45 protein-coding genes and 4 tRNA genes (1 of these 49 running past the window's edge) are annotated in these 57,671 nt (G+C 40.4%); 36 read left to right on the top strand and 13 right to left on the bottom strand.

Annotated elements, in window-relative coordinates; translation table 11 throughout:
- The 14 genes from ccsA to B4N43_RS17000 all read left to right on the top strand — a co-directional run.
- Window positions 1-532 carry the 3' portion of a cytochrome c biogenesis protein gene (ccsA, locus tag B4N43_RS17065; protein WP_046672333.1) on the top strand. The gene continues 131 nt to the left of window position 1, outside the view, so the window shows 532 of its 663 coding nt (coding positions 132-663); the start codon falls outside the window, past its left edge; its stop codon occupies window positions 530-532.
- Window positions 533-679: 147 nt separating this feature from the next.
- A complete protein-coding gene (locus tag B4N43_RS17060; protein WP_046672332.1) occupies window positions 680-889 on the top strand; it encodes a CcmD family protein in 210 nt (69 codons plus the stop codon).
- A gap of 20 nt (window positions 890-909) precedes the next feature.
- Window positions 910-1,893 (top strand): DUF6427 family protein, encoded by a 984-nt coding sequence (locus B4N43_RS17055; protein ID WP_286735732.1) that lies wholly within the window; start codon window positions 910-912, stop codon window positions 1,891-1,893.
- 175 nt (window positions 1,894-2,068) lie between these two features.
- Window positions 2,069-3,394: a hypothetical protein gene (locus B4N43_RS17050; protein ID WP_088160166.1), complete on the top strand. Its 1,326-nt coding sequence runs from the start codon at window positions 2,069-2,071 to the stop codon at window positions 3,392-3,394.
- An 8-nt stretch (window positions 3,395-3,402) separates the two neighbouring features.
- Window positions 3,403-4,032, top strand: a complete 630-nt coding sequence (gene lptC / locus B4N43_RS17045; RefSeq protein ID WP_075990975.1) for an LPS export ABC transporter periplasmic protein LptC — start codon at window positions 3,403-3,405, stop codon at window positions 4,030-4,032.
- A gap of 293 nt (window positions 4,033-4,325) precedes the next feature.
- Window positions 4,326-6,431 (top strand): peptidylprolyl isomerase, encoded by a 2,106-nt coding sequence (locus tag B4N43_RS17040; protein WP_145328925.1) that lies wholly within the window; start codon window positions 4,326-4,328, stop codon window positions 6,429-6,431.
- 61 nt (window positions 6,432-6,492) lie between these two features.
- The gene (locus tag B4N43_RS17035) at window positions 6,493-7,014 is read left to right on the top strand and encodes a DUF2480 family protein (RefSeq protein WP_286735731.1); all 522 of its coding nucleotides are present in this window, start codon (window positions 6,493-6,495) and stop codon (window positions 7,012-7,014) included.
- Between the two features lie 118 nt (window positions 7,015-7,132).
- Complete coding sequence (locus tag B4N43_RS17030) at window positions 7,133-7,918, top strand: DUF3108 domain-containing protein (protein WP_070563318.1); 786 nt, start codon at window positions 7,133-7,135, stop codon at window positions 7,916-7,918.
- Between the two features lie 5 nt (window positions 7,919-7,923).
- On the top strand, window positions 7,924-8,487 hold the full coding sequence (locus B4N43_RS17025) for a DUF3109 family protein (protein WP_286735730.1): 564 nt from the start codon (window positions 7,924-7,926) through the stop codon (window positions 8,485-8,487).
- Between the two features lie 50 nt (window positions 8,488-8,537).
- Window positions 8,538-9,509, top strand: a complete 972-nt coding sequence (locus B4N43_RS17020) for a polyprenyl synthetase family protein (RefSeq protein ID WP_088160164.1) — start codon at window positions 8,538-8,540, stop codon at window positions 9,507-9,509.
- 1 nt (window position 9,510) lies between these two features.
- Complete coding sequence (locus tag B4N43_RS17015) at window positions 9,511-10,563, top strand: TerC family protein (protein WP_075990971.1); 1,053 nt, start codon at window positions 9,511-9,513, stop codon at window positions 10,561-10,563.
- A 269-nt stretch (window positions 10,564-10,832) separates the two neighbouring features.
- Window positions 10,833-12,020: an aminopeptidase C gene (locus tag B4N43_RS17010; RefSeq protein WP_286735729.1), complete on the top strand. Its 1,188-nt coding sequence runs from the start codon at window positions 10,833-10,835 to the stop codon at window positions 12,018-12,020.
- Window positions 12,021-12,131: 111 nt separating this feature from the next.
- Window positions 12,132-13,370, top strand: coding sequence for a thioredoxin family protein (locus B4N43_RS17005; RefSeq protein WP_088160162.1), 1,239 nt, complete (start codon window positions 12,132-12,134; stop codon window positions 13,368-13,370).
- A 53-nt stretch (window positions 13,371-13,423) separates the two neighbouring features.
- Window positions 13,424-14,662: a thioredoxin family protein gene (locus B4N43_RS17000; protein ID WP_120333596.1), complete on the top strand. Its 1,239-nt coding sequence runs from the start codon at window positions 13,424-13,426 to the stop codon at window positions 14,660-14,662.
- A 130-nt stretch (window positions 14,663-14,792) separates the two neighbouring features.
- Here the strand turns inward: B4N43_RS17000 and B4N43_RS16995 are convergent, their stop codons facing one another.
- The gene (locus B4N43_RS16995) at window positions 14,793-16,916 is read right to left on the bottom strand and encodes a prolyl oligopeptidase family serine peptidase (RefSeq protein ID WP_286735728.1); all 2,124 of its coding nucleotides are present in this window, start codon (window positions 16,914-16,916) and stop codon (window positions 14,793-14,795) included.
- 238 nt (window positions 16,917-17,154) lie between these two features.
- Between B4N43_RS16995 and B4N43_RS16990 the strand changes: the two genes are divergently transcribed.
- The 9 genes from B4N43_RS16990 (at window position 17,155) to B4N43_RS16950 (ending at window position 22,768) form a co-directional block, all read left to right on the top strand.
- Entirely contained in the window at window positions 17,155-19,323 is a 2,169-nt protein-coding gene (locus B4N43_RS16990; protein ID WP_286735727.1) for a M1 family aminopeptidase, read from the top strand.
- Between the two features lie 59 nt (window positions 19,324-19,382).
- The gene (locus tag B4N43_RS16985; RefSeq protein ID WP_286735726.1) at window positions 19,383-20,138 is read left to right on the top strand and encodes a UDP-2,3-diacylglucosamine diphosphatase; all 756 of its coding nucleotides are present in this window, start codon (window positions 19,383-19,385) and stop codon (window positions 20,136-20,138) included.
- Window positions 20,120-20,710 (top strand): Crp/Fnr family transcriptional regulator, encoded by a 591-nt coding sequence (locus B4N43_RS16980; RefSeq protein WP_088160157.1) that lies wholly within the window; start codon window positions 20,120-20,122, stop codon window positions 20,708-20,710. The genes B4N43_RS16985 and B4N43_RS16980 overlap by 19 nt, the downstream gene beginning before the upstream one ends.
- A gap of 66 nt (window positions 20,711-20,776) precedes the next feature.
- Window positions 20,777-21,106, top strand: a complete 330-nt coding sequence (locus tag B4N43_RS16975; protein ID WP_075990964.1) for a DMT family transporter — start codon at window positions 20,777-20,779, stop codon at window positions 21,104-21,106.
- A 98-nt stretch (window positions 21,107-21,204) separates the two neighbouring features.
- Window positions 21,205-22,278, top strand: a complete 1,074-nt coding sequence (prfA, locus tag B4N43_RS16970; RefSeq protein ID WP_088160156.1) for a peptide chain release factor 1 — start codon at window positions 21,205-21,207, stop codon at window positions 22,276-22,278.
- Window positions 22,279-22,351: 73 nt separating this feature from the next.
- Window positions 22,352-22,425, top strand: a tRNA-Asp gene (locus B4N43_RS16965).
- A 59-nt stretch (window positions 22,426-22,484) separates the two neighbouring features.
- Window positions 22,485-22,561, top strand: a tRNA-Asp gene (locus B4N43_RS16960).
- Window positions 22,562-22,592: 31 nt separating this feature from the next.
- Window positions 22,593-22,666 (top strand) — tRNA-Asp (locus tag B4N43_RS16955).
- A gap of 25 nt (window positions 22,667-22,691) precedes the next feature.
- Window positions 22,692-22,768 (top strand) — tRNA-Asp (locus B4N43_RS16950).
- Window positions 22,769-22,831: 63 nt separating this feature from the next.
- On the opposite strand, the gene B4N43_RS16945 is transcribed toward B4N43_RS16950, so the two are convergent.
- The 3 genes from B4N43_RS16945 to B4N43_RS16935 form a co-directional block, all read right to left on the bottom strand.
- Window positions 22,832-23,053 carry a (4Fe-4S)-binding protein gene (locus tag B4N43_RS16945; RefSeq protein WP_075990963.1) on the bottom strand — a complete coding sequence of 74 codons (222 nt, stop codon included), beginning with the start codon at window positions 23,051-23,053 and terminating at the stop codon, window positions 22,832-22,834.
- 62 nt (window positions 23,054-23,115) lie between these two features.
- On the bottom strand, window positions 23,116-24,357 hold the full coding sequence (locus B4N43_RS16940) for an MFS transporter (RefSeq protein WP_286735725.1): 1,242 nt from the start codon (window positions 24,355-24,357) through the stop codon (window positions 23,116-23,118).
- Between the two features lie 221 nt (window positions 24,358-24,578).
- Window positions 24,579-28,625 carry a glycoside hydrolase family 2 TIM barrel-domain containing protein gene (locus B4N43_RS16935; protein ID WP_286735724.1) on the bottom strand — a complete coding sequence of 1,349 codons (4,047 nt, stop codon included), beginning with the start codon at window positions 28,623-28,625 and terminating at the stop codon, window positions 24,579-24,581.
- A gap of 379 nt (window positions 28,626-29,004) precedes the next feature.
- Between B4N43_RS16935 and B4N43_RS16930 the strand changes: the two genes are divergently transcribed.
- On the top strand, window positions 29,005-29,577 hold the full coding sequence (locus B4N43_RS16930; protein WP_075990961.1) for an RNA polymerase sigma factor: 573 nt from the start codon (window positions 29,005-29,007) through the stop codon (window positions 29,575-29,577).
- Window positions 29,578-29,601: 24 nt separating this feature from the next.
- Entirely contained in the window at window positions 29,602-30,708 is a 1,107-nt protein-coding gene (locus B4N43_RS16925) for a S1 family peptidase (RefSeq protein WP_232475672.1), read from the top strand.
- A 79-nt stretch (window positions 30,709-30,787) separates the two neighbouring features.
- Here the strand turns inward: B4N43_RS16925 and B4N43_RS16920 are convergent, their stop codons facing one another.
- Window positions 30,788-31,423, bottom strand: a complete 636-nt coding sequence (locus B4N43_RS16920) for a peroxiredoxin (protein WP_145331041.1) — start codon at window positions 31,421-31,423, stop codon at window positions 30,788-30,790.
- Between the two features lie 348 nt (window positions 31,424-31,771).
- On the opposite strand from B4N43_RS16920, the gene B4N43_RS16915 reads away from it, so the two are divergent.
- Window positions 31,772-32,908, top strand: coding sequence for an acyl-CoA dehydrogenase (locus B4N43_RS16915; RefSeq protein ID WP_145331039.1), 1,137 nt, complete (start codon window positions 31,772-31,774; stop codon window positions 32,906-32,908).
- Window positions 32,909-32,981: 73 nt separating this feature from the next.
- Here B4N43_RS16915 and B4N43_RS16910 read toward each other — a convergent pair whose 3' ends face one another.
- The 5 genes from B4N43_RS16910 to uvrB form a co-directional block, all read right to left on the bottom strand.
- On the bottom strand, window positions 32,982-33,356 hold the full coding sequence (locus B4N43_RS16910) for a hypothetical protein (RefSeq protein ID WP_244294580.1): 375 nt from the start codon (window positions 33,354-33,356) through the stop codon (window positions 32,982-32,984).
- A 39-nt stretch (window positions 33,357-33,395) separates the two neighbouring features.
- Window positions 33,396-34,646, bottom strand: coding sequence for a glutamate-5-semialdehyde dehydrogenase (locus B4N43_RS16905; RefSeq protein WP_088160150.1), 1,251 nt, complete (start codon window positions 34,644-34,646; stop codon window positions 33,396-33,398).
- On the bottom strand, window positions 34,643-35,674 hold the full coding sequence (gene proB, locus B4N43_RS16900; protein WP_046672306.1) for a glutamate 5-kinase: 1,032 nt from the start codon (window positions 35,672-35,674) through the stop codon (window positions 34,643-34,645). Before proB ends, B4N43_RS16905 begins: the two co-directional genes overlap by 4 nt.
- Before the next feature lie 347 nt (window positions 35,675-36,021).
- On the bottom strand, window positions 36,022-36,627 hold the full coding sequence (locus tag B4N43_RS16895) for a porin family protein (protein WP_075990955.1): 606 nt from the start codon (window positions 36,625-36,627) through the stop codon (window positions 36,022-36,024).
- A 131-nt stretch (window positions 36,628-36,758) separates the two neighbouring features.
- Window positions 36,759-38,792 (bottom strand): excinuclease ABC subunit UvrB, encoded by a 2,034-nt coding sequence (gene uvrB, locus B4N43_RS16890; RefSeq protein WP_075990954.1) that lies wholly within the window; start codon window positions 38,790-38,792, stop codon window positions 36,759-36,761.
- 282 nt (window positions 38,793-39,074) lie between these two features.
- Between uvrB and upp the strand changes: the two genes are divergently transcribed.
- The 8 genes from upp (at window position 39,075) to B4N43_RS16850 (ending at window position 47,761) form a co-directional block, all read left to right on the top strand.
- Window positions 39,075-39,722, top strand: coding sequence for a uracil phosphoribosyltransferase (gene upp / locus B4N43_RS16885; RefSeq protein WP_145331033.1), 648 nt, complete (start codon window positions 39,075-39,077; stop codon window positions 39,720-39,722).
- A 104-nt stretch (window positions 39,723-39,826) separates the two neighbouring features.
- Window positions 39,827-40,300, top strand: coding sequence for a ribonuclease H-like YkuK family protein (locus B4N43_RS16880; RefSeq protein WP_046672303.1), 474 nt, complete (start codon window positions 39,827-39,829; stop codon window positions 40,298-40,300).
- Between the two features lie 52 nt (window positions 40,301-40,352).
- Window positions 40,353-40,955, top strand: a complete 603-nt coding sequence (gene pnuC / locus B4N43_RS16875) for a nicotinamide riboside transporter PnuC (RefSeq protein WP_088160147.1) — start codon at window positions 40,353-40,355, stop codon at window positions 40,953-40,955.
- A 23-nt stretch (window positions 40,956-40,978) separates the two neighbouring features.
- A complete protein-coding gene (locus B4N43_RS16870) occupies window positions 40,979-41,512 on the top strand; it encodes an AAA family ATPase (RefSeq protein ID WP_088163435.1) in 534 nt (177 codons plus the stop codon).
- A gap of 151 nt (window positions 41,513-41,663) precedes the next feature.
- Window positions 41,664-42,074: a BrxA/BrxB family bacilliredoxin gene (locus B4N43_RS16865; protein ID WP_070563263.1), complete on the top strand. Its 411-nt coding sequence runs from the start codon at window positions 41,664-41,666 to the stop codon at window positions 42,072-42,074.
- Between the two features lie 326 nt (window positions 42,075-42,400).
- Window positions 42,401-43,999, top strand: a complete 1,599-nt coding sequence (locus B4N43_RS16860; RefSeq protein WP_286735723.1) for an amidohydrolase — start codon at window positions 42,401-42,403, stop codon at window positions 43,997-43,999.
- 196 nt (window positions 44,000-44,195) lie between these two features.
- The gene (locus tag B4N43_RS16855) at window positions 44,196-45,101 is read left to right on the top strand and encodes a GLPGLI family protein (RefSeq protein WP_286735722.1); all 906 of its coding nucleotides are present in this window, start codon (window positions 44,196-44,198) and stop codon (window positions 45,099-45,101) included.
- Window positions 45,101-47,761: a hypothetical protein gene (locus tag B4N43_RS16850; protein WP_286735721.1), complete on the top strand. Its 2,661-nt coding sequence runs from the start codon at window positions 45,101-45,103 to the stop codon at window positions 47,759-47,761. Before B4N43_RS16855 ends, B4N43_RS16850 begins: the two co-directional genes overlap by 1 nt.
- A 134-nt stretch (window positions 47,762-47,895) precedes the next feature.
- On the opposite strand, the gene lipA is transcribed toward B4N43_RS16850, so the two are convergent.
- Complete coding sequence (gene lipA / locus B4N43_RS16845) at window positions 47,896-48,777, bottom strand: lipoyl synthase (protein WP_075990947.1); 882 nt, start codon at window positions 48,775-48,777, stop codon at window positions 47,896-47,898.
- Window positions 48,778-48,950: 173 nt separating this feature from the next.
- Here lipA and B4N43_RS16840 point away from each other — a divergent pair, with 173 nt between their 5' ends.
- Both B4N43_RS16840 and carB read left to right on the top strand, forming a co-directional pair.
- Entirely contained in the window at window positions 48,951-51,185 is a 2,235-nt protein-coding gene (locus tag B4N43_RS16840) for a beta-N-acetylhexosaminidase (RefSeq protein ID WP_286735720.1), read from the top strand.
- Window positions 51,186-51,446: 261 nt separating this feature from the next.
- Complete coding sequence (carB, locus tag B4N43_RS16835; RefSeq protein ID WP_070563252.1) at window positions 51,447-54,266, top strand: carbamoyl-phosphate synthase large subunit; 2,820 nt, start codon at window positions 51,447-51,449, stop codon at window positions 54,264-54,266.
- Window positions 54,267-54,310: 44 nt separating this feature from the next.
- Here the strand turns inward: carB and B4N43_RS16830 are convergent, their stop codons facing one another.
- Both B4N43_RS16830 and B4N43_RS16825 read right to left on the bottom strand, forming a co-directional pair.
- Window positions 54,311-55,201, bottom strand: coding sequence for a formylglycine-generating enzyme family protein (locus B4N43_RS16830; RefSeq protein WP_286735719.1), 891 nt, complete (start codon window positions 55,199-55,201; stop codon window positions 54,311-54,313).
- 216 nt (window positions 55,202-55,417) lie between these two features.
- Window positions 55,418-56,824 (bottom strand): Gfo/Idh/MocA family protein, encoded by a 1,407-nt coding sequence (locus tag B4N43_RS16825; protein ID WP_286735718.1) that lies wholly within the window; start codon window positions 56,822-56,824, stop codon window positions 55,418-55,420.
- Window positions 56,825-57,671: the final 847 nt, after the last annotated feature.

The raw sequence follows: 57,671 nt of genomic DNA, 5'->3' as shown, positions 1-57,671 counted from the left end.
AATGTGGTCTGCCATGTTCGTTATGTACTTGGTTTCCGTTATTTACAGTATTAAATACCTCAATACGGGCAAACAGGAGTATGATTTAATGGCCATTGAAGCCGTCAATACCGGAATAACATTTTGTTTTCTTGGACTTGCCACAGGCATGCTTTGGGCAAACATTACCTGGGGAGAACCCTGGCCAAACGATCCGAAGCTTAATGGCTCCGCAATAGCAACACTGATGTATCTGGCCTATTTGGTACTCCGTAATGCGCTGGAAGAAGAGCAAAAAAGAGCAAAAATATCCGCTGTGTACAATATCTTTGCATTTCCAATTATCATCGTGCTACTTTATATTCTACCGAAGATGACAGACTCTCTTCACCCCGGAAGTGGTGGAAACGCTGCCTTTGGCGATTTAAAAATGAGCAGCGAGCTACGTCCTACATTTTATGCAGCGATGATTGGCTGGCCAATGATTGCAGCTTGGATCTGTTCACTCCGCTATAGAGTACGTTTGCTCGAAAAGAAAGATTTGAACGCATAGAATTGAACGGCTAATACAATCCTCTATTTCTATCATAGAGAAATCGGGTAAAGCCCAATCAATAAAAAACAGGATATTACATAAATCAAATAGCGTGTATCGAGTCATGTATAACAATGAAAACGACACGAATAATATTTTAAACAAATGAAAAAAATAACATTGTCAATCGCCTTACTACTCTTATCGACTTTGAGCACATTTGCACAAGATGATGTCGAGATGGCGACTGGATTGCGTAGCGAAGGTAAAATCTACGTTGTTGTATTGGTCATGTTGGTCATTTTTTTAGGTTTGGCTTTCTTCCTTTTCTTGCTCGATCGCCGTATCAGCAAATTGGAAAAAAAGAATAAATAGCATTTTATTGATCGCATACAATGATTATAAGTCAGTTTAGAAATTATTCACCCATCAATATTTTATTTCTATCCCTCGTGGGTTTTGTTTTATGTTTAGGCATATTTCTTCACCTTCCGGACAAACTTGATTCTGTAATCTTTGAACCTGCCTTGGGGAATCTTTTAGGAGAAAATAACTTAATCAACCTCTCTCCTTCGACCAATGTTTTTATCACACTGATCTTGACGATTTTTCAAGCAACGATACTCAATCGCATCACAAGCCATTTTAACCTACTGGGCAAACCCAGTTTTTTGGTGGCTTTGATGTATATGTCACTGGCCAGCTTGTTTTTACCATTTTTGGTACTGTCCCCGACCCTGATCTGTAATTTTATTTCGATATGGATGTTAAGCAAGTTGCTCTCCCTCTATCGGCAGACAGATGTTAAAGCCGAAATGTTTGATCTCGGTATGATTGTAGGTATAGGAAGTCTGATCTACTTCCCGTTTCTGAGTATGTTCTTCCTATTGTGGATAGGCCTACTCATTTTTAGGTCCTTCAATTGGCGTGAGTGGATCACCCCTTTACTTGGCCTGGCAACAGTTTATTTCATCTTAGCGGTTATCTATCTATGGATGGGTAAAATGCAGCAGTTTTATACCATTTGGCTGCCGTTTACCTACAAATTCCCTACTGCTATTCGCATTCAATTAGTCGATTATCTGGTACTCGTCCCGGTAATCTTTACGTTAATACTCTTCCTTTTGGTATTGAAAGACAATTTTTTCAAAAGTGTCGTGCATATTCGCAAGTCATTTCAACTGTTGTTTTTTATGTTATGCCTAGCGATCGTCTCTTTTTATTGGAATAAAAAACTAACGGAGGCTCATTTTTTACTTTGTGCCCCTTCTATCGCTATTTATATGGCTTATTATTTCACCTATGCCAAAAAGAAATGGTTTTTTGAAGTCATATATGCCATCATAACACTTACCATAATCTACTTTCAGTTTTTCTAAACTACTGTACAATAAGTGTTTAACCTTTTTTAACAAAATCGGCTTAACAAGCTCGCAAAAATTGAATAGTTTTGTATGCGATTAAAAGCAAAGAACATTTAATATAAGAGTCAGATAACTCGAAAATTTCACTAAAACTAAATAAACATTAGTTTCTCAATTTTATAGATTGACCATGCAGAAACGCTTTACAAGCTCTCTAAGAAATAAATCACTCCAACTGTTGTTAGCAGGTGGAATTTTAGCTAGTTCTACTACCGCATTTGCACAAAAAACGACATCCGCATCACCTTATTCTCAATTTGGACTTGGTCAGATGCGTGAAGATTTATTGCCACAATATAGAGGCATGGGAGGTGTCAATACCGCTATCCGGAGAATCAATGGCGTATACAATACCAACCCAAGCAACCCTGCATCTTATTCTGCAACACAGTTTACAACCTTTGATGCTGGTTTATACGGGAATTACACGCAGTTAAATTCGACGACCAGATCCGATAATACTGCTGACTTTGCCTTTAGCCACATCACCATGACTTTCCCAATGAAACGATTTGGTGGTATCAGCTTGGGTATCCTTCCCTACTCGGATATAGGCTATCGGACATCTTCATCTGGAACGGTCAATTCTGATCCCTATACGAAAGTATTCACGGGCGAAGGTGGTTTAACTAAAGCCTATGCAGGTTGGGGTGTACGCATTGTAAAAGGTCTGAGTATTGGTGCCAATATGTCTTATCTATTTGGAACCTTAAATGATTATAGCCGTGCAGAGTTTTTGCCTACATCCGGAGCATTAAATACGCAACAACAAAATAAGCGCGAAATCCAAGGAATTATCTTTGATTATGGATTACAGTACGAACAACCTTTAAATAGAGAATATTCGTTGATCGTTGGTTATTCAGGATCGCTAAATAATGACATCAAAGAAAGAACAACAATTTTTAATACAAGAATTACACCTTCAACGGATCCAGACAATCAAAACATTCCTTTGGATAGTACCTATGTTTCTGGCCGTAGCAGCAGGCATTTGACGCTTCCGTTGAAACACAATGTAGGTATTACCCTTGCACGTAATAACCGCTGGTTGGTAGGGGCCGATTTTAAATATGCCGATTGGTCAAGATTTCAGACAAGAGCGGGTGAAAACGAACTACGGAAGAATTATGGCGTAGCCATTGGTGGTCAGATAACACCAGATGTTACTTCGCTCAAATATTTAAACCAAGTAGACTATAGAGTTGGTTTTAGGTATAATAAAACACAATATTTCTTAAGCGACCAAAATATCAACGATATGGCGGTTACTGTAGGCGTAGGTTTGCCATTGGCAAGAAATCAATTTTCAGGGGCCTTCTCTAAAATAAATTTCTCTGCAGAATTTGGCCAAATGGGTAAAATTAGCAATAGCCTCCTACGTGAACGTTATATTAACTTTAATATCGGCTTTACCCTAAATGACCGCTGGTTTAGAAAACCTCCTTTAGATTAATTAATACGATGGTACGCAAGGCATTTGCTTCATCCATATTCCAAAATATATCGCCCCTAGTAATATTATCTTTACTAGGGGCGCTCTCATTGACCTCTTGCGAACCGGATCTCAAAGAGGTGGATCGCCTTGCCAACATGAAAAAGGAAGAGGCGGTCGACATTTCACGTCATGTCGATATTATCTATAGCGATTCCACACGGGTAAAAGCGAATCTCACAGCGCCCGAAATGCGTATCAAACACGATAGCACCGAAGTATACGAATTTCCAAAAAGCATAAAAATCATCTTTTACGATGACAATTTAAAGGAAACTCAGCGAATCACTTCCGACCACGCCATCCGAAGGGAAAAAGAAAAGACGACCACCTTTACAAAAAATGTGGTGGTAACGATGGCTGACGGTTCTGTCATCAAAACAGAAGAGATTATCTACGACGAAAGTAAGGCCGATAGCAACAGCAACATGACCTTTTATAATCATGTTCCCATTACGGCATTCTTTCGAGATAATCGCGGTAACTTACAAGGTTCATCATTTACTTCGGACAAAGATTTTAAACATGTCAATATAGCCAATGCAACTGGGTATACGGTCATTACCAACAACAACCTCTTCCCTTCGTTAGGTAAATAGCTCATCGTGGGCCATAAACCAGATTACGGTTTGGTTTAAAAGCAGCTATGGATCTGATACAATGGCTCCAGACTGTTTATTTATACGATTAAGTTATTCAAAACGAATCATTTGAACTAAAAGAGAACAAAAAACTCCACTTTATACAAATAGTTTTCAAATTTGTTTTGCTACATTAAGGAAAATATTCCGTTTTTTTTTATAAAAATTGTATCTTGCACCGCATTTTGCTATGCTATGCATAAATTAACGAAATACAAGTATTTACACAATATAAACACAATAAGCAGACTATGGGATTAATGGGCTTTTTGCGTAACAAAGCTGGTGTCATCTTGACCGCGGCTATGGCTATCGCAATTTTAGCATTTTTACTAGGCGATGTCGTTCGAGGGGGAGCTCCTTTTTGGGCGAGACATCAAAATCGTGTAGGGGAAGTCAACGGAACTGAAATTGAATATCCTGCGTTCAGTAAGCAAGTTGAACAAACAGAGGAAATGTTCAAACAACAAATGGGCGGTGCAGTCACCCCTCAAATGCGGACCTACGCTGTTCAACAAGTATGGAATCAATTTTTGTCAAGAGAGATCTTGAAAAAGGAAATTGAAAAAATCGGTTTGACTGTCGGTAAAGACGAATTAAATGATTTAGTGCAAGGTAACAACCCTTCGCCTCAAATCGTTCAAGCCTTCACCAACCCACAAACAGGACAATTTGACCCGAGTCAACTGCGTGCTTTTATCACCCAAATGAACACATCAGGTAACCAGCAAGTGGCTGAACAATGGGAAGAACTACTGAAAGGCGTTAGAGATGAGCGTTTAAGCAGCAAATATGGTGAATTGCTTTCCAATAGCGTATATGTTACTTCTTTGGAAGCAAACGAAGAATACCAAGAGCGTAATAAACTAGCAGACTTCAAATACATTCTTTTAGATTACGCTTCTGTTAAAGATGCTGATGCTAAATTGACTGATGCAGATTACCAAGAATATTATAATGAACATAAAAGTATGTTCAAAACACAAGAGGAAACACGTGCGATTCAATACGTAATGGTGGATGCAAAACCTCTTGCGAAAGATTCATTGGCCGTAAAAGAGACGATCAACAAATTGAAACAAGATTTAATCGTTGCTAAAGATGACTCTTTATTTGCTTCGATCAATTCAGACAACAAATTTCCGTTTACTTATGTGAAAAAAGGACAGTTGAGTCCTTCTTTGGATTCAGTTGTATTCAATGTTGCTGCCGGAACAACAGTTGGACCTTTCTTAAACAACAATGCATTTGAAATCGCAAAAGTTGTTTCGACGATCGTAAGCCCTGACTCTGTGAAAGCATCACACATCCTATTGGATCCTGCTGCCGAAGGTGGAATGGATAAAGCATTGGCGAAAGCAGATTCTATCAAAGGATTGATTCAAAAAGGAGACAATTTCGCAGCATTGGCCGTTCAGTTCAGCAAAGATCCAGAGAGCAAAACCAATGGTGGAGAGCTGGGTACTTTAACAAGAGGCCGTATGGCACCAGATCTTGAGACTGCCATCTTCGAAAGTAAAACAGGCGATATCAAAGTTGTAAAATCACAATATGGTGTCCATGTCATTAAAATTGAGAAACAATCAGGTAGTTCAAAATATGCTAAAGTTGCCATCATTGACAAAGTGATCAACAGTGGAAAAGAAACGTTGAACAATGCGCATAGCAAAGCAACAGCATTCTTATCTGCAGCTACAGCACAAAACTTTGCTCAGGAAGCGAAAAAACTTGGTCTAGAAGCAAAAACAGCCTCACGCGTAACAGCGATGGACAATGTACTAGATGGCGCCGAAGCTCCGCGTGATTTAATCAAATGGGCTTTCGAAGCTAAAAAAGGTGAAATTTCAGACAAAGTATTTGAGACTGAAACCTCTTATATCTTAGCAAGCTTGGTCGACATACAGCCTAAAGGAACCCTTTCCTTGGATGCTGTTAAGAAAGATATTGAACCCGCAGTAAGAAATATGGTTAAAGCTAAAATCTTGAAAGATAAATTTGACAAGGCTTTAGCAGGTACATCTTCTATTGATCAAGTTGCACAAAAAGTTGGTAAAGCAGCTATTCACGTTGAAAATGTTGTCTTCGCAAATCCAGTTATCCCTGGTGTTGCATTAGAAAACAAAGTAGTTGGTACTGTTTTTGGACTACAGCCAAACAAACCTTCCAAAGCTATTGAAGGTAATACAGGTGTATATGTTGTACAAGTAAATGGTTTTACCAATCCTGCCGCTATTTCGGATATCAACGGACAAAAGAAACAAATGCTTGCAGCAAAAGCACAACGCGCTTGGGGATCTATTTTCCGCGCATTACAAGACAAAGCTGAAATCATTGACAATAGAGTGAAATTCTTTTAAAAGATTTTTAAGTAAATTTGTAGCCGGACGAATTATCGTCCGGCTTTTTTTTGATGTAAATATGGATATTCAAACAAATATTGTCAACAAAGTTGCGCAAAGTGGGTTAGTCACAGTTGACTTGGCCAACTACCATCCTAAGGCAGACAATGTAGTATATGATATTAAGGATAATCTCTTCCATGGCTTGATTCTTAAAGAAAAGGACTTCCGCGAGTTCATTAAGACACACGACTGGTCGCAATACGCGGGTAAACATGTCGCCATTACGTGTACTGCCGATGCCATTGTTCCGACTTGGGCTTATATGTTATTGGCCAACAAATTGGAGCCCTATGCAACGACAGTTATTTTTGGGGATTCAGAAGAGTTATTACGTATTCAGTATGCTGCGGCAATTGAACAGATTGACATGGAACAATTTCGGGATCAACGTGTCGTTGTGAAAGGTTGTGGCGATACTTTTATTCCAGCGTCTACATTTGTACAGTTCACGGTAAAACTAAGTAAGGTTGCAAAAAGTATTATGTACGGTGAACCCTGTTCTACAGTCCCCGTATTTAAGCGAACACAGCCTAAATAAATCAGCTCAGAAATAAGTATAAGTCATCGTCCATGAAGGTCTCATTAACTCCAAAAGTTAAATTTATTTGAATGAAATTAACATTTCTTTTTCAAACAAATTTCGTAAACTTACGTACATGAAACTTATATCGACTTTGCTCCTTTACTTATCCGTTATCGTAAGTACTGCTTTTGCTCAAGATTTACCGCATTTAAAAGAATCGGCATTTAAAGGTGGTGAGAAATTAAAATATAAACTCCGTTATGGCTTTATTTCAGCCGCAACAGGGACATTAACCGTTGAGGATACCAAGGACGGAGCTGGAAACCCTTCCTTTCATCTATATGCTGCCGGCAAAACAGCTGGCGCCTTTGCGATATATACCGTAAGAAATGAATACAACTCGTATATTAACAGCAAAACATTTTTACCGTATTATTATACAGAGAACATTCGTGAAGGAGGATATAGACGGAATGATAAGGTACGCTTCAACCAGGAGACAAATAGTGTTGTAGGTAATAAAGGGACTTTCAACTCGAAGGTAGATCAGACTTTCGACTTGCTTTCTTCCTATTATTTTGCCCGTAATCTAGATCTGTCGACTGTTAAACCAGGAGAATCTTTTAAGCTGACTTATTTTTTGAATGATGAGATTGCCACCTTAGGCATACAATATATTGGAATAGAAAAAATAAAAACAGAATTAGGCACTTTAGAATGTCTCAAATTCAGTCCTGAGATTAAACCGGGACGTATCTTTAAAAAAAATAGCAAGCTTTATCTGTGGGTAACCAATGATGGCAACCGTATTCCGGTCAAAGCCAATGTAGATATTCTCATCGGCTCGGTAACATTAGAATTACTCGAAGCCAGTGGATTAAAATACAAATTGGGACAAAAAGCAAGCTACTCAAAATAATTAGAATGATTGAAGTAGGAAATGTATTGGTGCACGAAGATCTAATCAACAATGACTTTGTGTGTAATTTATCAAAATGTAAAGGAATCTGTTGTATTGAAGGCGATTCAGGCGCACCTTTATTGGAGAGTGAAAAGGCTATATTAGAGGAGATTTATCCCCAAGTAAAACCCTATATGACCGAGAAAGGTATTGAAGCGATTGAAGAGCAAGGGAAGTATGTTGTCGATGTTGATGGCGATCTAACGACCACCTGTGTCGATGGGAATAAAGAATGTGCCTATGTGACCTGGGAAAATGGCATTACAAAATGCGCTATCGAAAAGGCGTACGAACTTGGCGAAGTCCATTGGCGCAAACCCGTTTCGTGTCACCTCTATCCTATCAGGACAACACATTATCCCGAATTCGACGTACTTCACTATGACCGTTGGCATATCTGTAAAGATGCATGCTCATTTGGCAAAGAATTACAGGTCCCTGTATTTAAATTTTTAAAGGATCCTCTCATCCGCACCTATGGTGAAGAATGGTACAAAAATCTTGAGAAAGCAGTCGAAGAGTTGTAACAAAATCACTATCTTTAAGCTTTAACTATTTTGGTATTTCACCCCAATTCATGTCAAAATTAAGAGAGATCCAACGCCCTATTGCCCACGAACTTGAGGCTTTTGAAAAAAAATTCAAAGCTTCAATGAAAAGCTCCGTCCCCTTGTTGGATCGTATTACACAATACCTGATCAAACGTAAAGGCAAACAAATGCGGCCTATGTTTGTGTTCTTTTCTGCTGGTATATGCAACGGAATTAATGAGTCCACTTACCGAGGAGCTGCTCTCGTAGAATTGTTGCATACCGCCTCACTCGTACATGATGATGTGGTGGACAATTCCTATGAACGCAGAGGTTTTTTCTCCATCAATGCATTATGGAAAAATAAAATAGCTGTTTTGGTGGGTGATTTTCTCCTGTCTAGAGGCCTGCTCCTTTCTGTAAAACATCAGGATTATCACTTGTTAAAAATTGTATCGGAAGCTGTGGATCAGATGAGCGAAGGTGAATTGCTTCAAATCGAAAAGGCCCGTAAACTGGATATTGAAGAATCTATTTATTTTGAGGTCATACGGAAGAAAACAGCGTCGCTGATTGCGTCTTGCTGTGCCTGTGGATCGGCTTCTTCCAATGCAGATCAGGAAACTATAGATAAGCTCCATCAATTTGGTGAAAAAATCGGAATTGCATTTCAGATCAAGGACGATTTATTCGACTTTGGGTTAGATGATGTCGGTAAACCACTCGGCAATGACATCAAAGAGAAGAAAATGACCTTACCGCTAATCTATGCCTTGAATCAAGTGACTTCAAGTGAAAAGCGTAGGATCATTAATTTGATTAAAAACCATAATGAGGATGCACACAAAGTGGCTGAAGTCATTGCCTTTGTCCGCCAGAGCGGAGGGCTCGAATACGCTACAAACAAGATGCTGGAATACCAACAAGACGCTTTCCGGATTTTGGAAAACTTTCCCGACAGTGAATACAAAGCGGGGTTGGAGCAGCTGGTAAAATATACAACAGAAAGAAAAAAATAAAATGAGTCACGAATTAATGTTTTTTGGCGGATTCCTCATCTTTATTGCACTTATGCTAGCAATAGATCTAGGCTTATTCTCCAAAGGCGACAAACCTGTTAGCCTAAAGATGGCTAGCATCATGAGCGCCATCTGGGTCTTATTCTCATTGGGTTTCTATTGGCTTCTTCGTCACTATGGATTTGAACTACACAACATCCATGACTTAGACCACCTTCAGGAAATCATTACCAAACACCACCACGATATTAAAATCATTCCGGGTGATTTAGCGGCGAGTCTCGAGCTCTACAACAAAAATCTTGGGCTGGAATATCTCACCGGTTATGTTGTGGAATATGCCTTATCCGTAGATAATATCTTTGTGATGGTATTATTATTCACTTCTTTTGGTATTCCGGAGCGCTATTACCATAAAGTTTTGGTATGGGGGATTTTGGGCGCAATCATTATGCGTTTCTTATTTATTTTCCTTGGCGCTACCCTGATTGCTAAATTCGGCTGGATTCTATATGTTTTTGGCGCTTTTCTGGTCTTTACAGGTGTAAAAATGTTTATCAACCGCAACCAGGAAGAAGAAGTAGATCCACAGAACCACCCAGTTGTTAAATTCGCTTCCCGATACTTTAAGGTAACACCAAAATTAGATGGCGGGCACTTCTTCCATGTAGAGAACGGAGTGAAATATATGACGCCACTATTTCTTGTATTACTGGTCATAGAATTTACGGATTTGATTTTTGCTGTGGATTCTATCCCTGCAATTTTCTCAGTTACCAAAGATGCCTATGTTGTATTTTTCTCCAATATTTTTGCCATACTTGGATTGCGGTCTATGTTTTTCCTTTTGGTCAATATTATCCACAAGTTCCAATACCTCAAAGTCGGTTTAGCATTTTTGCTGGTCTTCATTGGTTTAAAGATGCTGCTGCATCACTGGTTGGCCGAAGTAGGTTTTACAACAACACATTCATTGATTGTTATTGTCAGCATACTTGCATTGAGTATCATTGCTTCGCTGCTTTTTCCAAAAAAGCCTTCACCGGCTGATTAAGTGATTATTGACAAGCTACCGGTGGTCATCGTTCGACAAAAAACACCGGTAATCAGCGCTAAATTATAAACGATACAAAACACCATGGTCAGAAAGAAATTTCTGACCATTTCTATTTGATGTTAACATTTCTTATATATCCTATTCTCCAACAAAAGATTAGCAAAAAAATAGTAGATTTTTAAGAACAATTATTTTACAGAGGAATTTACCTTACTAAATTTAATTTATTTAATTTAGCACCACACTAAATTAACAAAATACTAACAATGAATTGGAATAAAACGATTGTACTAGCTGCTTCACTTTTCGTAGCTTCGTTCCAAGTACAAGCACAGGACAATTTGATCAATGCACTAAAAGCAAATCAAAATGACAATAGCAAATCTGGATTTACATTTACTGAAGTTATCAATCTAGGTAACACATCCATCAAAAACCAAGGTTCATCAGGTACTTGTTGGTCTTATTCAGGTAATTCTTTCCTGGAGTCAGAGATGATCCGTATGGGTAAAAAACCAGTTGAGATCTCCCAAATTTATACTGCGCGCAATACGTACTTAGACAAAGCTCGTACTTATGTACGCCTTCATGGTGGATTATCATTGGGTGAAGGTGGTCAATTCCATGATGTTTTGAACTCATTCCGTAAATACGGTACAATGCCGCAATCTGCTTACACAGGTCTTCACTACGGCACTACACGTAACAACTTTGGTGAAATGACAAATATGTTGGATGCGATGTTAGGAGCAGTAGTAAAAGGCAAAACATTAACGCCAAACTGGGAGAAAGCATATACCGCAGCGATGGATTCTTATCTTGGAGAAGTACCTGAGAAATTTGATTACAACGGTAAATCTTATACACCACGCACTTTTGCAGATCAGGTAATCGGTATCAATCCGGATGATTACGTTGGTATTGCTTCGGTAACTGACCATCCATACTATAGCCAATTCGTATTGTTGATTCCTGACAACTGGTCATTCGACCGTTTCTATAATGTTAAGATGAACGATTTAACGGACATCATTGACAATGCGTTACAAAAGGGCTATACTGTAGCTTGGGCAACTGACGTATCAGAAAAAGGCTTTTCTTGGAAAAACGGTGTAGCTTATGTGCCAGAAAAACCTTTCGAGGAAATGACAGATCAGGAAAAGTCAACGATGTTCGTTGGTCCTAAACCAGAGTTAAAAGTAACAGCGGAAGAAAGACAAAAAGCTTTCGACAACTGGCAAACTACAGATGACCACGGCATGCATATCGTAGGTCTTGTAAAAGATCAAAACGGAAAAGAGTATTACATCGTTAAAAACTCTTGGGGCACAACAAATGACTATCATGGTTATTTGTATGCGTCAAAAGAATTTGTACGTTATAAAACAACTTCTTTGATGTTACATAAAGACGGTCTAACAAAAGATTTAAAATCGAAGATAAATATCAAATAAGCGATTTATCAGTCCACGAAAACACCTCTGAAATTAATACTTCAGAGGTGTTTTTGTTTTCAGATTAATTTAATAACTTAAACATAATTATGAATCTTTTGTTGAGTGAGTATGAGAAGTATAATCGCATTATGCCTTACAATTTTATTCGGGAATTTGGCTCAGGCCCAGACCAAGGGGGTGAAATTTGTAGAAGGGTTGAGTTGGAAACAAATAAAGGAGCGGGCACAAGCTGAGAACAAGTTTATCTTCGTAGAGCTATTTGCAACCTGGTGTGGCCCATGCCAATATATGAGCAATGAGATCTTTCCCTTAGAGCAGGTGGGGCAGCCAATTAATCAGAACTTCATTAGTGTTAGGGTACAAATGGATTCCACAGAGTCCGACAATGCCAATGTCAAAAAATGGTATGCCGATGCGCGTGCTATTTCCAATGAATACAATATTCAATCCTTTCCCACATTTCTTATCTTTAATCCCAGTGGGCAAGCGGTACACCGGATTGTCGGTGCAAGTGACGCTCCCGAATTTGTCGGTCATGTGATGGATGGACTCTATCCCGAAACACAGTATTACACGCTGTTAAAAAAATTCGAGAAAAGACCTCAAGATATTTACACAGCCAAGCAGATGCTGAAAGCAGCAAATATCGCTTACGATGAAAATACAGCACGAAAGGCAGAAAATACCTTAGCAAATTCATTGGGCACGGATGAACTATTCAAAAAAGAAAATGTCCATATTTTATTGGCGGCTGCCAAATTCACCAATTCAAAAGCTTTCAATCTTATTCGCAACAATAAAGAGAAAATTGATATTCTATTAGAGTCACCAGGTATTGCCAACCGTACTCTGGCAAATGTTGTCGTCAACGAATTATTTCAGATTAAAATAGATGCCAAACATGAACCCAACTGGGATAGTTATCAAAATGAACTTGCTGCAAAATATCCAGACATCGATTTCGTTCCGATGTTCAAGAAGATAAAAGCACACTACTACCTTCAGGTGAAGAATTATGTAGCCATGAAGAATACGATCAATGATTACCTTTCGTCAGAAGATTTTACTCCACATCAATTAAATACCTTTGCCTGGACTATTTTTAACAATAGTAGCGATGCTGCATGTATTGAATCCGCGTTAAGCTGGAGCAAGAAATCCATCATTGAAGATCCAAGCAGTGCATTCTTGGATACCTATGCAAACCTACTCTATAAGAAAGGAGAAAAAGAAAAAGCCATAAAGTGGCAAAACAAAGCTATTGAAATGGCCAGTGAGGACGATCGTCCTATCTATCAAGAAACACTGGACAAAATGATGAAAGGAATAAAAACTTGGGAGAACTAACCTTATCCCAACTAATGCGAACGATTAAATTAAAAATCTAAAATACCAACATTATGAAAAAATTGATTTTAATGCTATTTCTAATCCCTACCCTACTGTTTGCGCAAAGCGAGGGGGTCAAATTTGAGCATGGGCTCAACTGGAGTCAGATTAAAGAAAAAGCGGCTAAAGAAAACAAATTCATTTTTGTAGACTGTTTTACAACCTGGTGTGGTCCTTGTAAATATATGTCGAGTACTATCTTCCCACAAGCTAAAGTAGGTGATTTCTTCAATGCAAAGTTTATCAATGCAAAAATTCAGATGGATAAAACCAAGAATGATAATGAAGATGTAAAATCATGGTACGAAGAGGCCGACCGTTTTGCCAAAGATTATAAAGTTAGGGCATACCCAACTTTTCTGATCTTTGATTCAAAAGGTACCCTTGTTCATCGTATCGTTGGTGGCGGTGAAGCGGACGATTTTATAGCGAAAGCACAAAAATCACTTGATCCAAATACACAATATGAAACGCTATTAGCAAAATTTAATGCCGACCCAACTAATGTAAACATTGCCAAAAGTATGGCTATGGCAGCCAAAGAAGCTTATGATCAAGAGACACAGGCAAAAGCGGAAGGAGTCGTATTAGCGTCCTTGACTACAGATCAAATCTTTACAAAGGAGAATATCAGTTTACTACTTTCGGCGGCAAATGTTGTCGATTCTAAGGCTTTTAATTTAATCAAAGATAACCCTGCTAAATTTGACGCCGTCAGTGAAAAAGTAAAAGCAAATGACTTCTTGTCCCAGCTGTTGGTTAGTAACGCCGTAAATACCAAAATCCGGGCAAAGGAAACGGTTGATTTCGCAAGCATAGAAAAAGAATTGGCGCAAAAATATCCAACTGTCAATACAGAAAAAGCAAGTCTCGAAATGCAACCACGTTATTACGGTTATACCAAAAATTACCCGGGCTTAAGAGATAGCTTCAATAAATATATTGCAAAATATGGTTCGACCATCACAGCAGCGGAATTGAACAACATGGCTTGGTCTATTTTTGAAAACTGCAATGATCCTGCCTGTTTAAAAGCAGCAGCGGAATGGAGTAAATTGTCCAATGAGAAAGAAAAGGATGCGCCGATGTATCTAGACACTTTTGCAAACATATTGTATCGCCTTGGAGAAAAAGAAAAAGCAATTAAAACGCAAGAAAAAGCAATTTCACTTATAACAGATGCTACCCAAAAAGAAGAATATGTAGCGACCTTACAAAAAATGAAAAAAGGTGAAAAGACTTGGCAATAAGAAGATATTCTAATCGTCGATGAATAAAAAAGCCGCGGTCAATAACTTGATCGCGGCTTTTTTATTCATTGCTCTACAAACAGTGCTTTGAACCAACAGATAATGCTTTGAGCACTGGAAAACTGTCTACTTACTTTAACTCTTTAATACCCATATTCCAGAGCGCGAAAGCATATTTATCAACTGTACTATTGATCAGAACTTCTGTTGACCGTCCAGCACCGTGGCCAGCTTTTGTCTCAATACGAATCAATACTGGGTTATCACACGCTTGCTTTGCCTGCAGTTCGGAAGCAAACTTGTAGGAGTGCGCCGGTACCACCCGATCATCATGATCTCCGGTAAAGACCATCGTCGCAGGGTAACAAACCCCAGATTTCACATTATGCACCGGAGAATATGCTTTCAGATAATCAAACATTTCTTTGCTATCACTGACCGTACCATAATCATAGGACCAACCTGCACCAGCTGTGAAGGTATGATAACGCAACATGTCCAAAACACCAACCTCAGGCAGTGCGACCTTGGCTACTTTGGGATCTATTGTCATTGTTGCTCCAACGAGCAAGCCACCATTTGAGCCCCCCGATAAAGCAGTATACTCGGGTGATGTATAACCATTCTCCTGAAGATAATGTGCCGCGGCAATAAAATCGTTAAACACATTCAATTTGTTGAATTGTCTACCGCCATCATGCCATTTCTGACCATATTCACCCCCTCCGCGCAAATTCGGAACAGCATAAACACCACCATTGGCCAACCAAACTGCAACGGAAGTACTAAAGGCAGGTGTCAAGCTGATATTAAAGCCGCCATAACCATACACAATCGTCGGGTTTTTCCCATTCAAGATAATCCCCTTTTTGTACGTAATAATCATCGGAACCTTAGTACCATCTTTGGATGTGTAGAAAACCTGTTTCGATTCATACTGATCGGAATCAAATTTCACCTTAGGTTTGATATAAAGTGTAGACTGACCAGAATTTACGTCAAACTTATAACTTGAAGAAGGTGTAATGTAATTTGAAAAACCAAAATAGATTTCTTTTTCCTTTTTCTTACCCGAAAAACCACTCGCCGTACCCACACCAGGCAATTCTATTTGCCGAATCTTTTTACCCGTATAATCGTATTGAATCACAACCGAAACGGCATCTTTCAAATAGTTTGCAAAAAGATAGCCCCCACCTGTACTGATCGAAAGTACATTTTCAGTCTCTGGAATAACATCTTTCCAGTTCTCCTTTGCAGGATTCTTCAAATCAACTTTTACCAAACGGTTGTTGGCAGCCTTGTAGTTCGTCTCCAATAAGAAACTATCCCCAATATTGTCAACGACACCTGTATTTGCGTCAAAATGATCTTGTAAGCAGACAATCTTGCCGTTCGGCTGATTGAGATCCTGATAATAAAGTTCATTTCCTGTTGTCGTATTTGCAGCAGAAATAATTAAGTAACGTTGATCGTCTGTTAATGAAGCCCCTACATAACGTCGCGGTGTTGCCGGGCCGCCAAAAATCAATTTATCTGTAGCTTGCGATGTCTTCAGTTTATGGTAGTATAATTTATGTTGGTCTGTTTTTTCAGAAAGTTCAGATCCCTTTGGTTTATCGTAACTCGAGTAATAAAAACCATCATTTCCTTTCCATGCAATACCAGAGAATTTGACATCCACTAGCGTTTCACCTACAGGCGACTTATCCTTGGCATTCAATACAATGACTTTCCGCCAGTCTGATCCTCCTTCAGAAATAGAATAGGCGACTAAGCTGCCATCCTTTGAAAACGAAACATCGGCCAATGAAGTTGATCCATCTTTCGAGAATGTATTTGGATCTAAGAAAACTTCTTCTCCTCCCGTCTCCCCTAGTTTACGATAAAGCACAGCATGTTGCTGTAAGCCGTTATTCTTAAAAAAATAAGTATATCCACCTTCCTTAAACGGAGTCCCTATTTTTTCATAGTTCCATATTTCGGTTAATTGATCTTTTAATTTTGTACGGAATGGAATTGCATTCAAATAGTCAAAAGTCACTTTATTCTCTGCCTGTACCCAGTTTTTTGTCTCAGCTGAACGATCATCCTCCAACCAGCGGTAAGGATCTGCAACCTTTTCACCCCAAAATTCATCCACGACGGTTCCTTTATTTGTCTTCGGATATGTTAACTGTTGTCCATAACCGGTCGTCGCCGTACCTGCCATACCTATCATCATTAGAATAAGGCCAAAATTTTTGTTTATCATAAAAAATCGTCTACTTGTTTCAACCAACCTAAGTTTTATTCACTTAGCACCTGAAAATTCAATTTGAGTTGAATATAAATAAATTTATCGATCTCTTATCTTAAAATATACGATACACCTGCATTTTTTAACGCACAACAACCTATCCAGCAACATTATACACATATTTCTTTGCGGTATATTTTCATAGCAACCGAAATTTCTTTAGATTTATTTAAATCTTGAAAATATCACAACAATGTTTAAAAAAGTCATATATCTCTCTTTGTCAATTTCCATTCTTCAAATTGGAATAAGCGAAGCACAACAACTTCCCATAGATCAACAATATCGAGCCACTCCTACGAAGATCAACAATCTTGTCCACACCAAGCTGGATGTTCGTTTTGACTATACCAATCAATTCCTCAATGGAAAAGAGTGGATCACGTTACAACCCCATTTCTACCCAACGGACTCTCTTCGCCTCGATGCAAAGGGCATGGATATCAAACAGGTTTCTTTGGTCAATGGCTCACAATTGATTCCCTTAAAATATACCTATGATGATCATTCGATACTGATTAAGCTGGACCGTAATTACCTTGCCAAGGAACAATATACAGTATACCTCGATTACACAGCAAAACCCAACTTATTAAAAGTTCAGGGCAGCGCAGCGATTAACGATGCTAAGGGACTATATTTTATCAACCCTGATGAGCGCGCGCCGAACAAACCTCGTCAAATATGGACACAAGGTGAGACTGAAGCATCATCAGCCTGGTTCCCGACGATTGATCGCCCCAACCAAAAGACTACAGCAGAAATCTCCATGACTGTTCTTGACAATTATGTAAGTTTATCGAACGGTGCATTGAGCAATCAACAGAAGAATAGTGATGGTACACGTACAGATACCTGGAAAATGGATTTACCACATGCCCCATATCTATTTATGATGGCCGTTGGTGATTTTAAAATCTATCAGGACAAATACAACAATATCCCCGTTGACTACTACCTTGAACCTAAATATGCGCCCTATGCCAAAGATATCTTCGGTAAGACACCAGCGATGATGGACTTCTACAGCAAGACTTTGGGTGTTCCTTACCCTTGGAATAAATATGCGCAGATTGTCTGTCGCGATTATGTCTCAGGCGCCATGGAAAATACAAGTGCAACATTACATGGCGAACATGTACAAAAGACAAAACGCGAATTGTTGGACGATAATCAGGAAGGAACGATTGCGCATGAGCTATTTCACCAGTGGTTTGGTGATTTGGTCACAGCAGAATCCTGGTCCAATTTGACCATGAATGAATCTTTCGCCACTTTCGGCGAGGTTATCTGGCGTGAACACGACGGCGGTAAAGATCGTGGAGATAAATCTAGATTTGAAAAACTCCAGTCCTATCTCAAATCGACTAAAAATGGGAAAAGCCCGACTTTAGCCCGTTATCATTATCATGATAAAGAAGATATGTTTGATAATATCAGCTATGCGAAAGGCTCATTGATTCTCTATGCACTAAAAGAGCAAATGGGTGATGAAGCGTTCTATCAATCGTTGAAAAAATACTTGACAGACAATTCTTTTAAAACCGGTGAACCGCAACAGCTCCGTCTAGCGATGGAAGAAGTGACCGGCAAAGACTGGGCTCCGTACTTCAATCAATGGTATTACCAAGGCGGGCATCCAATTTTGAAGATCACAACAAGAAACGGAGAGAACAGTGTCATACTGAATGTAGCCCAAATTCAAGATTCTACAGTACAGACTTTCCAGCTTCCCTTGGCCGTCGATATCTACACCAAAAATGGGAAGATCAGACAGACATTTCAACTCAACAGGCGGAATGCCCAATTTATGATCCCGCTACCTGCTGCTGTTGAATTTATTGATATTGATCCCGAAAAAACACTCGTGGGTCAAATTCAAATCGATAAATCAGATGCCGACTATTTATATCAATATGAGCACGCCCCTACATTTGCCAACCGCGTCGGTGCGATTGCTTATGCCTCAAAAAATCCAACAAATACCATCAGCCAGCAAATCTTAACAAAAGCATTGGCGGATACCGATGCGGATCTTGCCGCAACAGCGATTCAAGGTCTCGATCTAAGCAATCCCGCGGTCCGCAAGTCAGCCGAAAAAACCATCTTGGCACTTGCAGAGAAGTCCGAAGCCTCTGTTATCCGTGCCTCTGCGATTCAAAAGCTTGCACAGACAAAAGATAAAAAATACAAAAATCTAATTCTGAATGCTGTAGCTGACAAATCCTATATGGTTATTGCAAGTTCAATCATGGCAATAAAAAGTGCTTATCCAGATCAACTTCAGCAGTCTTTGAAGCGCATTGATCCCGATGCTACGGAATATCTAAAAGCGCTGATCACCGAATTATCTAAATCATAGCAAAATATATTGTGGAGGCGAATTTTGTATTCGCCTCCATTTTTTTTAGTTTTGGCCACATGTCAACAAGAACAAAAATTTATTTTGCCTCCGACTTTCATCTTGGATCTTACCCCTTGGAACGTTCACGGGAAAGGGAGCTGCAAATTATACAGTGGCTGGACCAGATCAAAACAGATGCTGCACAGCTCTGTCTTGTTGGTGATATTTTTGATTTCTGGTTTGAATATGCGACTGTTGTCCCAAAAGGCTATATCCGCTTTTTGGGTAAATTAGCCGAAATTGCAGATCTCGGCATTCCCATTACTTTATTTAAAGGCAACCACGATATGTGGATGTTTGATTACCTCAAAAAGGAATTAAATGTACGCATCATCGACAATGAGCTGGAGTTACATCTCAACGGAAAACATTTTTACATTCACCACGGCGATGGTTTAGGTTCGGGAGATTACAAATACAAGATACTCAAGAAAGTATTTCGGAGCCGTCTCTGTCAATGGCTATTTGCACGGTTGCACCCAAATCTCGGAATCGGAATCGCGACACGTTGGTCCAAACATAGCAGGCTTTCGAATAATGAGGACGAAAAGTTTCTGGGCGAAGACAAAGAATGGCTGATCGGTTATGCAAAGGAACTGGAGTCAACCCAACATCACGACTACTATATCTTTGGCCATAGACATCTTCCCTATGATGTTGAGCTGAACGCCAATAGTCGTATTCTAAATTTAGGGGAATGGATCAATTACCATACCTATGCAGTTTGGGATGGTGAAACTTTACGTTTGGAAAAATGGGCGAGCAAATCCTAATTTCTTTATCCGATTGCCTGAACGGTTATCACTTTTTAACGCCTGAAAGTGCTGCAAAATTGGAGCAGGTCAGTAAGAAAATTACGGCGAAAAGAAATAGCCTGTTGATCGAACAGGACAAAATTCAAAAAGACATCTATTTTCTGGCTTCAGGATTAGCCCGCGTTTACTACGAGACGGCCAACCGCCAGATTACCCTGGATTTTGTTTCACCCGGCGGAACACTCATATCCATGAATAGTTATGTCCATGATACCCCAGGTTATGAAAACATAGACCTTTTGGAGGATAGTGTTGTTTATCAGATAGACCAAAAGCAACTTTTTGACCTCTACGAAAGTGATATTGCCATTGCAAACTGGGGAAGAAAGATGGCTGAACTTGAATTCATCAAGGCCGAACAACGAACCATGTCCAAGCTCTTTAATACTGCCCAAGAGCGCTATGCCGAGTTACTTCAAAAATACCCCCAATATATCCAGCGGATCAAACTTGGTTACATCGCCTCCTATCTCGGCGTCAGTCAAGTTACCTTAAGTCGGATTCGCGCAACTATTCACACAAATTTTTAACATTTGTAAAAATTATTATCGGCCAAAAGCTGGAACTTTGTACCAAAATAAAAAATAGAAAACGATATGAACTGGATATTTTTAATATTGGGCGGATTATGTGAAATTGGTTTCACCACGTGTTTGGGTAAAGCCAAGGATGCAACCGGGAATGGGCAATGGTTCTGGTATGGTGCCTTTGTTGTATTCCTATTTGCAAGTATGGGCTTATTGATCAAAGCCACACAGACACTTCCCTTGGGCACCGCTTATGCTGTTTGGACCGGAATAGGTGCGGTAGGTACTGTTTTAATGGGGATCTTCTTCTTTAAGGAGCCAGCAGATTTCTGGCGCATATTCTTTATTTTCACGCTGATTGCTTCCATCGTAGGACTAAAAGCAGTTTCCTCTCATTAATAGCAGGCTAGGTTGTTTAAAAGCAACAAAATTTCCTTACTTTTGTACACTCAATAGTAATCTAGGTCATACATTCCTAGAAGAAGCATTTTTGATATATGTTAGACAAATTACAAGCGATAAAAGAAAGATGGGAAGAAGTGGAAGCTGAATTGAGCAACCCTGATACCATGCAAGATATGAAACGTTTTGCCAAATTGAATAAAGAGTACAAAGATTTGGGCAAAATTGTGGACCAATACCATATTTACAAAAATATGGTGAGTAATATTGATACCAATAAGGACATCATCATGAACGAGAAGGATCAAGAACTTCGTGAGATGGCCAAAGAGGAATTGGATCTTTTATACGTAGCAAAAGAAGAAAAAGAAGAAGAAATTCGCCTAATGCTTATTCCGAAGGATCCTGAAGATGCGAAAAATGCCATTATCGAAATTCGTGGTGGATCAGGTGGTGATGAAGCAGCCTTATTTGCGGGTGACCTTTACCGCATGTACACACGTTATTTCGAAACCAAAGGCTGGCGCAACGAAGTAATGGACGTTACCGAAGGAACCTCTGGCGGTTACAAGGAGGTGATTTTAAAAGTTATCGGTGAAGACGTTTACGGACAATTGAAATACGAATCAGGAGTACATCGTGTACAACGCGTTCCGGATACCGAAACTCAAGGCCGTGTACATACCTCTGCAGCTTCAGTAGCTGTGTTACCAGAAGCTGAGGAAGTCGATGTTGAAGTGAATCCTGGTGATATAGAATTACAGACATCCCGTTCGGGTGGTGCTGGTGGACAGAACGTCAACAAGGTCGAAACAAAGGTACAGTTGACACATAAACCGACAGGTATCGTTGTTGTTTGTCAGGTAGAACGTTCCCAATTAGCCAACCGTGAGTTAGCGATGGAGATGTTGCGGAACAAACTTTATGAGCTCGAGTTGAACAAAAAGAACGGCGACATCGCTGCAAAAAGAAAAACTTTGGTTTCTACAGGAGACCGTTCGGCAAAAATTCGCACATATAACTACCCTCAAGGTCGCGTAACGGAGCACCGTATTGGAATGACGATGTACAACTTACCGGCAATTATGGACGGTGATATTCAAGGAATTATCGATGCATTGCAGTTTGCTGAGAATGCAGAGAAGATGAAAGATGGCCAAGTAGATTAGTTTTTTTTCAAAAAATCTTTGCAGATACGTAAACAAACGCTATATTTGCACACCTTCTGAGGAGAAGGGTTGAGGTCTGGTAGTTCAGCTGGTTAGAATACATGCCTGTCACGCATGGGGTCGCGGGTTCGAGTCCCGTCCAGACCGCTTCAAAAGAGAGAGAAATCTCATACGTTCTTTAACAAAATAAGTTTTTAAGATTTTTAGGTCTGGTAGTTCAGCTGGTTAGAATACATGCCTGTCACGCATGGGGTCGCGGGTTCGAGTCCCGTCCAGACCGCCAAAAATTATTAAAAACAATCCTTAAGATTTTAGGTCTGGTAGTTCAGCTGGTTAGAATACATGCCTGTCACGCATGGGGTCGCGGGTTCGAGTCCCGTCCAGACCGCTAAAATTTTAAAAACACAATTGTTGGTCTGGTAGTTCAGCTGGTTAGAATACATGCCTGTCACGCATGGGGTCGCGGGTTCGAGTCCCGTCCAGACCGCCAACAAAAAAAGCATCATTTAATTATAAATGATGCTTTTTTTTTGCCTTAACAATACAACAGCTATTATTTTTTTATTTCGTACTGAAGAGCTCCCGAAGGACAGTGCTTGATCTGTTCAATCAATTCGGCCGTACTCGCATTTTGGGCCGTAACCCAGGGCTTATCTTTCGGATGATACACATTCGGCAGACTCTTTACACAAACTGCAGCATGTACACAGCGTTCCGGTATCCAAAGGACGGTTATCTCTCCATTTGGATGTGGATATCTAACTATTTTTTCCATAATTCCATCTCTCTTTAACAATTCATATTTTAAGAACTAATAACGATAAAGGCAATTTTGTTTTAAGAAACAGCGCGCCGTTTTTTGATCATACTACTTACCCGATAGATCATAAAAATACCGACAATGGAAAGTAGAATAACAATCATCCCCAATGTCGGGTAATGTTCCAAGGGGCTTTCTTTTGTTTCTTGGACAATGATTACACCTGCTAATGAAGCAGCAACACCACCTGCCAGCTGTTGCAACGAAGAACTGATACTCATAAATGCGCCCCGATCTTTCATCTCGGGAACAGCAGTGATCAAAGCCGAAGATGGCGTCATCCGACTTAAAATGCCTGCCATCATTAAAATGTTTAAGATAACAACGATATAAAATGGCGTAACACCTAGGTTCGTGTAGATAAATACGACAACCATAAGCCAAAGGGAAGCGAAAGCAAAAATCTTAAACTTATCGTAACGGTCACTCAATTTCCCTACAATAGGCATAATAATCAATGAAGCAATACCTGAAATCATAAACAACATCGGCAGCTGTTCGTGACTTACCTTTAGATTATTGACTGCAAAAGCACTTCCAAAAGGCATCATCATATAACCTCCAATTGAGAGCAAAGCTGTTGCCATAAAGCCGACGCGGTATTCTCGCTGTGAAAAAGTCAACCAAAGATGCTTTAACGCAGATTGATGTTTCTGAAGACCTATATGCGCCGTAATAGGAATGAGTTTGACCGCTATAATAACGACAATAATCAAAGCCATCACTGCAATCCACAAGAAGGCACTATGCCAACCCCAATTATTTGCAATATATAATCCTATGGGAATCCCCAGGACCTGACTTGCACCGAAGCCCATCTGCACAAAGCCCATCACACGTCCGCGCTGTTGGAGCGTAAAGATATCGGTGATAATAGCCATAGAAATCGAGCCGATAACGCCGCCAAAAAGCCCGGTGACGATTCGTGCAGCAACCAAAGTCCAGTAATCGTTGGCAAAACTGCAGCAGAAGGTTCCGATAATAAAGCCAGAATAGAAAAATAACAGCAGTTTCTTCCGATCAAAACGATCGGCAAAGCCCGCGGTCAGCAGCCCCGAAGCACCGGCACTAAAGGCATAGGCCGAAACCGCAATACCAAATTGAGCCGGTTTGAGATCTATGGCTTTCATCAGGATATCCCCCATCGGTGACATCACCATAAAATCAAGCACAACCGTAAATTGCGTCATGGCCAATAAAAACACCACAAGTTTTTGATACGCCGAAAACGGTGCACTATCAAGTTTATTTATTTCCATACTGTCTGGATTGTCTTGGTTTAAACTGGCCTAAAAATACAGAAGTGCGCGAACATTCTTTGTAATAAGTTTGCAAAATTATCGCGCAAGATTCTACCTTACCGGTTTAGTCAAGACGGTCAATCACCCTTTTCAACCACTATTTAAACATAGCATAGGGTCGCTAACAAAAAAGCCAGCACCTGTGACAGGTGCTGGCTCAATATGCGATATAAAGCAAATTATTCAGCTATAACAGCAAATTCAGCTCCCGACGCATAATCGTCACCACGTTGGGAATTAAGTCCAGTAAAGCGGATATAACGTCCTTTCACAGGCTTTTCGAATCGAACAGTTTTTAATTTTTTATTCCGTTCAAAAGATCCGGACATCACATCTTCCCAGTTCTTCCCATCTTTACTCACCTGAATCTTATAATCCTTGATATCACCATTCGGTCCATCCTGTCTTGGTAGAAAAGTGAAGCCTTTAATTGTTTTGCTACTTCCAGCATCAAAATCAACCCAATGTGGGTACTGTGCTACGGTAACCGAATACATCGTATGCCAAATCGAGGAAGGATCCCCATCCAGTAGGTTCTTAGCATCTCCTTCGCCAGTCTCTTGGCTTGAAGCAAACACCACTTCCATTGGAATAGTTTCGATTTTTGAGTATTGCTGTGTTACCTTTAATTTCTCATTATGCTGATACCAAGCAGTCACGGTACCACCAGTACGTAAATCAAAAGGCGCATTGTAGACACTTGCTTTCGCATTATTCAAACTGTATACAACAGGTTCATTCTTATTACCTGATAAAATAGAAACTTCACCGTTAGAACTTCTTGCCAAAGAAATTGGCGCATCACCGGCAGCCGCTACCTGAGCCTTTGCCATCATATCATTGTGCTGAATCGGACGGATAATAAAACCCATAGACGTTGGCACCGCTTTCACACGGTCTTTTTCCAACGGCGGACCTTGTCCACAGCTGTTACCGCCCAATCCTGTTACCGCAGCATCTAGATGTAGATGTACACCCGAACTTTTTGGCAATTGATAAGGGTGCGGCGCAAATGTCAGTTCGAGCTCACTATATTCCAAAGCGGAAGTTGCTAAATGATTTTTTGCAACAAAGATAGCTCCTTGACCATTATTGTTGGTTAATGCTGTCCAACGCACCTCTTCATTGTTGCTCATATTTTGCGGATTAGGCCATGGCACAAACTGGTCTTTTACAGTACTTTTGTGCAATTCAATAAATTGAGCAGTCTTCCGGTCAGCATAATTGTTGATCGGTCCACGTCCATAGTAACTATAATTGCCAAACTCGGTCGGTAATTGCAAAGAATAGCCCAATCGAGCTAAGACCACACTCGCATTATTGGATGTAATACTTGACGACAATTCAATAGAGCCATCCTTATAGATTGTCCAGATCTGATTGCTTGTAAATTTAAAATCATCCTTACCAAAAGGCTTATCCGTATGTTCTTTAAGGGTATACGTTCCAGAAGTTCCACCTAACAGTGATGCGCCATAAGGTGCTTGCGATTCAATCGTAAACGCCAATACAACTGTTCCATCCTTCTTGGTATAGCTATTTGAAGACAAAACCTTATGTTTCAGGTTATGCAATCCTTTTTCAAACCATTGTTGGTAAGCCCAGTTGTCATTGTCCACCGGAGCACGTAGTGCATCCAATTTAGGACCTTCACCATCGCGGATAACTTGTTTACCGGCATAGTTTAGATTATATATCGAGCCAGTTCTATTGTCAAACTTAACGATAAACTGATCTCCCTTGACCACCTGCAAATCACCTTCTTTGGAAAGCAACGGAGCCGCTCCTTGTGCAAGAGATGAAATCAACGGTTTATTTTCAGCCGCTTTGACAAACAGTTGTTCCTCCATTTGTACAAAACCTTTGGCTGCCCAAGGTCGATCCGTATTGAGAATAAACTGTACTTTTACAAAATACTCCGATCCCGCATCCAACTGCGCATAATTTATCGGCAATACAAGCTGCTTGCGTTGGCGCGCCTCGGGCAAATCTGTTGCACTGATTGTACCCGTGCTATTTTTCACCTCTACCCCATTTTTATATAGCGACCATTGAACCTGATAATCGGATAGATCTTTAAAATAATTTTTATTGAAAAGTTCAATTTTCCCTTGTTGAATATCAACAGCTTTTACACCCGCATTTTGGTACACTTTCTTTACCTCATAATACTGTGGCTTAGGTTTCATATCGGCAAAGATCAATCCGTTATTGACAAAGGTTCCATCATTGGGTTTGTCTCCAAAGTCGCCACCATAGGCAAGAAAGCGTTCGCCGGTCTTTTTATCATAATAATACATGGCCTGATCAATCCAGTCCCAGATGGCACCGCCCATAAAAAAGTTGGTCGATTCGATGGCTTCCCAATAATCTATTAGGTTACCAACGGCATTCCCCATAGAATGTGAATATTCCGAAATATGAAATGGATATTTCAATTTGTAGGTACCTTTTACAGCTCCTCTTACCCAGTCTATCGAAGGATATTGGTTGGACCCCATATCAACGATTGTATTGTTACGCTCGTATTGAACAGGTCGTGACGTATCAATTTTTTTAATCGCCTGATAGGCGGCCACGAAATTATCACCCGGACCGGCTTCGTTTCCTAGAGACCAAATAACCACTGCCGGATGATTGATGGTCGAATGCACCATCTCGATATTACGGGCCACATGGGCATTTTTCCATTCAGGAACATGAGAAAGAGACTCTTTGCCATAATAATATTCATGGCTCTCAATATTGGCTTCATCCTCGAGATAAATTCCATATTTATCGCATAAATAATACCAATAAGCAGGTTCTGGATAGTGCGAATTCCGTACATGGTTGATATTCGCCCGTTTCATCAATTTCACCTCAGCTTCCATCTGTTCTCTGGTCACTACTTTACCATGCTCAGGATTGGTCTCATGACGGTTGACACCTTTCAGTTTCACCGTCTTGCCATTGACATAATAATAACGTCCGGCCAAGCCAAATTCATCATCAGCAGCCTTGGTGTCTTTAATCTCAACCTTTCTAAATCCAACGTAGGTAGAAATAGTCTCTATCGTTTTGTTCTTTTTATCCTTCAATTCAGCGACCAAAGTATACCGATATGGTAATTCGGCAGACCATTTATCTGGATTTTTAACGTTCAACGTTGCTGCGATGCTATTGGAAACCTGACCATCCAGGGCTGGCACAGCTGATGAAGCTTCTGTCTGGTCAACAAGGGTATTCTCGTCACTGTATAGCTTATTTTTATAAAGTGAATAAACAACTTTATACCCTTCAGCTTTCTTATTTCCTAGATTGCGTACAGTACTCGTAATTTTCAACGAACCATTTTCATACTTGCTGTCCAAGTCTGGAATAGCCGCTAGATCGCGAATCTGAACTTTTGGCGTTGAAGTCAGGGAAACATCCCGAAATATCCCGGGCAATCTAAACATATCCTGATCTTCCAAAAAGGAAGCATCTGAACTGCGGTAAACTTCAACTGCCAACACATTTTCAGCACCCTTTTTTAAGTAAGGTGAGATATTGAAAGATGCGACGTTCCTTGAATTTTTTGAAAATCCGACATATTTGCCATTTATCCACAGGTAGAAAAAGGAGTCTACACCATCAAAATTGATAAATACCTCACGACCGTCCCAATCAGTAGGTACGGTAAAATTGCGTCGGTACGATCCCACTTCATTACGGTAGACATAAGTTGTCCAATCTTGGGCCGGTGTTCGCATGACTCCACCGCGCCAATCATCGACCTTTACTTGATGATGAAAGATCACACGTTGGTTCGTGTAAATAGGTACACCATATTTTAGGCTTCCATCCTTCTGTATACCATAAATATTCCAGCTCATCGGGACTGGAACAGATTCCCAGGCTCCAACATTATAACTAGGATCATAAAAGTCCTTTGGTCGCTCTTCCGGAGTCTTTACCCAGTTAAACTTCCAGGATCCATTGAGCGAAAGCCAATAGTTACTGTGCTCGGGAAGTACTTTTCTCGCACTTTCTACGTTCTGAAAGGAGAAGAACGAAGCATGTGGCAACTCCTTATTAAGTGATAATAATTGAGGCGATTCCCATTCATTCCCTTTTGGAGCCATTGCAGCTCCATACTGAAAACCGTCGATAGATGGCGTAATCGTTTGCCCTATCGCAACAGTAGTGTCCAGCGACAGCAATGAGGCTAGAATCGTTGAAAAAATAACAGAGTTTCTTAACATAATGTAATTAAGCAATTTAGTCCAGGAAACCAAATGTAACTTCATTTTGCAGTAATAACAAGCAGATTATTAAAGCACTCGATTGCGAAACTTTTTCGATACAAAAAAAGGCCATATAGAACGTTAAAATCGTTTCATAAGAGCTTCCTTCGAGAATTGTACATAAAGCAAAAACATAAAAAATAGAGATGGCGAAAAATCACGATGTCCTCCCAAAAGCAGCAGATTTCAATAAAAAACAAATGCTTTCGGTTTCAAGGAATAAGCCTTATTTTTGGGGATAGATTTCGCTTTAAACAAATAAAAGTTTACGTTTGAAAATATTTCGAAGAATTTTATTTTTCAAAGGGTTACAATTTAAGCATTAAGGTATTAATAGGTGAGTAAATTCAGTAAATCAGTCCTGCTAGAAAATGATGAGCAAATCATTGAAGGCATCAAAGACGGCAACAGCTTGGCGATAGATGCTATCTATAAGCGGTACTATCCGTCTATAAGCCATATGATCTTGCAAAACAATGGAAGTGAGGACGAAGCGAAAGATATTTTTCAAGAAGCTGTCATTGTGCTCTACGATAAAGTTTCCAAAGGGAACTTTGAGCTCAGCAGCAAACTAAAAACATATCTTTACTCGATTTGCAGAAGGCTTTGGCTTAAGCAACTCAATCGTGCTGGTTTTGGCAATAGTGACATTCGAGGTTATGAAGATTCCTTATTTGAGGAAGAAGATCTTCAACAGCATCAAGAACTTGAAAAAAAGTTCGATCAAATGGAGCTTGCCTTAGAGAAAATGGGAGAACCTTGTAAGACAATCTTACATGATTTCTACATCTTAAACCATTCGATGCAGGACATCTGTGAAAAATTTGGTTATACCAATACAGATAATGCCAAGACTCAGAAGTATAAATGCCTACAACGGCTGAAAAAAATATTTTTTTCAACAGATTAAAACTAGTGTAACACCATGGGAACAATGAATCAAAAAGAATTTTTCGAATTAGCAGATCACTATCTTCGCGGCGAATTATCGGCCGAAGAAAAAGCTGCATTTGAATCTTTTTGTGCTGATCAGCCCTCCTATGCTGCCCAATTACAACAACACCGAGAATTTGTTGCCAATATGAAAGAAACTAGTCAACGGCTGGATTTCAAAAATGCATTAGCGCAATCAGCAAAAGAATACCATAAAACCCAAAACAAACCCGCAAAGGTGGTTCCTATAAAACAATCAACGGTAATTTCACTTTGGGAACGTATCAAAGCAAGTTCTTTAGTGGCTGCAGTGGTAGCAGTATTTGCAGTATTTGGCACATTATGGCTGAGCGGTTATTACAGCAACCTCGAGAAAGCATCTTCCGATTACAGCGCGCTACGTAGAGACATGAACAATGTCAAAAAGAACGTCAACGCACACAACGCTGCAATCAGGGATATCAATGACAAAAAATCAGTAAAAGGTACCGAAAGCCAGTTTGGCGCAACAGGATTTATGCTGACAACAGATGGCTATGTTGTCACCAACTACCATGTCATTAGTGGGGCTGATTCGATCTATTTGCAAAATAGCAAAGGTGAATCGTATAAAGCACAAATCGTACATACCGATCCAAGCAAAGACTTGGCTATTTTATACATCGCGGATAAGACCTTTAAGAAAGCTAAAAGCTTACCTTACACATTCAAAACGTCGACTTCAGATCTTGGCGAAGATATTTATACGATCGGGTTTCCTCGTGATGAAGCAGTATATGGTCAGGGATACCTAAGTTCATCAACAGGTTATGCCGGCGATACCATTGCTTATCAGATCTCCGTGCCTGTCAATCCAGGTAACAGTGGCGGCCCCGTATTGGATAGCAGAGGTAATGTGATTGGTATTATTTCCGGAAAACAACGTGGCATAGATGGCGCTGCCTTTGCAATCAAAACGAAATCAATCTTGAATGCTTTAGCGGACATCCCAAGTGATTCACTGGTTACGGGTCTTAAGATCAACAAAAAGAATAGCTTGGCAGGTTTACCAAGAACAGAACAAATCAAGAAAATGCAAGACTATATCTACATGGTTAAAGTCTATTAGGACGCATTTATAACTTATAAAAAAAGGCAACGTTTTCTCATCGTTGCCTTTTTTTGTCCCTTAATACCAAGCCTAATCCTTACAGATTAGGTTGTGGCGTAGTTCTCAAATACGGTTTGATCTCTTTAAAACCTTTTGGAAATTTAGCAGGAATATCTTCTGTCTTTATCGCTGGAACAACAATAACATCTTCACCATGCTTCCAGTCAGCAGGTGTAGCCACTTGATAATCGGCTGTTAACTGTAAAGAATCAATGACCCGTAAGATTTCATCAAAATTACGACCTGTTGATGCTGGATAGGTCAACGTCAATTTGATCTTTTTGTCAGGGCCAATAATAAATACGGAACGTACGGTCACTGTTGCGGACGCATTTGGATGGATCATATCGTACAATTCGGATACATGATGATCTTCATCAGCGATAACCGGGAAATTCACTTCGGTATTTTGCGTTTCATTGATATCCTTAATCCAATTCAAGTGATCGTTTACATTATCGACGCTTAGCGCAATGGCCTTCACACCTCTTTTGTCAAATTCAGATTTCAATTTTGCAGTACGACCCAACTCTGTTGTACATACCGGCGTATAATCTGATGGGTGCGAAAAGAAAACGACCCAGCTATCTTTGATATAATCGTGAAAGTCTATTTCACCAATGGTTGTTTGCGCTTTAAAATTTGGCGCTTCATCTCCTAATCTTAAACTCATAATCTTATTTTTTAAATGTGTTTAAATCATATAGTCTACAAATATAGTAGATTAAATTTAGCAAACAAGTAATTCTTCAATTTTTTAAATTAAGATGAAAAAACTAACCCTAATCCAATTGAAAGTAAGGATTTTACCCAAAAACTTATTATGATTACCAAAAGTAGTATAAAAAGTAATTTATTAAATTACTATGCTTGCATAATATATATTTTGTATATTTGAGTATGGTGGTACACCGATCTCATAAAACGATTGTGAGTTGGGAGAAAACCTTTTGAGAGCAAATCTTATTAGATATATAAGTTATCGACTTGGTAACTGATGAACCAAAAAAACTGAAATGCCATGAATTTTGAATTAAGCGAAGAACATAAAATGATCCGCGACGCAGCGCGGGAATTCGCCCAGGAGCTAAAGGCTGGGGCAATCGAGCGCGATGAAGCCGCAAAATTTCCAACAGATTTTGTCAAGCAGATGGCCGAGCTAGGATTTATGGGTATCATGACCCCCGAAGCTTATGGTGGAGCTGGCATGGATACATTGGCCTATGTTCTTGTTCTCGAAGAAATTGCCAAAATTGATGCCTCTGCGGCCGTTATTGTATCCGCCCACAATTCACTGGTATTATATGGACTCAATGCTTTTGGTACAGAGGAACAAAAACAAAAGTACCTGATTCCTTTAGCAAAGGGCGAGAAACTTGGTGCTTTTGCGTTATCAGAACCCGAAGCCGGCTCGGACGCCTCCTCGCAGCACACAACCGCCGAAGATAAAGGAGATCACTATCTACTAAATGGCACAAAAAATTGGATCACCAACGGTGGCCATGCCGATATCTATCTTGTCATTGCACAGACACATCCTGAAAAAGGCCACAAAGGAATCAATGTATTAATTGTTGAAAAAGGACTGACGGGATTTACCATTGGTCCGAAGGAAAACAAATTGGGTATCCGCAGTTCTGATACCCATTCACTTCTATTTTCCGATGTCCGGGTTCCTAAGGAAAACCGCATCGGAGAAGATGGCTTCGGATTTAAGTTTGCCATGAAAACACTCGATGGTGGTCGTATCGGCATTGCAGCACAGGCCTTAGGAATTGCTGCCGGTGCTTATGATCTCGCTTTGGCTTACTCAAAAGAGCGAAAGACTTTTGGAAAGCCAATTTCGGACCATCAGGCCATACAGTTTAAATTGGCCGATATGGAAGTCGATATCGAGGCAGCTCGACTTTTGACGTATAAAGCCGCTTGGACGAAAGACCAGGGACTTCCTTACGGTAAAGAAGCTGCCATGGCCAAACTATATGCATCGGAAGTCGCCATGAAACACACTGTAGAAGCTGTACAGATCCACGGTGGCTATGGTTACGTAAAAGAATATCATGTCGAAAGGTTAATGCGCGACGCAAAAATCACACAAATCTACGAGGGGACCTCTGAAATCCAACGTCTGGTGATCGCCCGCGAGATTCTGCGCTAAGCTGTCAGTCATGTTATGCCCCCAAAAAGTGTCTAACTTTTTTGGGCATTGCATGACTGACAGTTTTTTAACTTTAAAGGCCCTTCAACTTGTTATCGATCATAGCAAGATATTGATAATCCTGAAAGGCAAAGCTCGCCGTTTCGGCCATCGCCAGATTCAAAATAAACTTTGCTTTGCGAAGTAAATTCTCCTGATTACCATCTGTAGCATTCAAACCATCAAACAACAAGGTTAAAGCCAATGGATGTAGTTGCTGTATTTGAAGATCTGTTTTGAGATATGCCGAAAGCTCACTTTCGGAAAGATTTAAAAAATAGGCCCTGCTCTTTTCGAAGAATTTTTCATAAGCATCTTCAAACACTGCTGGATCAGTCGGCTCCGTAAAGGCATCATGACCTTCTGTCCATATGCGAAGAAATTTACCAATTTCTTCGATCCAATTCATCAATACATCTTTTTTAAAACTTAATCCCATGATCTATGCTTATCTGATCTGTCCATTTCCACGGACAATCCATTTCTCTGTTACCAATTTTTCTAATGCAAATGGTCCGCGGGCATGTAACTTTTGGGTCGAGATACCGATTTCTGCTCCCAAACCAAACTCACCACCATCTGTAAAACGTGTTGATGCATTGGCATATACCGCAGCAGCATCCACTGTGTTCAAAAATTGTTCGATATGGAGTTCACTGGAAGAAACAATACACTCCGAATGTTTGGAAGAATATTTTGCGATATGCTCCAAAGCTTCGTCCAAACTCGAGACCGTCTTTATTGAACACTTCAAATCTAAAAATTCTCTTCCAAAATCATCTTCTTCTGCGCGCTTTAAATTTGAATAATTTTCACCTTGCAGTACCTCATAAGCTGTAGGATCCGCAAAAACTTCCACCTGAGCATCTTCAAAATAAGTTTTCAATTTCTGTAGAAACTCGGGAGCAATAGTGCGATCGACCAAAACAGTATCTAAAGAATTACACACCGATGGCCTGGAAATTTTAGCATTAGCAACAATTTTAGCTGCCATATCCAAATCTGCTGTACGGTCCACATACGTATGGCATACTCCCGCTCCTGTTTCAATGACAGGCACCTTAGCGTGCTCCCTGACATAATCAATCAATGACTGTGAGCCACGTGGTATGATAATATCCACATATTGGGTAGCTTCCAATAATTCCGAAACATGCTTCCTCTCAACAGGCAACAGTTGCACAATAGTTGTTGCGATACCATGCAGCTCCAAAATATTATGGATCACTTTCAACAGCGCTTCGTTGGTGTATAAAGCATCAGAACCACCACGCAATAGACAAACGTTACCCGATTGAATACATAGTGCAGCAACATCTATCGTCACATTGGGTCGCGATTCATAGATTACCCCAACGACACCGAGTGGAACCGTAATTTTCTCGATCTCCAATCCATTCGGCAATATCTTTTTTAGTAATAGCTGATCTGTTGGGTCTGCTAGCTGGGCTATCTGCTTAACACTGTCAGCCAAGCCTTTTAGACGATCGCTATTGAGCAAAAGACGATCCTTTTTGGGGTCATCATCAGACATACGATCCAAATCAATCTTATTCGCTTGTAATATATCCGCAGTATGCGCGACAAGACCATCTGCGATGGCATTTAAAATAGTTATTTTGGTATCAGGAGCCAGTTGTTGCAAAATTTGTTTTGCTTTGGCCGCCGCCTGAAGTTGTTTTACGATGGATTCACTCATAACAATACGATATCATTTGCATGTGCAATTTCTACATTTTTTTTACTGGTCTGGGACAAAGCGGATGAATCCATCTTCGCCCGGGCTACGGCAACAGTTAAGCCTTCTAGATTGACGATATTTAACACTTCTCCTTTTTCAAAATGTTCAACGATACGGGTTACCCCTACAGCTAGCAAACTTTTATGTTTCAATAATGCTTCTTCCGCTCCACGGTCAACCATCAATTCCCCTTTTATCAAACTTCCACTCGCAAGCCATTTCTTGCGGGAAGAGATCTTCTTACTTTGAGCCAGGCACAATGTACCAGTCTCGTGCTTAACCGCTTTTTGGATCGCCTCTTCGGTTTGCATACTAAAAATGACAACAGCGATCCCCATTTGATTAGCCAATCGGGCAAAGTTCAATTTCGAGGTCATTCCCCCCAATCCTACTGAGGATTTATCCTTCCTTGCCAAACCTAAGATATCCCGATCGATGGTTTCAATTTGCGGTATAATCTTGTTGTTTGCATCCAACACACCGGGGACGGAAGTACTAAACAGCAATTTTTCGGCACCAAAACCAACAGCAATCAAGGTTGCCAGCTCATCATTATCTGAAAACTTCAGTTCTTTATTACTCACCACATCATTTTCATTTGCGATTGGAATAACATTGTTCCGCCACAACTCCTCATACGTATTTTTCAATTGTAGAAATTGATCTCGATTGGAAAAATGATGTCGCTCACATAAACTCTGCGCCAATGAAATTTTAAACGGTCGGAAATAAGTTGAATACGTATTAATCAATATGGGGTTCCCAATTGCCGCGGCGGCCTTTCGTTCGGATAACGTTCCCGTATAACTGGGCAGAAAACGTTTACCGGCAGCAACAGCACCTGAAGAGACCAAGACAATATTGTATTTCTTTTGTAAGGAAGCAATCTGCCTAGCGATCTCCAAAACAATACGTTCATCAACTTCTCCCTCTTTCGTGGTAATAGAAGCCGATCCAAATTTGACAACGAGAATTGGCTTTTTCATTTTTTAGTATGTTTTAGTTTAGATTTGAGCACTAATTTACTGAGAAGAATTTGATTTACGCAAAATATGTTAACAATTGAACAATATAATTCAATTGAAAAACTCATGAAATAAGGTCGATTCCGATGGATCAGGAGGCATCCTGAGATGAAAGAAAGGAAAATAATTAGCGTAGATTTCAGAGGTCAATTCAGATCTCAGCGATCAGTACGAATGGCCTGAAGATGAAAACATAAAACTTGAGCTTACAAAAAAGCAGCAATTCCAATATAATACCAAAAAAGTTGCCACTTTCTGAGGCGATATAGGTGATGGAATGCTGCTTCTCGTTACAGATATATTTATTGCTATTTTTTTAGTATCTGATGGAGGTCAAATCGTAGGCCAACATTGAACGTACGGTTATAGAGTTTTACATTTTCATTGACGCTCATATCCTTCATCCCATAATTGGAGCCAATGAAGAAACCATAGCCCCCATTCCATTTGTAACCTAAGTTAAAACCCAAACCATAGTCTGAAGGATTGGTCGTTGCATCGTAAAATTTTCCATCATTATTATTCACAGACATCTGTATACCATAATAGGGACTAGCAGCAAGATAAATCCGACCTTCTCCAACCGTAATATTATAAGCTATGTTTAATGGAATATCGATCGCATTTCTTCGGTATGTTGTCCAGTTATTTTCAAGGGCATGCTTTGCCTCCATACCATTTTGGGTAAAGTTTACTTCAGGCTGAATAGAGAGTCCACCAACGAGCGGTATTTCAAGAAAAAGCCCTGCTGTAACACCCGAAATGCTTCGGAAGCTATAACTGTGCGTTCGTTTATTAGATACCAATGATCCGGCATTTGTGTACCCGGCGTTTATACCGTAGGAAATTTTACTTTGGCAGAACGCTGTGGAAAGCACAGAAAACAGTATTATACTGCAGATTAAATGTTTCATATGTGGTCAATTTATTTACAATTGCCACAAATATGCACGACGGAATCTTAATTTAAACGCTATTTAGCGTTGTTTAACAAATCTTAATATTGATTAACAATAATTAATACATATTAACAAACCAGCTTCCTTTACGATGGGAATCGCTCTTCATAGAGCTTCTCCAAGGAGAACATTTCATCACGATATTTCGCTGCTTCCAAGAAGTCCATTTCTTTTGCAGCTTTGTCCATTTTCTTCCTTACGTTATCGATCGCCTTCTTCAAATCTTTCTCACTGAGGTATTGCATCACTGGGTCAGCTGCAATGGCTTGCGACGGATCAGGTTCAACATAAATTTTAGGTTCAATACCCGAAAAATCAGCAACAGAAGTCTGCTCCAGAATCTCCTCCCTTGTTTTGCCGACTGTACGCGGTGTAATGCCATGTTCCAAGTTATATTTCATCTGCTTGTCTCTGCGACGATTGGTTTCATCTATTGTGACACGCATACTATCCGTCATTTTATCGGCATACATAATAACCCGACCTTTATCATTCCGGGCAGCCCGACCAATCGTCTGAATAAGCGATCGTTCGGAACGCAGAAAGCCCTCTTTATCCGCATCGAGAATAGCGACAAGCGTAACTTCAGGCAAATCAAGCCCCTCACGGAGTAAGTTCACCCCGACCAGGATATCAAATTCGCCCAAGCGAAGACCCCGTAAGATTTCCACACGCTCCAAGGTTTTAATTTCGGAGTGAATATAACGGACTTTTAAATTCAGCTTGGTCATATATTTGGAAAGCTCTTCGGCCATGCGTTTGGTCAATGTAGTAGCCAAAACACGCCCTCCTTCTTTGATGGTCTTATCGACCTCTTCCAAGAAATCATCGACCTGATTGATCGCTGGCCGTACTTCAATAATCGGATCCAAAAGTCCTGTTGGACGAATGACCTGCTCAACAACAACACCTTCGGTCTGCTGCAGCTCGTAATCGCCCGGAGTCGCGGACACATAAATCGTCTGATTCGTGAGGGATTCAAACTCCGGAAAGTTTAAAGGTCTGTTATCCAAAGCTGCTGGTAACCTAAACCCATGTTCCACCAAGGAAACTTTTCGCGACCGGTCACCACCATACATCGCACGCAATTGTGGTAAGGTCACGTGGCTTTCATCAATGACCAACAGGTAATCCTCCGGAAAATAATCCAGCAAACAGAACGGACGCATCCCCGGTTGTCTACCATCGAAAAAGCGGGAATAATTTTCAATTCCCGAGCAATAGCCCAGTTCACGCATCATTTCCAAATCATAATTGACCCGCTCTTCCAAACGCTTCGCTTCAAGCATTAAGCCCTCCTCTTCCAGTTGCGTTTTCCGTTGCATCAATTCATCTTGAATAGCCCAGATCGATTCTTTGAATTTTTCCTTCGGTGTAACGAAAAGGTTTGCCGGAAAAAGAGCAAGATCTTCCATCTTGTTGAGCGTTTTACCCGAAATAGGATCGATCTCACTCAGTTCATCAATTTCATCCCCAAAGAATGAAATCCGAATGGCATTATCCAAGTATGCCGGAAACACATCCACGGTATCACCTTTAACACGAAAGGTACCCCGTTTAAACTCTGCGGTCGTCCGTGAATATAAGATCTCGACCAATTTATGCAGGAAAGCATTTCTTGTGACAGTCATACCGACACCAAAACGAAAAATAGATCGGGAGAAATCCTCCGGATTCCCCATACCGTAGATACAGGATACCGAAGAAACGACAACAATATCACGCCGACCCGACATCAAAGACGAGGTAGTCGCCAAACGCAACTTTTCGATTTCCTCGTTAATCGCTAAATCCTTCTCGATGTAGGTATTCGTCGAAGCAATAAAAGCTTCAGGTTGATAATAATCGTAATAAGACACAAAATAGTTGACCGAGTTATTGGGAAAGAACTGCTTGAATTCACCGTACAACTGAGCCGCCAATGTTTTATTGTGACTTAAAATCAATGTTGGCTTTTGCGTTTCCTGAATCACATTGGCAACAGTAAAGGTCTTACCCGATCCCGTTACCCCCAAAAGCGTCTGGTATTGCTCTGCCTGCTCTACACCTGCTACCAATTGCTTAATTGCTTCTGGCTGATCGCCTGTGGGTTTGTACTCCGATGTCAATTCAAATTTCATATACTTCCTATTTCTTAAAGAAAACTATTCAGGCCTTTTCCAGCAAACATTGCACCACGAATTGCTTAAGCGTAAGCTCAAAAACAACTTTTATGATCCGATGGTTTCAATCTGCAAAAAGACGATTTTTCGACCTGTGATCCAGGCCATATCCTTCTAAGGTCTTACACAAATTTACTAAAAATTTTACCATTTTAGCGCAAACTATAATAATACCATAGATGTTATTACTTTCAATTGATTATTTATTATCTTTAGTTTAATTGAACTAGCACACACGCCATGGTCACTATTCTATCTACCCAAAATAGCATTGCAAATCATTTTATTGCCGAGCTGAGAGATAACATTATTCAACAGGATCGCATGCGCTTTCGTCGGAATCTGGAACGATTAGGTGAAATTTTCGCTTATGAAATCAGCAAGACAATGACCTACAAACCTGTTGAAGTTGAAACTCCGCTAGGTGTGGCCAAAACCCATCTCTTGATGGAACAACCCGTACTCGCTACAATTCTGAGAGCGGGCCTTCCCTTTCATCAGGGACTTTTAAATGTTTTTGATCAGGCCGATAACACCTTCATTGCAGCCTATCGGCATACAAAAAAGAGCGGTGAGTTTGAAATTCATAAGGAATATGTCAATACACCAAACTTAGATAACCGTACAGTAATCATTGTAGACCCCATGCTGGCTACAGGAAAGAGCCTCGTTTTATGCTGTAAGGATCTCCTGGCCGAATATGACGTCAAAGAATTACACATTGTTGCAGCCATTGCATCCGAAGAAGGACTAAACCACGTTCAGGCTTTTGTACCCACGGCGCATATCTGGGTTGGTGACGTCGACCACGAACTGACCTCAAAAGCCTATATTGTACCTGGGCTCGGTGATGCCGGAGACCTGGCCTATGGTGTAAAACACCATTAATGTGGATAAATTATTTAAAACTAAATTAACACTTAGCTCATTGAAATTCAGTAAATTTATGTCAATGATGAAGTTTAATTTTTTTATATCTAATTTATATCGCTATGAGATGGCAAAAATACAATGGCGAATCCATTCGCTCCACGATTTTCGATGCTGTTGAAGAAGTCATTAAACGAGAAGATGCCCTAGGGAATAAGCTCAAGGTTTATATCGGCACCGATTCCCAAGTCAAGAGAGGCATCATCGACTTCGCAACAGTCATCGTCTTTCTCCGGGAACATAAAGGTGGATTTATGTTTATCCAACGGGACAAAAGGCACCACCGAATGAGCATTAAAGAAAGGATGCTACTCGAAGTCCAAAAATCCATCGATATAGCCTATCAACTCTGCCCCCTCCTCGAAAAACACAAAGTAGACCTCGAAGTCCACGCCGACATCAACACCAATCCAAATTTCCAGTCAAATGTTGCCCTGAAAGAAGCCATGGGCTATATTATGGGTATGGGATTTGTTTTTAAGGCCAAGCCCGAGTCTTTTGCCAGTACCAATTGTGCTAATAAACAGGTTCAATAATTGACTATAAGGCAGACTTTGTATATTTAGGGTGTAATTTTTAATACACCACATGCATGATCTTTTTCAGCAGATTGCACGTCAATTTGCCCAGACCTCTTGGCTCGAATGGTTAGGTACCCTGACAGGCTTTCTTTGTGTCTATTTGGCCGCTAAGCAAAATATATGGAACTGGCCGATTAGTATCATCAGTGTGGCGTCCTATGCTATTCTGTTTTATGATGCCAAACTATATGGAGATACTGTACTGCAATTCTACTTTCTGTCTACTGCTGTTTATGGCTGGTATTATTGGATAAAACGAAAAGAAGAAAAAAAGAAACCCATCGTCAAAGCCAGCAAGGGGCAGTTGCTCCTTTGCCTCCTGGCAATCCTCGTCCTGACACTGTCAATCGGTTATCTCCTCGATAGCAAGACAAATTCCGATGTTCCTTATATTGACGCTTTCTGCACGTCCGTAAGTTTTGTTGCTCAATTTCTGATGACACGCAAAGTACTTCAAAACTGGCTCTTATGGGTATTTGTGGATATTTGTTATATCCCGCTCTATATACACAAAGACCTTATGCTGACCGCAGTACTCTACCTTGTTTTCACACTCATCGCTTGGAATGGCTATCGCGATTGGCAGAAAACCTATAAAAATTTTGCGTAATATTGCCTATCAAAACGATCGATGTGGGAAAAGATTTCATAAAAATTGCCGTTGTTGGCCCCGAGTCCACCGGAAAATCAACGATGGCACAATTTCTTGCCAAGGAATTTCAGACAGTATGCGTGCCCGAATATTCACGTTATTATTGCCAAAGCCTCAACAATAAATATACCTTACAGGACGAAGTCAATATGTTTTATGGACAGGTCGCTTTGGAGGAAGCGCTGGTCAATTTAGCACAAGGACAGCTTCTCATCTGTGACACTACCTTCCTTACGGTCAAAATTTGGTCAGATCATCTTTTCGGTCATACACCACCGGAAGTCACCGATAAAATTCAACAACATGTTTATGACCTTTATCTGCTGATGGATATCGATCTACCCTGGCAGGACGATCCACTACGGGATTTCCCCGAACAGCGCGAACATTTCATGGAGATCTGGAAAAGCGAATTGAACGCCATTAATGCGAATTATCGTCTTGTTTCGGGTCTCGGCGACCAACGTCTTGAAAATGGACTTCATGCTGTAAAAGATTTTCTGACATTGATTTGAGACAAGTGTCTTGACGAAGCAGCCTTTTACAGCTATATTTGTAGGAATAAAGTATAGCATGTTGTTTATGCGGAGTAAGTATACTTGCCCGGCGACAGAAAGCTTTATAAACACAATTAAAATAGAATATTAACATTTTACTTAAGAAATAATGTATCCAGAATATTTAGTAACTCCAATGCGTCAAGAGTTAGTTGATGCGGGATTCGAAGAATTAAAAACACCTGAAGCAGTTGATCAGGCTATCGCATCAGAAGGAACTGTTTTTGTGGTTGTAAACTCTGTTTGTGGTTGCGCTGCTGCAAATGCACGTCCTGCTGCAAAAGCTGCTGTAAAAAACGAAAAACACCCAGCTAAATTGGTGACTGTTTTCGCAGGTATGGAAACTGATGCAGTAAACACTGCACGTAACTACATGTTGCCTTACCCTCCATCTTCACCAGCAATGGCTTTATTTAAAGACGGGAAATTGGTACACATGATTGAAAGACATATGATTGAAGGTCGCCCGGCACAAATGATTGCTGACAATTTAGTTGCAGCATTTGACGAGTACTGTTAATCACGTATTTTGATTTTTGAATTAAAAAGGCTGTCCAAGTTATTTGGATAGCCTTTTTTGTCTATTGGATAATTCGTATTTTCCTTACTTTTCCTGCACGTCCCCTTTCAAAACTTGACAGATGGTCTCCTGTCCGAACAATATGCGGCAACTCAGCATAGGCGCCTCACGTAAGCCAATTCGATCACCTAAAGCAATTCGATCAGCCAAAACCTCAAGTCCGCATATCCAGCAGACCTAGCCCCAAGTCTAGTTTCAGTTTATTAAAAGCTTTTTCCTATTTTTAGGTTATGAAAACCTTCCCAATAATCATTTTTTTGTTCTGCTTGACGATCATATCATGTTCACCGCAAACGAAAGTGGACCTTATTGTTTATCATGCGCAAGTATATACTGTAGATTCGGCTTTTAGTACAGCACATGCTTTTGCTGTCAAAGATGGTAAGTTTATGGCCATTGGTTCCGATGAAGAAATACAGCGAAAGTACAAAGCAATAGAAAAAATTGACGCACAGGGGAAGGCGATTTATCCGGGATTCTACGATGCCCATGCGCATTTATTTGACGAAGCCGAACTAATGGATCAAGTCGACCTAAACGGCGCCGATTCTTTCGAGGAGGTTATTCAACGTGTCAAAAACTACCAACAAAAAAACCCGGGCAAAACTTGGCTGATCGGTGGTGGCTGGGACCAAAATCGCTGGAAAGATAAAACTTTCCCAACCAAGGACCTACTCGATAAAGCTTTCCCGGATATCCCCGTCTACCTCATGCGTGTAGATTATCATGCGGCGGTTGCGAACTCCAAAGCACTCGAATGGGCAAAATTAACGAGTATCCCCATCATTCGCGGCGGTGTAGTCGGCGGGACTAATGATACTCCCAATGGTCTCTTGATCGACAATGCAATGGATCTTGTCAATAAGACCATTCCGGTTCCGAGTGAAAAAGAATATCTAAGAATGCTCAAGCGAACGCAAGACTCCCTCCTTTCCGTTGGTCTTACCTCCATTGTAGATGCAGGTTTATCAAAAGAAAGACTCGATCTGCTTAAGAAATACTATCGGGAAGGGCAGTTGAAAATTAGAGATTATGCCATGATCCTAGGCAATCCGCAAAATATAAAGTCATTTATCGATCAGGGTTTCTATGAAACAGACCGTTTCGAGATCAAAGGATTTAAACTGCTCGCCGATGGCGCATTGGGATCCCGTGGTGCATGCCTCCTCGCGCATTACCATGATGCCCCCACCCATGGCTTTCTCCTCCATAGCCCTCAAGAATACGAAGCAATGATCAAACAGATTGCCGAAAGTAAGTTTCAGGCAAATACACATGCGATAGGCGATTCGGCCAATCGTATTATATTGGATATTTATGGCAAATACCTCCACAATAACGACGATCGTAGATGGCGAATCGAGCACGCCCAAATTATATCGCCTGCAGATTTTGATAAGTTTCGAAAGTATCAAATCATACCATCTGTACAACCCACACATGCAACCTCCGATATGTACTGGGCCAAAGATCGACTCGGTGAAGAACGCATGAAAGGCGCTTACGCATATAAGCATCTGTTGAAAGAATATGGAAAACTCGCATTGGGGAGTGATTTCCCGGTCGAACATTTCAATCCCTTATATGGTTTCCACGCGGCAGTAGCCCGCGTCGACAAAAAAGGATATCCTAGCCACGGATTTCAGATGCAAGATGCGATAAGCCGTGAAGACGCTTTGAAGGGAATGACAATCTGGGCGGCATACTCCTGTTTTCAGGAGAAAAAAAGAGGAAGTATCGAAGTAGGAAAAGATGCTGATTTTGTTATCCTCGAAAAGGATATCTTGAAAATTCCGAATGAGCAACTGCGAAATGTAAAAATAGAACAGACAGTAATTGCAGGTGAGACTGTGTTTAAAAGATAACAATAGCTCATATGCCTAAACATGCCCACTAAACTTATATCGCTGACAAAGCGAAATAGTTAACAAAAAAGATAGCTAACAAATCAAACATTTATTCACCTGCAGTAACCTGCCCTAGAGAGGATTACAAGGAAAATTTAGAATAAATTTTCCTGATTACGAATATTTCGTATATTTACGATATAAACATACATTTATGAAATATTCATTACCATTCCTATTATCCTTAGCGACGCAGCTGTTATTTGCACAAGAGCGTACTCCAGCGATCGCAAAAGTACATTACGAATTCAAGCATGTAAATGATAGCACCCAACGGGATCAATTTATACGCGATGAAACAGTCGTTTACCTGAATCAACAGGCCAGCTACTACACATCATATTCATCCAAGCGCATGCAAGATGAGGTCAAAAAACAAATGGAGGGCCCCAGTTTCGACGGTACACTAAACATTACTACTCGCTCGACACCATCAAGCTCCTCCTATTTATTAGACGCCAATCAAAACAAAATGACCGAAGTGGTTAGCGTTGCCAGTGACAATTTTGCCATTCCACAGGTTTACCCTATTCAAGATTGGGAAATACTGGGTGACCGCAAAGAAATTGGTGGCTACAATTGCCAGAACGCAAAAACAACATTCAAAGGCCGAACCTATATCGCCTGGTTTACAACCGAACTGCCGTTTTCATATGGTCCGTGGAAACTTCATGGCCTTCCTGGCCTAATTCTGGATGCTCGTGACACAAAAAATGAAGTGATTTTTGCTTACGCCGGATTCGACAAAATTGAGGATGGCAAAACATCGGTGGCCCTGCCGCAAAACGCCATCGTCAGTACTGCAGAAGAGGTAAAAAAAGTTCAGGAAGCCTTTAAGGCCAATCCACAAGCTTATATGCAAGCCCAATCGGGAAAAAACAGAACCATCAGTGTAGGTTCATCGGGTAGTATGGTTGCAGTTAGATCCAGTTCCGGCTCCGGAGGAGGCTCCCCTGCTGGTGCTTTGGATCCGTCAAAAATAAAGAGTTTCAATATTTCAAGAGACGATAAATACAAACCTTCAAAAGTTACCAACAATCCGATAGAGCTGACGCCTTAATGAAAGTATTTTTATGTTTATTTATAGTCGTTTTGCTTGGGCAAATAACCTTTGCCCAGCAAACGATTAGTGGAACGGTCCAAGTGGATAAGACGCAGCATCCCGTACCCTTTGCCAGTATCAACATCCTTTCAGACAACAAAATCATCGCTTTCAAACCGACAGATAAAGAAGGGCGTTTTACAATTACATTAACAAAGGACTATGCAAGCCTCTACCTGCAGATCAATCACCTTACTTACGAAAAATTTGAACTCAAACTTGGCACGCAGACATCGAATCTTCGGATCACCCTCGTACCAAAAACCAATCTACTACAAGATGTCATTGTAAAGAGCAAACCTAAAGTAAGCCGTTCAAATGATACAATCTCCTACGACGTCGGATCTTTCGCCAAAGAAGAGGATCGAAATATAGGCGACGTAATCAAACGTCTTCCAGGTATGGAAGTTACTGAATCGGGTCTTATTAAATACCAGGACAAAACCGTTTCTAAACTTTACATTGACGGTGACGATCTATTGGAAAATCGCTATGGTGTAGGTACGCGGACAATCCCGCATAAAATGGTAAAGGACATTCAGGTACTCGACAATCACGAACATTATAAAGTCCTTAAAAATAAAAGATTTACAGACGACGTCGCCATAAATCTCGTTATCAAAGAGGAAGCAAAGCTAAAACTCACTGGGCAGGCCAAAATTGGCGTCGGCACGCCCAGTCTCTATGATCCTGAATTGAACTCAATCCTATTCAACAAAAAAGTTAAGATGTTGAATGTCCTCAGCGGTAATAATACCGGTAATGATCTTTCCGGAGATATCATCGGCGCCAATCAGTCCTCTTTACTGGCCAAGTTTGGTAGCTCGCCCATCAACAATCTCCTGGCGACGAGCACAACAGGCAGTCCCAATATTCCTAAAAACAACTATTATTTCAACAATACAGGTTCGCTAAACACCAATAACCTATATAACCTCAAGAATCACTGGCAGCTAAAGTCAAATGTTCAGGTTTTATACGACAACGATAGGCAAAATAATGCCTCAAGCACACAATACCTGCTCGATGATGGCGACGTCTATTTTAATGAGCAAAATCATCTGAAAACAGCGCGATGGCTTGGCGCAGCCAGACTTTCGGCATCCACCAATACGGAAAAGAAATATGCGAGTAATGCCTTGTCATTTGAGTATGAAAAAAAAGATATAACAGCATTGTTGGCAAACTCTTCAGGCCAGATCGAGCAGTTCCAAAAACACAACATCAAGGGATTCAGCAACTTGTTTAGCTATATACCCCAACTTAAAAACAATGACATTATTGCAATCAACTGGTCTTTAAATTATGGTAATAAACCACAGACTTTACAGATCTATCCCGGCGTTTTTCCAGAAATACTCAACGATAGCATTCCCTATAAAAGTAGCCGCCAGCAAATTGAAATTCCTTCCTTTTTTACGGAGATCAGTACAGGTTATCGCTTCAATAAAGGCCGAATCAAGCAATACTATCAAATTGGCTTCAATACAGATCGCCAACACTTCAACTCGCTCCTTACAATAGCGGATAATGATCAACATATTCGAGCATTGGGCGATAATACCCGTAATGATCTGTATTGGAGCAGGTCGCAAGCATTTATTACTCCTCAATATTCCTGGAAAACAAATCGGTTTGAAACCCAGCTCGACATCCCGGTAACCTATTTATTTACCCATTATGAAGACGTCAGTCATCAGCTGTCCACGTCCAAAAATTCCATGCTGATCAATCCTAATTTAAAAGCGAGATGGCAGGTTTCTCAAGAAGACTATCTTCAATTTAACTATCAATTTGCGCAGGACATTGGTAACATAGAAGATATATACCGTGGTGCGGTATTACGGAACTATAGAATGCTCAGCCAAAATAATGCAGCGCTAAATGAATCCAAAAAACATACATTTAATCTCAATTATAATTTAGCCCGCACCCTAAAAGTATTATTTGCAAATGCTGGTATTAGCTATTCAAGATCGCTTTCCAACACGATATTATCTTCCGTTATAAAAAATAACATCACCGAAAATATCTTGGTCAATATGGATAACCTGCAGGAGCGCTGGTCTTCTCAGATCGGGTTTGATAAATACATTTTCCCCCTGGCAAGTACCCTCAAACTAAAAGGAAGCATTTCTCACTTCAAATACAATCAATTGTTAAACAATGCCCTAGTCCCTATTCGAAGTATGAGCTATCTATTTCAACCCAGTATAGAAGCTAAAGTCTTTACATCTTATAACATTTCCTATTCTGGACTATTCAATTGGAGCAGGAGTAAACAACAGGGCCTGGACAATACGATCCAAAATAAAACCACCACAATGATGCATAATATAGGTTTTCCGACCAGCCCATTCAAAAATGGCTTTATGCGGCTAAACCTGCGCAATCTTGCCACCTTTCAAACAAACATGAAGAATGCAAGTTATACCTTCATAGACTTTTTTACGCGCTACAAGGTCAACAAGTGGAAAATGGACTTCGAATTGGAAATGAATAATTTGGCCAATATCAAAAACTATCGTACTTATCTGATGACGGCCAATATGATTTCCCAGAATGAATTTGAACTTCGCGGGAGAACAATTTTACTCCGCACAGTTTTTAACCTTTAAAGCATCAGACTCCATCGAAAAGAAACAATTGCCTTGAGCTATTAAAAAAAGAAGCCTGAGCAAAAAATCACTCAGGCTTCTTTTTATATCTTGCGAAAAAAGTATTCTTCGTTAAAAAACTTTAGAACTATTTTCTATTGCATATCGAATAGATGTTTCTCAGCATGATAAGAAGAACGAACCAACGGTCCAGACTCCACATACTTGAATCCCATTTCTAAACCAATTTTCTGATATTTCTCAAACTGTGCAGGTGTAATCCATTCGATTACAGGATGGTGAGCTTTCGTAGGCTGTAAATACTGACCCAATGTCAAAATATGTACCCCGACGTTATATAAATCTTGCATTGCCTCGATAACATCTTCCTCAGTTTCACCTAAGCCAAGCATAATACCTGATTTTGTACGGAGTCCAGCTTCAGAAATGCGACGTAGGCACTCGAGTGAACGATCGTATTTAGCCTGAACACGAACTTCTCTTGTCAAACGACGGACAGTTTCGAGGTTGTGCGAAACAACTTCGGGACGTACTGCGATCACGCGATCCAAATTATCCCATTGTCCTTTAAAATCTGGCAAAAGTGTTTCTAAGGTTGTTTCTGGGCTTTCTCTACGGATTGCGTTGATTGTCTCCGCCCATATTACCGAACCACCATCTTTTAGGTCATCACGATCCACCGAAGTGATCACACAGTGTTTTACCTGCATTAACTTGACAGAATTGGCGACACGATTGGGTTCATCCAAATCAACCGCCAGAGGACGACCGGTTGCTACCGCACAAAATGAACAAGAACGTGTACAGATATTTCCCAAAATCATGAAGGTTGCCGTTCCAGCTCCCCAACATTCGCCCATATTCGGGCAATTTCCACTCTCACAAATTGTATGTAATTTATGCTCGTCTACAAGACTTCTGACATGTCTATACTCTTTACCAACAGGCAATTTGACACGCAACCAATCAGGCTTGCGTTGTGCAGGAGTTGCCGGAATAACTGGAAGTTCAATCATACAACAAAGTTAAGGATTAAAAATGTAATTTCTAACCGTCAATTTGTTGGTTTTATATCATAAAAAATGACCGATTGCCACCAATAGTAGAATTATGAAACAAAAATTAGGATATTTGTGTTGATTATCATTAATCTAATAACAAAACTATGCGACTGAGCCGATCTTTATCCATGTTGTTACTTGGGGGTGCAACCATCTTTACTGCACATGCCCAAACCAACTTTGACATTATACCCAAACCTTCGAAAATCACATTGGCTACGGGAACATACGCTATCCCTACACATCTTCAGGTTGTTGTTTCAGATGAATTTCAGGAGGCGACACAACTGCTTACTGAACACCCAGCTATCAAAAGCCTAGCTGTCGAAGTACTCAAGAAAAATAAAAAAGGCCCAAAAGAAGGCTTTCGCATTATTAAAGCAGTCGATGCAGATAACCTTAGCAAGAACGCCTATTCCATCCAAATCGATGAAAAAGGCCTGCTACTCAGGGCCTGGAATGTACCCCAGGTTATCAATGGGATTTACACACTGGTTCAATTGGGCTATCTACAAGCTGATCCAAGTAAAATAGCCTATGCGACTATAGTCGATGAGCCACGATTTGCCTACCGTGGCTTACACCTGGATGTATCGCGCCATTTTATGCCACTATCTTTTGTCAAAAAGTATATCGACATCATGGCCATCTACAAATTCAACAATTTTCATTGGCATTTAACCGACGGAGCGGGATGGCGATTGGAGATTAAGAAATATCCGGAGTTAACACAAAAGGCGGCCTGGCGTACACATACGGGCTGGAAAGATTGGTGGAACAATGGTCGTCAGTATGTAGAAAAAGGTAAGCCAAATGCCAGCGGTGGATTCTATACCCAGGAAGAAGCACGCGAATTGGTCGACTATGCAGCCCGTAAAGGAATCAATGTAATTCCTGAGATAGAAATGCCCGGACATTCGGAAGAAGTATTGGCCGTATATCCCGAACTCTCTTGCTCCGGAAAGCCCTATAGTCAGGGAGAATTCTGTATCGGCAATGAAAAAACCTTTGAATTTCTAAAAAATGTTTTGGATGAAGTACTCACGATATTCCCTTCCCAGTACATTCATATCGGCGGTGATGAAGCTGAGAAGAAGCATTGGGAAACCTGCCCAAAAGATCAGGCGCTCATGCAAAAAGAAGGATTAAAATCTGTTGACGAACTGCAGAGTTATGCTATCAAACAAATGGATCTATACCTGCAATCCAAGGGTAGAAAGCTGATCGGTTGGGACGAAATCCTTCAAGGGGGGCTCACCGAAGGAGCTACCGTCATGAGCTGGCGCGGTGAAGACGGCGGCATAAAGGCCGCAAATGCAGGCCATGATGTCATCATGACTCCAGGTTCACACCTCTATTTTGATTCTTATCAGACAGACCCACGGACACAGCCTGAGGCCATCGGGGGTTACCTGACATTAGATAAAGTTTATTCGTATGATCCTATTCCAGCTGCGATACAAGGGGACAAAGCCAAGCATATCCTCGGAGCACAAGCGAATATATGGACAGAATATGTACCTACCACCGAACATCTCGAATACATGGTGTTCCCACGTGCACTGGCTTTGGCGGAAGTCAATTGGACGAATAAAGATGGAAAAAACTGGACAGACTTTCAGCGAAGACTACAATCACATTATAAGCTACTACAAGATCTAAACGTCAATTATTATCGTCCTTCCTTTAATGTCGCTTATACAGCAACATACAATGCTGCTAAAAACAACAATAAAATTACGCTGACAACGGAGCAACTAAAAACAGATCAGATCCGATATACCATTGATAGCAGTGAGCCTACAATCTTGTCTACACCATATACTGGACCATTTGAACTCAGCTCAACAGGTCATATCAATGCCGCTTATTTTCTAGATTCTATCAAAATCGGTCCAACCCTATCCTTTGATATTGACATTCATCGTGCTATTGGAAAAAAAGTAACGTACAACACAGCATGGTCGGGATATCCAGCACAAAAAGATTCTACCTTAACAAACGGAATCATGGGCGGTCTTTCCTATCACGATGGTCAATGGCAAGGATTCACCAGTCCGATTGATGTTGTCGTGGATATGGAACGCAGGGAGGAAATACACCAAGTAGCCATGAATTTTATGCAGATGATCGGCCCCGGCGTTTATATGCCAGGAGAAATGGAAGTCCTGCTTTCGGATAATGGCCGTACCTTCAGATCTGTAGGAACAATCAAAAATGACATATCCGATAAAGAATCCAAGTTGACTTTCAAAAGGTTTGAACTCAAACTTGACAAAGCCCAACAGGCCCGTTATATAAAAATCAAAGCCAGCAATCCAAAAAAAGGCTACTTGTTTACGGACGAAATCATCGTTTATTAAACAAATCAGCCCCATTATTGCCTACGAGTTGGAAAACATACTGCTTATGTTTTCCAACTCGTTTTTGTTTTTTCAGGACCACTTTTCTAAAAAACTACATTTTTTTTTGAAATATTCTTAAAATAAATAGTTAATTTTCAAAATTTAAAATGTAACTTTGCACTCCGACAAAGCAGTCGGAATGACCCTTCCCCATGAGCTACTTTTGATTGTCTTTGCTCAGATTTACAATAGGAAATTTAATTTTTTGAACTAGATATAATGCCAAGAAACACTTCCATTAAGTCGGTTTTAATCATCGGATCAGGTCCCATCGTTATCGGTCAAGCTTGTGAATTTGATTATTCTGGATCTCAAGCATCTCTTTCATTGAAAGAAGAAGGTATTGAAGTATCCATCATCAACTCAAACCCTGCAACAATCATGACGGACAAAGTTGTTGCAGACAATGTCTACTTACTTCCATTAACATGCGAAAGTATTGAAGAAATTTTGCAAAAACACAACATTGACGCTGTACTTCCTACCATGGGTGGCCAGACTGCTTTGAACTTATGTATCGAAGCTTCTAACCTAGGTCTTTGGGAAAAATACAACGTAAAAGTTATCGGTGTTGATGTTGCTGCCATTGAAAAAACTGAAAACCGTGAAGAATTCCGTCAATTAATGGTTGATATCGGTGTGGGCGTTGCAACATCCAAAATTGCAAACTCATTCCTTGAAGGTAAAGAAGCGGCACAAGAAATTGGCTATCCGCTTGTTATACGTCCATCTTATACTCTTGCAGGTACAGGAGGTGGATTTGTTCACAGAAAAGAAGATTTTGACGCAGCCTTAAATAGAGGTTTACATGCTTCACCAACACACGAAGTTTTGGTAGAGCAAGCGGTATTGGGCTGGAAAGAATTTGAGTTGGAATTACTTCGTGATACCAACGACAATGTTATCATCATCTGTACCATTGAAAACTTCGATCCAATGGGTATCCACACTGGAGACTCAATCACTGTTGCACCGGGCATGACATTGTCAGACAAATGTTATCAAGACATGCGTAATCAGGCTATTCTGATGATGCGTTCAATTGGTACATTTGCAGGTGGTTGTAACGTTCAGTTCTCTGTAAACCCAGAAAACGAAGAAATTATTGCCATCGAAATCAATCCACGTGTATCACGCTCTTCGGCTTTAGCATCGAAAGCAACGGGTTATCCAATTGCGAAGATTGCTGCTAAATTGGCGATTGGTTACAACTTGGATGAATTGCAAAATCAGATCACAAAGACAACATCCGCATATTTTGAACCAACATTAGACTATGTGATCGTTAAGATCCCTCGTTTCAACTTCGATAAATTCAAAGGAGCAAACAAGGAATTAGGTCTACAGATGAAAGCAGTAGGTGAAGTAATGGCAATCGGCCGTACATTTATCGAAGCTTTACAGAAAGCTTGTCAATCATTGGAGACTGGCCGCGCTGGTTTAGGTGCTGACGGTCGTCAATGGAGAAACCTTGACGAGATCATGGACAGTTTGGAACATCCAAGTGGTGACCGTTTATTCCATATCAAAGATGCTTTCGAATTAGGTGTTCCTTTGGAATCTATCCGTAAGGCAACACGTATCGACAAATGGTTCTTAGTACAGATCCAAGAGTTGGTACACCTTGAGCAAGAATTACGTCGTTATCAATTGAATAATATTCCACGCGATTTCTTCATGACCTTAAAGCAAAAAGGTTATTCAGATGTACAAATCGCATGGTTACTAGGAAATGTAACAGAGGATCAAGTTTACGATCGTCGTAAGGAGCTAGGTATCAACCGTGTTTACAAAATGGTAGATACTTGTGCTGCAGAATTCCCTGCACAAACACCATACTACTATTCAACTTTCGAAGAAGAAAACGAATCAATCTCTTCAGATAGAAAGAAAATCATCGTTTTAGGCTCAGGTCCTAACCGTATCGGTCAGGGTATCGAGTTCGATTACTCCTGTGTACACGGTTTATTGGCGGCTAAAGAATGTGGTTACGAAGCGATTATGGTTAACTGTAACCCGGAGACTGTATCGACAGACTTCAATATGGCTGACAAATTATACTTCGAGCCCGTATTCTGGGAGCATGTACGTGAGATCATCGAATTAGAAAAACCAGAAGGTGTTATCGTTCAGTTGGGTGGACAAACAGCCCTTAAAATGGCTGAGCGTCTAGAGCAACTTGGCGTAAAAATCATCGGTACTTCATTTGAGAATATGGACTTGGCAGAAGACCGTGGCCGTTTCTCCGATCTACTGAAAGAATTGGAAATTCCATATCCAAGATACGGTGTGGCAACTTCAGCAGAAGAAGCATTACAAGTTGCAAACGAAGTTGGATATCCAGTATTGGTTCGTCCTTCTTACGTATTGGGTGGACAAGGCATGAGCATTGTTATCAACGATGAAGATCTAGAAAAAGCTGTTGTCAACTTGTTGAAAAACCTTCCTGGAAACCATATCCTGATCGACCACTTCTTGGATCGTGCAGAAGAAGCTGAATCAGATTCAATCTGTGATGGTGAAGATGTACACATCATTGGTATGATGGAACATATTGAACCTGCTGGTATCCACTCAGGAGACTCTTCAGCTGTATTGCCTCCATTTGGCCTATCACAAGCTGTTCAGGATAAAATGGAAGAATATTCCATTAAACTAGCAAAAGCATTGAACGTAAGAGGTCTATTAAACATTCAGTTTGCTGTAAAAGGTGAAAATGTATATGTTATCGAGGCTAATCCACGCGCATCACGTACGGTTCCTTTCATCGCTAAAGCTTATGATGTTCCTTACATCAATATTGCAACTAAAGTTATGTTGGGTGTTAATAAATTGAAAGACTTTACAATAGAACGTAAACTGAAAGGATACGCGATTAAAGAACCTGTATTCTCTTTCAATAAATTCCCTGAAGTAGACAAGCAATTAGGCCCTGAGATGAAATCAACTGGTGAAGCAATTCGCTTTATCAAAGATCTTCAAGATCCTTATTTCAGAGAATTGTACAATCAAAAATCAATGTTTTTGAATGCACAATAAGACATATCAATAAAATAGAAAAGGCTTGCAAATGCAAGCCTTTTCTATTTTATATCTTTTACACAGCGGAACCCAACATTATTTGTAGGACTGTTGACCTCCCCTTTTCCTCTGCTTCCGGCTTTATACCTTTCGCAATATTGATCATTGCAAAGAAATGATCCTCCCCGCTGAACGCGTTTTTCAAGATTTGGTTCCTGCGGATCATAAGAATCTTGTGGTCCTTTGGGGTTAACAGTTGTACTATGCTGATAATAATCGGGTCTATAAAAATCAGCACACCATTCCCACACATTCCCTTCCATATCGTACAGTCCCAATGCATTTGCCTGAAATGATTTTACAGGCGCAGTCCCCTCAAAGCCATCCTCCTTTGAATCTTGTACAGGAAATTTTCCCTGGTAAATATTGGCGGTCCATTTACCATTAGGCTTCAAGTCCTTGCCCCAATAATACAAGTCATCGTTTGCATCGTTACGTCCTCTAGCCGCATATTCCCATTCCGCTTCTGTAGGTAATCGTTTTCCTGCCCATTTCGCGTAAGCTGCAGCATCTTCATAGGCAACCTGAACAACCGGATGATTCATTTTATCCTTTATCGAGCTATTCGGTCCCTCGGGATGTTGCCAGTTTGCACCAGGGACATACTCCCACCACATCAGATAATTGTTTAATGAATTGAGTTCTTTAGGTTTGGAAAATACAGCCGATCCCGGAACTAACATTTTGGGGTCCACCCCTGGAAAATCTTTCGGATCCAGTTCCCGCTCAGCAACAGTTACATAACCTGTCTCCTTTACAAACTGCGCAAACTGTGCATTTGTGACCTCATGTTCGTCCATATAAAATGAATTCAGTTGCACCTGATGTAAAGGCTTACTATCTTCAAAATTCGAACTTCCCATCAGAAATTTGCCCCCTTCGACTAATATCATCTTGTCTGTAGTCTTACTTTTTAACTGCGCAATTTGGGATTTTATCAGACCTGCGCGCGTAGGTATATTTTCCCCAACACAACAGGAAAGTGTATCCTTGGTGGAAAATAACGATAAACAGGTAATTAGAGTCAGATTGAATAACATAATTAAAGATAAACATAAAAGGGGAACAATAAAAAGTTCCCCTTCAATAAGTCATTTTATATAAGTGGGCTATACGCCCAATTGTATATTTTCTTTTTTCGCTGATCTAGCACGAATAGGCGTATTTCCACCGCCTTTTAACGTGATTTCTACCGGCGTATTATTTTTCCATGCACCCTTTGTGAAATCCGGTACATCAACTGTTTTACAGTTCTTTTCTACAGATTCAAAACTCAATGGCACGATACAGCTCCATGAAGCAGCATCATAGACATCCTGGTCCAAAGGTAATCCGTTGCGCAAACAGTCAATCAGACGCCAGTCCATCATAAAATCCATCCCACCGTGTCCACCAACCTGTTTTGCCTGCTCACCAATATATTTTACCAATTCTGGTGTGTATTTATCGTACAGTTCTTTTAATTTCTGTTCTGTAATGAATTCATGGCCAAAAGCAATATTCTCCCTAGGGTACTTTTGCGCAAATCCTTTCGTACCGCTCAGTGTATGTAGCCTAGAGTAAGGTCTAGGAGAAGTAACATCATGCTGCAGCATAATCGTTTTTCCTTTTGCGGTGCGGATAAGCGTTGTATTCATATTACCACGGTATTTCTTTCCGACAAATTCCTGAAAAAAAGAATCCTTGGCCGCTAGCTCTTTTGCTTTTTCTCCCATCATAAAATCATTGGAAGACATTGCCACAAGATGATCCATCTTATCCCCTCTATTGATATTTAAGCATTGTGCCACAGGCCCAAGACCATGAGTAGGATATAGATTTCCATTTAATTTTATATTTTCTCTCAGGCGCCACATGTTATCATAGCCATTCTTTGCAAAATTAAGATCCAGCAAATCGTGAATATAAGCACCCTCGGCATGAACGAGTTCGCCAAACAAGCCTTGGCGCACCATATTCAATGTCAGCATTTCGAAGAAATCATAACAGCAATTTTCCAGCATCATACAATGCTTTTTAGTCGCTTCAGATGTCTTCACGACCTCCCAACAATCTTTGATCGTCAAAGCGATCGGCACTTCACAAGCCACATGATTACCCGCTTTCATCGCGGCAATACTCATCGGAGTATGATAATCCCAAGGCGTACAAATATAGACCAGATCGAGTTTCTCTTCTTTCAACAGGGATTTCCAACCATCTTCACCTGAATACGCTTTCGGAGCTGTTAGACCTTTCGATGTAACGATTTTTGTTGCGCGCTCAACCCGATCCGGATGTTTGTCGCAAAGTGCGACAATTTCGCATCCCTCAATAAAGGACAACCGTTCAACAGCACCAGGACCGCGCATGCCCAGTCCAATCACTGCTACTCTGACTTTATCAATTTTTGGAGCTGCATAGCCACACATATTAAACGACCCTGCTGCCGTATTGGCATTGACCAAAGTAGGAAGTGAAACAGCCAGTGATGACAATATTCCGGCCTTTTTTAGAAAATCTCTTCTAGAATCCATAATTTAAAGTTCATATAAATTTAAAGGGACCAATTGGTCCCTCTAAAAAATCACCTATTTTAAAACAAACTAAACAGTCAATAGAAAAATCCTTTTGGATTGGATTTATATTTGGTTCTTATGTAAGAACTTAATCTCTATAACAATAATATAACACTTTTTTCTAAATAAAAAATGAAACTTGAAAGCAATCGTTTGCTTAATCTACACAAACGATTGCTTAATTTTTTATCTTCGTTGTTTTTCAATCGATATTCACTAGCCACAAAGTTTTCAATAATGAAATCCTTGATGGGGATAACAGTCATCACAGCCGTTTACTCTAGCAGGGAATATCGAGCTGCATTTGCTATCGTTATACAATTGGAACTACACAGAGGTATAGCTGCAGGTATAATGTTATATTACGTTCCTGATTGTGATGTGTACATAAGAAGATCAACTTATGTGGTTAATGACATTTTCCCATAAAGCTTAATAATAATGGAAAATAGCTTTATAGCATGTAATTCTGATAGCTATATCTGCGACCACTACCTGTATACTTCCGGACAGTCGGATAGCATATACAACTAGTTATGACAAGTAACTACTGCAAGACCAATTAATATACAGCTATAGGACACTGGTGAAAAGCTTTAGGATCTGACACCGTCAGTGAAAGCTGCAGGACTCTACAATCCATCGATGGGCATTTGAATAACAATGCCCCGTGGCTACACAAGGATGCACCATTCCACCGGAGCACAGTAGAGGCTACATGACCGCCTGCTATGACTGGTACCACTACCAGTATACTTCCCAACAGTCAGATAACATATAAAACTAGTTATGACAAGTAACTACT

It is taken from the genome of Sphingobacterium sp. UBA1897, from assembly GCF_002337775.1.
Lineage (GTDB): Bacteria > Bacteroidota > Bacteroidia > Sphingobacteriales > Sphingobacteriaceae > Sphingobacterium > Sphingobacterium siyangense.
The sequence above is the reverse complement of the archived record's forward strand: the minus strand, read 5'-3'. Positions and strand labels throughout refer to the sequence as shown.

Coding starts and splice junctions, on each gene's coding strand:
- B4N43_RS17050 (WP_088160166.1), top strand. CDS start 2,069: ATGCAGAAACGCTTTACAAGCTCTCTAAGAAATAAATCACTCCAACTG.
- proB (WP_046672306.1), bottom strand. CDS start 35,674: ATGAAAAAGCCAATTCTCGTTGTCAAATTTGGATCGGCTTCTATTACC.
- B4N43_RS17030 (WP_070563318.1), top strand. CDS start 7,133: ATGAAACTTATATCGACTTTGCTCCTTTACTTATCCGTTATCGTAAGT.
- uvrB (WP_075990954.1), bottom strand. CDS start 38,792: ATGAAATTTGAATTGACATCGGAGTACAAACCCACAGGCGATCAGCCA.
- B4N43_RS16880 (WP_046672303.1), top strand. CDS start 39,827: ATGAGATGGCAAAAATACAATGGCGAATCCATTCGCTCCACGATTTTC.
- B4N43_RS16825 (WP_286735718.1), bottom strand. CDS start 56,824: ATGGATTCTAGAAGAGATTTTCTAAAAAAGGCCGGAATATTGTCATCA.
- B4N43_RS17055 (WP_286735732.1), top strand. CDS start 910: ATGATTATAAGTCAGTTTAGAAATTATTCACCCATCAATATTTTATTT.
- lptC (WP_075990975.1), top strand. CDS start 3,403: ATGGTACGCAAGGCATTTGCTTCATCCATATTCCAAAATATATCGCCC.
- B4N43_RS16995 (WP_286735728.1), bottom strand. CDS start 16,916: ATGATAAACAAAAATTTTGGCCTTATTCTAATGATGATAGGTATGGCA.
- B4N43_RS17040 (WP_145328925.1), top strand. CDS start 4,326: ATGGGATTAATGGGCTTTTTGCGTAACAAAGCTGGTGTCATCTTGACC.
- B4N43_RS16990 (WP_286735727.1), top strand. CDS start 17,155: ATGTTTAAAAAAGTCATATATCTCTCTTTGTCAATTTCCATTCTTCAA.
- B4N43_RS17000 (WP_120333596.1), top strand. CDS start 13,424: ATGAAAAAATTGATTTTAATGCTATTTCTAATCCCTACCCTACTGTTT.
- B4N43_RS16980 (WP_088160157.1), top strand. CDS start 20,120: ATGGGCGAGCAAATCCTAATTTCTTTATCCGATTGCCTGAACGGTTAT.
- B4N43_RS17035 (WP_286735731.1), top strand. CDS start 6,493: ATGGATATTCAAACAAATATTGTCAACAAAGTTGCGCAAAGTGGGTTA.
- B4N43_RS16895 (WP_075990955.1), bottom strand. CDS start 36,627: ATGAAACATTTAATCTGCAGTATAATACTGTTTTCTGTGCTTTCCACA.
- B4N43_RS16920 (WP_145331041.1), bottom strand. CDS start 31,423: ATGAGTTTAAGATTAGGAGATGAAGCGCCAAATTTTAAAGCGCAAACA.
- prfA (WP_088160156.1), top strand. CDS start 21,205: ATGTTAGACAAATTACAAGCGATAAAAGAAAGATGGGAAGAAGTGGAA.
- B4N43_RS16915 (WP_145331039.1), top strand. CDS start 31,772: ATGAATTTTGAATTAAGCGAAGAACATAAAATGATCCGCGACGCAGCG.
- B4N43_RS17025 (WP_286735730.1), top strand. CDS start 7,924: ATGATTGAAGTAGGAAATGTATTGGTGCACGAAGATCTAATCAACAAT.
- B4N43_RS17015 (WP_075990971.1), top strand. CDS start 9,511: ATGAGTCACGAATTAATGTTTTTTGGCGGATTCCTCATCTTTATTGCA.
- B4N43_RS17020 (WP_088160164.1), top strand. CDS start 8,538: ATGTCAAAATTAAGAGAGATCCAACGCCCTATTGCCCACGAACTTGAG.
- B4N43_RS16830 (WP_286735719.1), bottom strand. CDS start 55,201: ATGATATTAGTCGAAGGGGGCAAATTTCTGATGGGAAGTTCGAATTTT.
- B4N43_RS16945 (WP_075990963.1), bottom strand. CDS start 23,053: ATGGAAAAAATAGTTAGATATCCACATCCAAATGGAGAGATAACCGTC.
- upp (WP_145331033.1), top strand. CDS start 39,075: ATGGTCACTATTCTATCTACCCAAAATAGCATTGCAAATCATTTTATT.
- B4N43_RS16865 (WP_070563263.1), top strand. CDS start 41,664: ATGTATCCAGAATATTTAGTAACTCCAATGCGTCAAGAGTTAGTTGAT.
- B4N43_RS16840 (WP_286735720.1), top strand. CDS start 48,951: ATGTTGTTACTTGGGGGTGCAACCATCTTTACTGCACATGCCCAAACC.
- B4N43_RS16850 (WP_286735721.1), top strand. CDS start 45,101: ATGAAAGTATTTTTATGTTTATTTATAGTCGTTTTGCTTGGGCAAATA.
- B4N43_RS17005 (WP_088160162.1), top strand. CDS start 12,132: ATGAGAAGTATAATCGCATTATGCCTTACAATTTTATTCGGGAATTTG.
- B4N43_RS16910 (WP_244294580.1), bottom strand. CDS start 33,356: ATGAATTGGATCGAAGAAATTGGTAAATTTCTTCGCATATGGACAGAA.
- B4N43_RS16975 (WP_075990964.1), top strand. CDS start 20,777: ATGAACTGGATATTTTTAATATTGGGCGGATTATGTGAAATTGGTTTC.
- lipA (WP_075990947.1), bottom strand. CDS start 48,777: ATGATTGAACTTCCAGTTATTCCGGCAACTCCTGCACAACGCAAGCCT.
- B4N43_RS17060 (WP_046672332.1), top strand. CDS start 680: ATGAAAAAAATAACATTGTCAATCGCCTTACTACTCTTATCGACTTTG.
- B4N43_RS16855 (WP_286735722.1), top strand. CDS start 44,196: ATGAAATATTCATTACCATTCCTATTATCCTTAGCGACGCAGCTGTTA.
- B4N43_RS17010 (WP_286735729.1), top strand. CDS start 10,833: ATGAATTGGAATAAAACGATTGTACTAGCTGCTTCACTTTTCGTAGCT.
- B4N43_RS16905 (WP_088160150.1), bottom strand. CDS start 34,646: ATGAGTGAATCCATCGTAAAACAACTTCAGGCGGCGGCCAAAGCAAAA.
- B4N43_RS16925 (WP_232475672.1), top strand. CDS start 29,602: ATGAATCAAAAAGAATTTTTCGAATTAGCAGATCACTATCTTCGCGGC.
- B4N43_RS16940 (WP_286735725.1), bottom strand. CDS start 24,357: ATGGAAATAAATAAACTTGATAGTGCACCGTTTTCGGCGTATCAAAAA.
- B4N43_RS16985 (WP_286735726.1), top strand. CDS start 19,383: ATGTCAACAAGAACAAAAATTTATTTTGCCTCCGACTTTCATCTTGGA.
- pnuC (WP_088160147.1), top strand. CDS start 40,353: ATGCATGATCTTTTTCAGCAGATTGCACGTCAATTTGCCCAGACCTCT.
- carB (WP_070563252.1), top strand. CDS start 51,447: ATGCCAAGAAACACTTCCATTAAGTCGGTTTTAATCATCGGATCAGGT.
- B4N43_RS16935 (WP_286735724.1), bottom strand. CDS start 28,625: ATGTTAAGAAACTCTGTTATTTTTTCAACGATTCTAGCCTCATTGCTG.